Source organism: Nocardia sp. NPDC101769 (assembly GCF_044766925.1).
Taxonomy (GTDB): domain Bacteria; phylum Actinomycetota; class Actinomycetes; order Mycobacteriales; family Mycobacteriaceae; genus Nocardia.
Genome location: NZ_JBIWMX010000046.1, coordinates 1 through 44,143 on the forward strand (window position 1 = coordinate 1; position 44,143 = coordinate 44,143).

A 44,143-nucleotide genomic window follows, 5' to 3' on the forward strand; every position below is an offset into this window, starting at 1 on the left:
AACGAGCAAGCCGCCCTGAAATGCGTCTACCTGGCCATCATGGCCCTCGATCCCACTGGGGCAGGCCAGAAACGGTGGATCACCCGATGGAAAGCGGCGCTGAACGCCTTCGACATCACCTTCGAAGGCCGACTCACCGCCGGACGGAAATAACTCAATCAACCCGAGTTACACCGTTATCTGGACAGACCCGTCTCGGCGGGCGCGAGTGGAAGATCGGCTCGACCCGTGGTGGCCCTCAGCACTGCTGGTCCGAATATGATTGAGTGAGTTGATGTTTCGCGTCGATGCGGTTGGGGATATGTGAGTTGTGTCCCGGTCGCGGCTAGTCGGCGAGGGTCGGCGAACCGGCTTGCAGCGCGGGGAACCGCCTGAGGAGTTTGTCGATCTGACCGCGCACTACCGCAAGTTCAGCATCGAACGACCGGATCTCGGGTGCGGCAGCGGAGGGCATGGACTCACGGCGGCGCGCCAGGGTCAGTGCATGTTGGCGAAGGTCGCCGAGGAAATTGCGGGCCTGGGCGAGCTCGGGGTCATCGTGCATCGGTTCTCACATCTACAGGGGCTGCGCGCATCACAGTGGCGGCACCCGGGTGTGGGAAGTATGTCACGGATTGTCAACCGAACATTCGCCTGCAGTTCAGCAGAAGTCGACTGTGACCAAGCGCACGCTATCGCCGTGACCGGCTCGTTCAGGTCGGCCACTGTCGCGGGTGGTGTACCTGCACTGGTTACAACGAGGTGCTCATGCGGGCGGGGTGTCCCCGAATCGAATTGTGTCTGGGGCGTCCGGAATCCGTGCGAGCAGCGCTATCTGTCGCTGGTGCCCAGCGCTTTTCGAAGGTGGTGAATGGCCAGGCTGATCGCGCTGGTCGATGCCTGCGTCGGACGGAGTGGGTTGAGCATCATGAAGTCGTGGAAGATGCCGTTGAAGCGGACGCTGGTTGTCGGGACTCCTGCCGCTGCCAGTTTCACCGCATACGCTTCTCCTTCGTCCCGGAGTACGTCGTTCTGGTCGACGATCACCAGGGCGGGAGGCAGTCCTGAAAGATCCTCAGGCGTGGCTCGCAAAGGGGAAGCGGTGATCTCGGCACGAGCCGGGTGAATCGGGGATGTAGGCATCCCAGAACCATTTCATCGAGGCGGCCATCAGGTATGGCCCGTCGTCGAACTCGCGATAGCTGTCGGTGTCTTGGCCCGCGTCGGTGACCGGGTAGTACAGCGATTGATGGACGAAGTGCACGTCACCACGCTGCTTGGCCAAAATCGTGACAGCGGCGGTCATATTGCCGCCCACCGAGTCACCCGCGATCTTTCTGCGGGCGATACAGGGCCACGATATCTGCGCGTAGTCGGAGGCGGGTTCCGATTTCTGTGTCGGACAAGCCATCTGCTATCAAGTCGGCGATTCGGCGGTGACGGTCGGTCGGGCCAGGTCGGGGACGGTCGCGCACGCACAGCGCCGAAGGAGTGAATCGGATGAACGACAGCGGAATCGACGACGAGACAACGGATTCGACTCCCCGCCCCCGAATCGCGATCCCGGCGCGGGACACACTGGTCCGGTGCTGGCCCGGGTGCTCGTCGAGGCCGGGTATCCAGTGTCGATCGCGGCATCGGGTGACCCGGTTGACATCGCCCTGATCGTCGATCTACTTGCTCCAGGCGCCTCACCGCGCTGGGCCGAGGACGCCATCGCGGAGGCCGACATCGTGATCCTCGCGCTGCCTTTGTCCCGTTTCACCGATCTGGGACCCGAGGCGTTCGTCGGCAAGATCGTCGTGGACACCATGAACTACTGGCCGCCCACCGACGGCATCCAGCCGATATTCGACCATCCCGAACTCGGCTCGAGCGAGATCGTCGCTCGGCATCTGCCCGGTGCACGAGTTGTCAAAACCCTCAACCACATCGGCTACCACGACCTCGCGGACGCCCGGCGGCCACCAGGTGATCCCGATCGTCTCGCGCTCATGGTCGCCGCGGACGATCCCGCGGCCGCGAAGGCGGTAGCGGAGGTTGTCGAGGACATCGGCTACGACGCTGTTGTACTGCCGACACTGGCCGCCGGGCGGATTCTGCAACCCGGCGGCCCCTACTTCGGCGCGGAACTGCGCCGCGACCAGATCGAAAGAGAGCTCCTGCCATGACCGTTCGCTTTCCCTTGGAATTCGCCCTCGACACCTTCGGTGACCGCATGGGCGACGAGCAGCACCACCCGATCACCCATGCGCAGTCCATCCGCAATGTCGTCGAACAGGCCGAGCTCGCCGAACAGGTCGGCGTGGACGTGTTCGGGATCGGCGAACACCACACCGACGAGTTCCCCATGCCCGCAGGCGATGTCGTGCTCGGCACGATCGCCGCCCGTACCGAGCGGATTCGGCTCGGTTCCGCGGTGACGGTGCTCAGCTCGGACGATCCGGTGCGGGTGTTCCAGCGCTATTCGACGCTGCACGCCTTGTCCAATGGTCGCGCGGAGGTGATCCTGGGCCGGGGTTCGAGCACGGAATCGTTCCCGTTGTTCGGCTACGATCTCGCCGACTACGACACCCTGTTCGAGGAGAAGACGAATCTCTTTGCGGCTCTGCGCGATGGTGGGCCGATCACCTGGCAGGGCACCACCCGGTCGGCGCTGCTCGGGCAGGACATCGTGCCGCACACCGAAACTCCCCTGCGCAGCTGGATCGGTGTCGGTGGCAGCCCGCAGTCGGTGATCCGCGCCGCCCGCTACGGCTTCAACCTCATGCTCGCCATCATCGGCGGCCACCCCGCCCGTTTCGCGCCGTTCTCCCAGCTCTACCGCGAGGCACTGACCAAGTTCGACCGTGAGCAGCTCCCCATCGGCGTGCATGCCCCCGGGCATATCGCCGCCACCGACGAAGAGGCCTTCGAAGAGTTCTATCCCCGATACGAAGAGGTCATGCGCACGGTCGGCCGGTCTCGGGGTTTCCGAGTGCCCACCGCCGAGCAGCTTCGCCGCGACATCGGCCCCGATGGAGCGCTCTACGTCGGCTCACCCGAAACCGTCGCCCACAAGATCGCCACCAACCTCCGGACCCTCGACGCGACCCGCTTCAACCTGAAGTTCAATGTGGGCGCGACGAGCCGAGCGCAGGTCCTGCGCGCCATCGATCTCTACGGCACCAAGGTCATCCCCCGCGTCCGTGAACTCCTCACCGACTGAACGGGTTCCGGCCGATCATCAGCCGATGTGGAAGGCTCCGAGGGCTATTCGTGATCATCGGTGGGGAACCACGCAGCCGCATGATCGGGCAGCGTGACCCGCCAGCTCGAGTCGTCCGCGGTCGTTTCGGCTGTCGCGATAAAGGCTTCTCCGGCAACGGTTTCGAGTAATTGCTTGCCGACTACGGCGTCGAGTTGCTGCGGCCGGTCCGCAAGAAGGAGAAGGCCCGTTTCGGCGAGCTGCTATTGAAGAAGGTCCCCGTTGATACGCGACGTACCCATCGATCGACGCCGCGAGCGCCGGTGCCGGACGTGTCGTCACCGCTTCCTGGTCGGCTCCACCTCCGCCCCGCTATGCCGCCCGGCCGCTATCGCCAGGCCGGTCAGCTGGCGACATTGATGTGCCGGTGGATCGACCCCGGATCGCCGGCCAGGTCGAGCAGGCAGGTGGCCAGGTCATCGCGGCTGATCCGGATGCCGAATGTCACGTTGCGCTCCACGGCCGTTCGGTAGGAACCCTTCGACGGGCTGTCGGTGAGTTGTGGTGCTCGGACGATGGTCCAATCCAGTGCGGTGTCCCGCGTCGCCTGCTCGGCCCCGGCCATATCGTCGAGGCTGTGCCGCAGCAGCGCGCGCAGAATGAGCGGCTTCACTACGAAGCGGGTGAACCAATCATCGCCCGGCCCAGCGATTCTCGCGCTATTGCTGATCAGGATCAGCCGCCGCACGCTGACCGATGCCATGGCCTTGGTGATGGCGAGTGCAGCGTCGGTTGCGACGGATGTCGGGCCCTTGTCCCGCGATCCGATGGTGTCGAGCACCGCGTCGGTGCCGCGGATGGCCGTCGCGATGTCGTTGGGATTCATGACGTCGGCGGTGACCACCCGCAGTCGGGGATGTTCGGCGAGTGCGTGCTGCCCGCGAACAACCGCGGTCACCTCGTGTCCCGCAGCCAGTGCCTGGCGCACGAGGAGTCCACCGGTACGGCCGGTCGCTCCGAAGACCGTGAGTCGCATATCGCGCCCTCCTGGTTGGTGAGTATTTACTAACCTAGGATGGGTGAATACTTACTAACCTGTCAACCGGGAGGATGCGTGGGCACGCGCGACCAGATCCTCGATGCCGCCGCGGAGATCATGCGCAACCGTGGCGTCGTCGAGGCGACGACCAAGGAGATCGCAAAGGCCGCGGGCTACTCCGAAGCCGCGCTCTACAAGCACTTCAGCGATAAGGAGGACCTCATCCTCAACGTCCTCCAACACCGCATGCCCGGCCCCGCCGCCGCCCGGCCCGAGCCGGGTTCGGCCACGGTCGAAGCCAACCTCACCGCCTTCGCACGCGCCGCGCTCACCTTCTATCAGCAGTCACTGCCGCTCCTCGGCGGATTGCTGGCGCAGCCCAAACGAATGGCGGCACACCGCGATTCGATGCGACGGCACGGCGCGGGTCCCGGCCACGCCATCACCGGAATCGCCGCTTACCTGCGCGCCGAGCAGCAACTCGGACGCATCGACGCAGAAGCCGAGGTCGACGCCGCAGCCGCTCTCCTCGACGGCACCTGCTTCCACCAGGCCTTCCTGCGGTTCTACGAGGCGGGTCCCGACGCGATGGCCGCACCCGACGAACTCGCTCGCAGCCTGGCGCGAACGCTGGTCCGCGGGCTCGGATCGGCGAGCGGTGATGGTCGTCGGCAGGAGCGGTAGTCGCCGGGCGGGACGAGTCACCAGGCGGCGGCGAATCGGAAAACAGTTCCTTTGGGTGCGTGTTTTCGTGGATCACGAAGGCGCGACATGTCGGGCCCGATTAGTGAGTCAAGTCGTTCAAGGACGAACGGCTTGCCCTAGTGACGACCGCTTCGGGCGACAAGGTGGATTATCTGCGGTAGTGATGCAACCGCCGGATCTCGGGCAGATGCGCCGCTACCCCCTATTCGGAGAACGATGGTCGACCACCTGCGTTCGGAAGATCATCCGAGTTGCGGGCACCGCGGAAGGTATGGGCCTGAGGTCCCGGCCAGGAGGTCTTCGGGCCCTTTCGTTCGCACGGTCGTCCGGGGATTCTCGACCGTGGGGGAGCTGATATTGCATCTCGTCGAGCGGAGAGCGGAACGATGTGCGCCGACTACAAACGTCGCAATACCCGACACCTGGCCGGGGTGATCGGCCCGGTGGACTACACCGGTTCCACCGGGTACCGACCTCCGCCATGGTTGTATCGGAGGCTGCAACCCATTGCAGCAGCACTCACCTGCGTGGGCCTGAGTCCGGAATATGCCGTCGTTCTGGAGGTTCCGGGACGGCATTCCGGAATCATCCGGCGCACCAACCTGGTTCGTATCGAATACGGCGGACGGCACTACCTGGTATCGCTGGCCGGAGAATCCGAGTGGGTGCGCAACACCCGTGCAGCGGCGGGACATGTGGTGGTCGGGCGTCGTGAACGCTGTGCCGCCACTCTCACCGAAATCCCGGCCGCCGAACGGCCGGAAGTAATCCGTGCCTACCTGACCCGCGCCGGCCGCAAGGCCCGCTCGTGGAGCAGGGCCAGCGAGGCACGGCACTATTTCGGCGTCAGCACCGAACCCTCGGCCGAGGACCTTGCCCGACTTTCGAAACGCTACCCAGTGTTCCGAATCGACTACCAGGCCCCACGCAGCGGCACATGACCTCGGCCGCTGGGGCAAAGGCTTCGCTGTCGTGCGGTCACGGATGTACGGATTCGATTGGTTGCGTGGCTGAAGCTGAGATGCTTCCCTGATTCCGCGGTCTCGCTGACGGCGAGGGCGGGGAATTCTGTTTTTGCGCTATGAAAGCCGATGATGAGAGGCAACAGATCAGTGAGCTTGTTCTCCGTCTCGGCCGCAAGTATTCGCAACTCACCGGCGAGGCCATCAAGGTCGCCGTCGGCGAGGCGCATCGGCGTTTCGCCGGCCGCCCGGTCCGCACCTTCGTGCCGCTGCTGGTGGAGCGCATCGCGGAGCGGACGCTGGCCGCTGACCGTCCGGCCCGCCGATGGGCGAGGATGCCGAAAGAGCACGGGCTCGGGTATTTCTCGCGAAGCTGGAAAAGCACGCGAAGATGGTGGCCAGTCGGCGCGCAGCAGGGGGAGTCGGCAGCTATGACGCTTCGAACGCGGAGCTGAACCACATCGGTGGCCAGATCGTCAAAGTTCTGCGGAAATTCCCTCAGCTGCGACCGGTCGAATCGCGTCCGCCCGCCAGAACTGTGCTCAGCCCCTGGTCGGCAAATGAAGACCACCACCCGCGGAAAGTGATGGTCGCATTCACGCTGGCGCGCAGGCGCTGCGAGACGCCTGTCAGCGGAACCAACCGCTAGGATTGGTGATCCGTGCCTGCTGGCGCGCAGGCGTCTCCAACCGTGTGAAGGAGGACCCATGCCAGGCAGCGCGGCAATCGAGGAGAGTGTCGGGGTCGGCCGCGCAGCACGTGAGGTCGTGCCGCGTCGCACGCTGGCTGAATGGGATCCGTCCCACCGTTCGTATAGCGCGCTGGAGATCCTGTTGTCCCAGCATGCTGAGCGGGACCCCGATCTGCTGCCGATCCGTTACGGTCGGATGAGCGCCTCGCCGTGGACCTATTTGCGTGGCGCCGCGGCGGTGATGGCGGCCGATCTCGCGCTGTCGCCCAATACCGGATTGACCGTGCAGTTGTGTGGTGACGCACATGTGCTCAACTACGGGCTGTGGGCTTCACCCGAACGGAATCTGACGTTCGACCTCCGCGATTTTGACGAGACGCTGCCGGGTCCGTTCGAGTGGGACGTCAAACGATTGGCCGCGAGCCTGGTGGTGTGCGCGCAGGAGAACGCGCTGCCTGACGAAACGGCCGACGCCGCCGTCACCGCCGCGATCAACTCATACCGAACGCATATGCGCGACTACGCAAAGATGTCGGAACTCGACATCTGGTACGACCGCATCGACGCGTCCACGCCGCTGGCCTCACTGGTTCCTCGTGACCGAAAGGAAGTGCGCGCCCTGATCGCGAAACAGGCCAAAAATCGCACCAGCGTCGGCGCATTCCGGAAGATGACCGAGGTCTGCGACGGCCGTCGGCGGATCACCGAGAACCCACCCTTTCGAGCGCATCTGGACCGGCCCGAGAACCGCGACGAAGCGGAGATCGCCCGGCAGGTGTTCGAAACCTACACCGCTTCGGTTCCCGAACAGCTCACCCGGCTGCTCAACCGCTTCACACTGTCGGATGTGGTGCGACAGGTCGTCGGTGTCGGCAGTGTCGGCATGCGCGTGTACCTGCTACTGGCAGAAGGCCGCAGCGGTGAAGCGCCGTTGTTCCTCCAGGTCAAGCAGGCCGGAACCGCGGTGTACGAGCGGCACCTGGGACCGAGTGCGCAGGACAACCACGGGCACCGTGTAGTGCTCGGCCAGCACTTGATGCAGTCGGCGACCGACCTGTTCACCGGGTGGACCCGATTGGAAGGCCATGACTACTACGTCCGGCAGTTCCGCGACATGAAGATCATCCCGGATGGTCGCCAGATCGCGCCCTACCTGACCGAATTCGCCGGTTCTTGCGCGCACGTGTTGGCCAAGGCCCACGCGCGCACAGGCGATCCGGTGGCCATCACCGCCTATATCGGTAGGGGCCATGCCTTTGCCCGCGGAATCGGGGAATTCGCACGCGCATACGCGAAACAAACCCGCGTCGACCACGCCGACCTGGTCGCCGCCATCGCCAGCGGCCAAGTCGAGGCCGCGCCCGGCTGGTGACCCGACGTGGTCCGCCGCGCAGACCGTCAGCCGGACAATTCAACGCCCCGCGAACTCCTCACCGACTGAACGGCTTCCCGCTGGCTACCAGCCAATGCGGAAGGGCCCCTCCGGTCATTGGTGATCATCGGTCGGGAACCACGGGGGCGCATGGTCGGACAGTGGGACCCGCCAGCTCAACTCGTCCGCGGTCGTTTCCGCTGTCGCGAGGAAATCGGCGACCGCGCGGGTGTGCGTCTCATCTCGCCAGGCGATCGACCACGGATAGTAGGGCTGGATTTCCAGGGGCCGGTGAAAAGGTAGACCGACGTCGGCGTATCTCATTGCGTAACTGGCGAACTCGAGCAGATACCCGAGCTCGCGAGCGCGACGCCAGCCGGCCAGACAGTGCCCGAAGGTCCCCGGGTTGCCCAGCCAGTGCAATGCGACGCCGGCCTCGGCTTCGAAGGCCCGCAGGTAGTGGCCGTGTGCGTTGAAGAATCCGGAGCCGGGAGGATCACCGAAGACATCGAGTCTTCGGTCATGCAGCGAGGCTGCGCCCGGCTCGCTCTCATCGGCGGGGTGGCCGACCAGATACATCGGTTCGAGCCGCAACGGCCGATGCAGCCAACCGGTCGGATGCTGGGCAAGCATCGCCGGTGTGATGCGCAGGATGGCGATGTCGAGCCGGTTGTCGAGCAGGGCATCGAGTTGGCGGATGCTGTCGAGCGACCGCTCGACGAGCTGAACCCCGGGATGCCGCGCGCTGAAGGCGTCGGCGACCACCCGGCTCGTCTGCAACTCGAAGATGTGCGCAATCCGAACAACATCCGTGTCGACCGGCGGCCGGCAGATACGCTCGGCGAGTCCCAGCAGATCTTGCGCGTCCGCCAAAACCCTCTGACCCTGTCGGGTCAGCGTGACGTGCCGGGAATCGCGCTCGAACAGGGCAAAGCCGAGTTGGTCCTCGAGCCTGCGGATCTGTTTCGACAGCGCCGGCTGGCTGATGTACAGGCGGCCCGCAGCGCGGCCGAAGTGCAGTTCGTCGGCCACCGCGACGAAATAGCGGAGCGAGCGCAGATCCAGATCCATCAGCATCCACCCTGTCGCCTCGGACCGGCCGTCCCGTCAAGGATGCCAGATCGGTTATCGATCCGGGCCGAACAGCTCTTGGACCGTGACCGCCCCACGGTGGTTGACTACTCGAACATCTGACGCCCTGGAGTGAGCCCACGACGTCATCGTTGCCGGCGCTTGGGAGAAACCATGTCGACACCGTCCCGTCCCGTCGTCTTCATTCACGGACTATGGCTCCATGCGAGCAGTTGGCAACCGTGGATCGAGCTGTTTCACACCGCCGGCTACGACCCGATCGCCCCCGGATGGCCCAACGAACCGGAGACGGTCGATGCCGCCCGCAAAGACCCGGAGGCCGTGGCCGATACCTCGATCGAGCAGGCCACCGCCCACTTCCGCGCGGTGATCGAAGAATTGAGCGCACCGCCGATCATCATCGGGCACTCCTTCGGTGGCTTGATCACCGAGAAGCTCCTGGGCGAGAACCGCGGTGTCGCCGGAGTCGCCATCGACCCCGCCCAGATGAAGGGGGTACTGCCGCTGCCCCTCGGCCAGCTGCGCGCCGGCCTGCCCGCGCTGGGCAACCCCGCCAACCTGCATCGTGCAATCAGCCTGACCCCCAAGGAATTCCGGTTCGGCTTCGGCAATGCACTCACGGAAGCGGAATCCGACGAGCTCTACGAGCGCTGGACGATCCCGTCCCCGGCCCGGCCGCTGTTCCAAGCCGCCGCGGCGAACTTCGTCCTGCACTCCGAGGCGGCGGTGGACACCGCCAACACCGAACGCGGACCGCTGCTGCTCATCTCCGGCCTCGAGGACCACACTGTTCCCGACGTCGTCACACGTTCGAGCCTGAAGCAGTACCGCGATTCCACCGCCGTCACCGAATTGCGGCAGTTCCAGGGCAGAGGCCATTCCCTGACGGTCGACAGCGGGTGGCGCGATGTCGCGGACGCGGTACTCGAATGGTTGTCCGGCCACGGTCTGTAGCGGTCGTTCTGAATGGGAGCTGACATGGATCTGGCGATCGAAGGCGCGCTGGCGGTGGTCACCGGAGCGGGCCGGGGCATAGGCCTGGCCGTGACGACAGCATTGATCGACCACGGTGCACGAGTCGTCGCCGGTTCTCGGTCGACCACCGAGGGGCTGAGGGCGCTAGTCGGCACCGGACGCTTGCATGCCGTCGAGGTCGACCTGTCGACTCCCGAGGGCGCACGCGAACTTGCCACGGCCGCCGAGGATTTCGGGCCAGCCGACATCCTGGTCAACAATGTCGGCGCCGTGACGCCCCGACTCGACGGGTTCCTCTCGATCACCGACGAACAATGGCTCTCGACCCTGACGCTCGATCTCATGGCGGCGGTCCGTACCACCCGGGCGGTACTGCCGGCCATGCTGGCCGCGCACCGCGGCGCGATCGTTACCGTGAGCTCGGTGAACGCCACCCTTCCCGACCCCGGCGTCATGGACTACAGCGCCGCCAAGGCCGCACTGACCAACTTCTGCAAGGCACTGTCGAAAGAGGTTGGCCCGCAGGGCATCCGGGTCAACACCGTCAGTCCCGGACCGGTTGCCACCGACCTGTGGCTGGGCACCGGCGGTGTCGCTGCCACCGTGGCCGCGTCAACCGGCGGCAGTGCATCGTCGGTCGCCGATTCCGTGGCTGCACAGTCCGTCACCGGCCGTTTCACCCGGCCCGATGAAATCGCGGACCTCGTGCTGTTTCTGGCGAGCCCGCGCGCAGCCAATATCACCGGTACGGACGTCGTCATCGACGGAGGACTGATCACGACCACCTAACCCGCCGGGCCGGCTGCGAAGGGGTTCGGTCCGAGTTCGCATACGCCTCGGCGCGGTTCTCGGAGAGGTGCGGGGCCACCCTGCGGCCGCGAGGTGGGTCGTGGAGTTCAGCTCGACCGCGGGTCGCGTGGCGCGGCCCGGAACGGCCGTGTACGCCATGACCAAAACCGGTGTGGTGGCGTTCTCCGAGGCGCTTCGCCAGGAGCTGCAGCCGCAGCGGGTCCGGGTGAGCGTGGTCGAGCCAGGAAATGTGGACACCGAGCTGGCCTCGCACACCCGCGCGGAGTTGCGTTCCGGCGTCGAGGCACAGATCCAGCAGATCGAGCGCATGGTGCCCGAGGACATTGCGCGTGCCGTGGTCTTCATCGTCGCCAGCCCCCGCCGGGTCGCGGTCAATGAGATTCTCGTCCGGGCCGCCGACCAGACCTGGTGACCGCGCCGGGCCAGGCGAGGCCCTGTACCGGATCAAGCGGTCCTGGGCCGGCCGACGGTTTTCTGCGGCCGTCACCGCCGAGCCGGAACCAGCCGCGCGTGGAGCTGGAACAGCGCGCAAAGATAGTGGCCCGTCGGCGCGCAGCAGCGGGAGCGGGCCAGTCATGACGCTTTGAACGCAGAGCTGGACCGCATCGGTCAGGCACCTTTCAGAATCTCGACCATTCGTTCGCCGAGCACGGCGGCAGAGGCTGGGTTCTGGCCGGTGGTCAGGTTGCGGTCCTCGACCATGTAGGGCTCCCAGATCGGGCCGCGGCTGAAATCGACGCCGATCTTCTCCTTCAGGTCGGTTTCGAGTAGCCACGGTGCGATCGCGGCGACGCCCACGGCTTGCTCTTCTTCGTCGGTGAAACAGGTGAGACGAAAACCCGCGAACGGGGACTCGCCTGCGATCCTGGTGGACAAGATCGAGGCCGGAGCGTGACAGACGATGAAAAGCGGGTTGCCCGAGGCCAACTGCTGCGTCAGCAACCGCCCACAGTCGGCGTCGAACGCCAGGTCCGCCATCGGACCGTGCCCGCCCGGCATATACACCGCATCGAAATCCTCAAGACGCACATCTGACAACTGCAACGGCCTCCGCAATGCCTCCGCTTCGCGAATGATCGACTCGAGCCGCAGGGCCCCGTCGATGCCGCCCGCCATCTGAGGACGCAGACTCATCATGTCGGCCGTCGGGATCACACCATTCGGTGTAGCGACGACCACCTGGTGCCTGGCATCGGTGAGGGTCCGATACGGGTTGGCGAACTCCTCGGCCCAGTATCCGGTCGCGTATCGCGAGCCGTCCTTCACCACCCAGTAGCTGGCACCACTGACGATAAAGAGCACCTTTGCCATCGCGAAAGCTCCTCTCGGATCACTCATTCCGTTAGTTGGCAAATATTTCGCAACCGACGCGTAGCGGCGGTTTTGGATAGCGCGATCAGCCGCAATGTGGTCACGACGCCGCACTTCAGGTCCGTTATGAGAACAGTTGCGAGTGTTCGGCTATGTACTGCCCAACCGTCGATGGCGGCTGTCCCGTGATCTTTTCGACGTCGTCGGTGGCCCGGTCGTAGCGTCCAGCGCGGTGCAGCAGTGCCACTGTGGCCAGGTGCTGCTCGACGTGCGCGGGCAGACCTCGGGGCCTGAGCACCTCCTCGACCCAGGTTTCATAGGGGATGTCGGTGCCGCGAATCCGGCGGTGAAGTCCCAGGGTGTACTCGGCGGCCAGGCCATCGATGTCCAGACGCGCCGGACCGGTCAGTTCGTAGACGTCGCCGATGCGGTGGTCGGGATCTACGAGCACTGCGGTAACCGTGCGGGCCACGTCACTGGTGGCTATCGGTGATGTTCGACCCGTTCCGAAGGGGAGGGCCAACACGTTTCGCTCGCGCAGCGACGGTGCCGCGAGTCCGGTGAATATCGGATTGTCCAGGAACACTGTCGGCCTGATGTGCACGACCGGCACACCCGACCAGTTCAAGACCTGCTCGGCGAGATAGTGCAGCCGATGTTGACGAGACTCTCCCACACTGGTCAGTGTCATTTGAGAAACGGTCATCTGGGACATGTTCACGACCACCTCGAGGTGGCCGGATGCCAACGCCGCGGCGCAGACGACCGCCGTTGCCTGCAGGTAGTCCGGCGAGACACCCATCGAAAAGAACATGCGATCGGTACCGGCCATCGCATCGACCACATCGCGTGGGTCGGTCAAGTCTCCGACTACGACGTCAGCGCCGAGTGCGTGTAACGGCTCGGCTCGGGCGTCGTCGTGGTGCACCAGCGCGCGAACGCGATCCCCCCGTTCCCGCAACTGCTCGATCACCTGCCTGCTCACGCCACCGGTGCCACCACCCGCCCCGGTGATCAGGTACAAGGGTGCGCTCATGCTCGCTCCTCACGGTGTGTTTTCCCGGTGCTTGGCAAGGGGTGTGCGGGCGAACCTCTCGAGCATCAGGCCGGACATCAGCAGTACGGAGCTCCGTGGCCGGTGGTTCACCACAAGGCGCTGGGCCTTCCCGGCGGCGTTGAACGTAACCAGGACGATGACATGAATCGGCACGCCGCGGATCGATGAGGTGTAATCCTCGAGAAAGCTGTTCTCGCCGCAGGGGCCTGCGTAGTGGAAGTCTTGGAACTCATATTTCTCGCGGGCGGCAACCACGACTTCATGGACCGACTCCGCACCTTGTATGGCGCCGTCCCACGCCGCGCCTTCCCCTGTTACGTCGTCGGCCAGGTTGTCCAGCCACGCCGGATAGTACGGCTTCCCCATATAAGTCGATGCCATTCCACGCCTCCCGTGAAATCGGTAGCAAGTATTGTCGAGGGCCTCCCGCTGCGGCAGCGAGATCACCCGCGGCGTCCTACCCTGCCACGGCGCTGCACAGCAGTACTGGGTGCTGCGTCAGGCCGGTGCGGCCGTCGATAACGCTGATATCGGAAGGCAATTCGATGTAGACGGGGAGTTTTTCCCGCCAGGCGGTCAGGATGAGCCGGTCGATCTCGATGACCGCATTGTGCGGGGTCAGCCGGGCCTGCGCGGCGGTCACCTGTGCATACGCACCGAGGAAGCGGTCCCAGGTCCCATCGGCCATCGTGTGGTGCATGCCCAGGCCGCGATCGATCGACTCGAGCGGTATCGACCCGCAGATACAGACGACCGGCACATGCTCGCTGTAGGAGCCTGCGACACCATTGATTGCGCTCAACGCGCCGACAGCGTTGGTCACCGCCAGCGCACCCATGCCGTTCAGCCGCGCATAGCCGTCCGCCGCATATGACGCGGCCAGCTCACTGGTCTTGCCGACCCAGGTCAGCGCGCCGCCATCGTGGAGCTGCAGCAGCAGCTCCAGGTTGAAGTCGCCCGGGACGCCGAAAAGATGGCCGACGCCGGCCTCCTCGAGACGTCGGAGCAGGAACTCCCCGATCTTCATCCACCGGCTCGGACTGGGCATCGCGCATACCTCCGATCTCTGGTGTCAGGACACGGGCCGCGTCAGCGCCGGTCCCGTCCGGGCACACATCTCGGTCCACCGCACCGCTCGGCAAGTCTCGCTGGAATAACTGTAGCTAACCTGTCGCAAATCTATTGTCTGTGGCGGATAACTGTGGCGACCGGAACCCTCGTCTACTTCCGTGACCCGAAAATCCTTGGCGGAGCGGCGGCAGCGAAACACGAATTGACTTGTTCGCCATAGCTTTTCGCGTCATCGGGATCTGCGCACCTTCGGCCGAGTAGACCTGGATGGCATCGCCGACGAGCTCACCGGCCGTCCTCGGCAAACCCTCGGACTCGACACGCCATCAGATGCGGCGTCAGCCGCGAGACCGTCCACAACCGCCTCCACGCCAAGCCCGCGCTACCCGCCGGCCGGGCGCGCGCTGCCCGACGTCGCCGCCGAGGGCTTGCCAGCGTCCGCGTCGGCGACGGGACGCGACCCTTCCAAGACGATCCGGTACGCGTCCGGACGGAGCCGCGGCGGCTTCGTTCGCAACCGCCCGTGAGTTCGGCGACCAGCCACACCGAGCGCAGGGGATCATTTCATTCGGTTGCCGACGTCCTTGCCGGCGGACTCCTGATAGATGTCGGCGTAGGTCCGTGAGTCCTTTATCAGGTCGTCACAGAAAGCCGCGACGTCATTGCCGATGAGTCCCACGACTCCCTTGCCGGCCGCGACGCCTTCCTCGAAGAAATCGAGAATTCCCGAGAGCAAGTTTCCTTCGACCAGCTCGACTGGCCCGATTTTGAAATAGTATTTTTGAATCTCCTTGTAGACGATCTGGTAATCGGGTGGGAGCGTCTTGACCCGCGCCATGTGCGCCCGCCACTCCCTCTTGCCTTCGATGATGTCGCGGATGCTCACTTTATCCTCCTAGCCGGCCGAGTTTCTTGGCGACGTTGTTGTTCAGCTGCTCGCGCCACTTGTCGCGATAACTCTTGGATCCTTCTTCGCCGGCGATCGCCGCACAGAATCCTTTGACGTCGTCGCCCAGTGCCTCGCGGACACTCTGGCCATCCGACGCTGTTTCCTCCAGCAGCCCCAGGGCGCCGTCGAGAATCGGCATCAAGTTGCGACCCGTGAAGCCCGAGTACGGCGAGAGATGGATCTTGATCTCTTCCCACGCCGCTTGATACTCGGCCGGGAGGACCCTGGCTCGACCGTCGAAGGCCTTGTATTCCCTGGTGAGATCGCTGCCGGTAATTGTCTCCCAGAAGTTCATTTCCCACTTCCCTTGAGCTCATTGATGCGCGCTGAGACGTATTCCCATTTTTGCCAGAATGTCGCGAGTTCTTTGCGTCCCGCGTCGTTGAGTGTGTAGAACTTGCGCGGGGGACCGACTTCGGAAGGTCGTTTCGAAACATCGACCAGACCGTTTCTCTCCAGCCGCACCAGTATGGCGTAGACCGTCCCTTCGATGACGTCCGCGAAACCGAGTTCATTCAGCCGCCGCGTGATGGCGTATCCGTATGTCTCCTGGGTGTCGATGATCTCGAGGACACACCCTTCGAGCGTCCCCTTCAGCATCTCCGTCAAGTTGTCCGTAGCCGCCTCCTTGGTCATCGGACCGCACTATTCAGTGGTACTGACTACCACTAGACTGTAGCACATAGTAGTGACCCTTGCTCGGGCGCTACTCAATGCTCGAGTGGCACCGAAAGTCCTTCGGCGACAAAGGCTTCCTGGGCGGCAGCCCCTGATCACGACCAGCACCGAGGTCGCGCGCGGTCAGCGTGATGGCCGCCGGCTCTATGCCCGCGCAGCGCCGTGATCGAGGAAGTCAGCACCAAGATGACCGCGGTGTTGATCCTGGAAGATCGCCATCGCCGCCTCGCACTGTGCCAGGGCGGCAACGAAATTGGTCCGAGCGATGGCGTAGTTGGCTTGCGCGTGTCCGGTCCCGATCGCGCTGCCCCCGCTGATCCCGGCATTGACGACGCGATCGTGGCGCGCATGGACGCCCGGCTCGACGTGTACCGGATCCTCGGGCTGAAAGAGGGTGAGGCGCATGTCATCCGGAATGCGGGCGGGGTGATCACCGATGACGAGGTGCGGTCGCTGGCGATCAGTCAGCGGTTGCTCGGCACGACGGAGATCATCCTGATCCACCACACCGACTGCGGCACGCTGACTTTCACCGACGATCAGTTCGAGCGCGCCATCCAAGACGAGGTCGGGGTCGGGCCCGCCTGGTCCGCGGAAGCCTTCCCCGATCTCGACGAGGATGTGCGGCAGTCGATTCGGCGCATCGAGAACAGCCCCTTCCTCACGAAGACGACCTCGCTGCGCGGCTTCGTCTTCGACATCGCCACGGGCAAGCTCATCGAGGTCGTCTCCTGACCTCCCAGGGGAGTCCCGTCCGTCGTTTCCCTCGCTGAGGTTGTCAGGCGGCGGACGGGTTTTCGAGGACGATGGCGACTCCTTGACCGGATCCGATGCAGACCCCGATTGCGCCGTAGCGCGCATTGCGTTCCCGCAGTTCGGTGGCCAGGGTCAGGACGTAGCGCGCGCCGGTGGCGCCGAACGGGTGACCGATCGCCACCGCGCCGCCGTTCGGTGTCAGCTTCTCGTCGGGGATGGTGAAACCGCCCAGCTGGTTGGGCAGTTCACGCAGCACGCCCAGGGCTTGCGCGCTGAATGCCTCGTGTACCTCCCACACGTCGATTTGTTCGGGTGTCAGGCCCGCGCGTTGGATCGCCAGGGGCAGCGCCCACGCCGGAGCCAGACCCATGAACAACGGATCGATCCCGTACACCGCGGACGACACCACCCGCGCCAGCGGTTCGACGCCGAGTTCGGCTGCTCGTTCACCCGAAGCCAGCACCAGTGCGCTGGCTCCGTCGGTCAGGGGAGTCGAGTTCCCGGCCGTCATCTGCGTCGTCCCCGGCTGCGGGGGCAGCGCCGCCAACAGTTCGGCCGTCGTGTCGTCCCGGATGAATTCATCGTGCTCGAACAGGCGGGCGGGGGTCTTCCTGGTCGCGGCGATCTCGACCGGCATGATCTCCTTGGCCAGCCGTCCGGAGTCCCTGGCCGCCTTGGCATTTCGCTGCGTCCGGAGCGCGAACGCGTCGATCTCCTCGCGGGTCAGCCCATAGCGGTCGGCGACGTTTTGTGCCGTCTCGATCATTCCGATGTAGGCATTGCGTGCCAGCAGCGCCGGATTGGCCGGACCGCCCGCACCCGCCCACATGGTGTCGAGCAGGATGACCGGGCCACGGGGCCCGAACGGGGAGTCGCCCTTCATGTACGCCCATCCCGACCGCGACATCGACTCGACGCCGCAGGCGATCCCGACGCCCAGGTCCCCCGCTTTGATCGCGTGCGCGATATTGATGGTGGCGCTCAGGGACGACCCGCAGAACCGGTTGATCGTCGCCCCGGCCACCGTGTCGGGGAATCCCGCCGCCAGCGCCGCCCACCGCGCGACGTCACCCATCCCTTCGTGGGCCGGATTGACGCAGCCCGCGACAATGTCCTCGATCTGATCGAGACCCACGCCGACGCGCTCGCACGCGCCCTTCATAGTCATCCCCAGCAGGTCGTCGGCCCGAATGTGCGACAGCGAACCACCGTATCGGGCGAATGGGGTCCGGACACCACCGAGCACGAACGCTTCCGTCATCACGATCTCCTTCGAGAGTGTCCTCAAGGTTTCAACGAGCCAGCCGTCGTTGCCGCTTCCGATCTTGCCTCGATTCCGAGGAAATCCGCGACACCAGTGGCACACTCGACGACGTCCGAGACCACCGGTCTTCGAGACTGGGCTGGATCCGCGGTGTAAACAACCGTCCGCAGCGACCCGAGCGGCACTCGCTACCAACGCATCCTCACCGTGCCGTTCGGTGCGAAGGTTTCCCTGCCCGCTCCGGTGGACGGATGAACCAGGTGTTAACGGTCGAGTTGGGCTTGGAAGACGGCCCGGTTGAAATACGCGCGCGCCTCGCGAATGAGCCCGTCCTCGCCAAGGTCGTAGACGTTGATCCCCGACCAGTTCACCGGCGTGCCGGTGGCCGTGATGGCCGCGCCGCTCCAGGACACGGCGACCGAGTCGCCCACAGTGTGCGCCTCGCGCGGGGTCAGCCCCAGGAAGGGACTGAAGTTCGGCAGCACCGACGCGATGAACTCGCGGATCGCCGGACGGCCGACGATCGGGGGCTGCCCGACCGGATCGTGGAAGACGCCATCGGTGGCGAACGACTCGGCCCAGGCATCGGCGTCACCGGACTGGGAGGCGGTGAAGAACTGCATCACGGCGGCGGGCATCGCAGGCATGGTCATTCGGGTTTCTCCTTCACTGGTGGTTCTCGATGGACATTCGGGAAAGACGTTGACGCTCATCCGGTTACGGCCGTGTGATGGCGGCGGTCGTAGCGCCGGGCGAAGGGCAGGACGGCCAATCCCGCGACCGCGAGCACGGCTTGCAGGCCGCAGACACCGAGCCATCCGAGGCTGCCGTAGCAGGCCGCGGCCGCGGCCGCGCAGATCGCACCGCTGAGGAAGACCGCGACCATGTAGACGGTGTTGGCGCGGCTGCGGGCATCGGGGAGGTAGGCGAAAATGCGGGCCTGATTGGCGATCTGGCTCCACTGCGCCGCGACGTTGACCGCGATGATCGCAACGATCATGAACGCCAACAGGTTTCGCCCGAGCGCGTACGCGCCCGCCGATACCAAGGTCAGGACCAGGGCGGTGCCGATGATCGGCAGGGCGCCGCGCCGGTCGATGAACCGACCCGCCCACGGCGCGGCGAACGCGCCCGCCAACCCGAGCACACCGAACAGACCCGCGGCCGCGGTCCCGAAGTGATAGGGCGCGTGGGTGAGAACCAGCACCAGGGAGGTCCAGGTGGCGTTGTAGGCACCGAACAGACTCGCGTGCAGCAGGCACGACTGCCGCAGCGCCGGTTCGCTGCGCAACAGTCGCGGCAGTGACGCCAGCAACTGCCCGTATCCGAGCGTGCTGGTGCGGGCGGGTTCGCGCGGCACCAGGGCCACGGTCAGCACTCCCGACGCCGCGGTCAACGCGGCGGCGAGCAGGTAGACCGCGCGCCAGCCCAACGCCTCGCCGACCGCGCCGCCGATCACGCGGGAGCCGATGATGCCGGTCATCAATCCGATCTGGACCCCGGCCACGACCGACGCCCGGCGCGTCGGCGGTGCGAGCTCGGCGGCCAGCGGCACCAGCACCTGCGGCACCACGGTGAACCCGCCCGCCAGCGCCGCGGCCGCCGCCAACAGCGACAGGCTCGGCGCGACCGCGCCCAGCAGCAGCGCCAGCACCGTCGCGGTCAACATCCCGGTCAGCAACGGCCGCCGGCGACGCACGTCACCCAACGGCACCAGAAACAGGATTCCCGCCGCGTAGCCGAACTGCGCGCAGGTCACCACCAAACCGGCCGACGACGGTGCGACATCGAGCGAGCGGGCGAACAACGTCAGAAGCGGTTGCGCCAGATACACATTCGCCACGGTCACGCCGCTGCAGATCGCCATCACGGCGAACAGCAGCGGGCGCACCGGAAGCCCGGCAGCAGCGGGGAGCGGGGGATTCGGCGGCGTTCGGGTTGTGGTCATCACAATCTCCATGAGCGATCGAACTAGTTGGTTCGGATGCTAGGGGTGTGCGGCGATCGATGTCAAACGAACTGGTTCGTTACCATTGCTGACGTGGCATACGACTCAGCGGCAACCAAAGAACGCATCCTCACCGCCGCGGCGGCCGAGTTCGCCGCACACGGCGTCGCCGGTGCTCGCGTCGACCGCATCGCCGCGACCGCCAAGGCCAACAAGCGCGCCATCTACGATTACTTCGGCGACAAGAAAGCGCTGTTCGCGGCCGTGCTGGAACAGTTGATGACCGACCTGGCCCAAGCCGTCCCGCCCGGCGACGAGAAAGACCTCGGGACCTATGCCGGTGCCCTGTTCGACTACCACCGCGCCCACCCCGAAACCTTGCGGCTGTTGCTGTGGGAAGCACTCGAAATGGGCGAGGACCCAGTACCCGACGAACAGGCACGCACCCAGCACTACCTCGACAAGATCAGCGCCGCTGAACAGGCGGCGGCGACCGACAACAGCGACCCGAAAGCGCTGCTGTTCTTCACCCTGGGCCTGGTCGGATGGAGCCTGGCCATGCCACAACTGCGGCGGATGATCCTCGGCCCCGACTACACACTCGACAAAATGCGTGCGTCCATCTCCTCGGCCGTCCAGGCACTCGCCGACGCCCCAAGCGATTCCACCGAGTAGGACCCCACTCGCCTGACATCCGGCGAGGCGGGCGGCAATATCTGGGGAAATCTGCTGTCCGCCAGTGTGTTTGCTCTCGTGTCCACCATCGGGGAGATCTTCGTGTCCGCTAACAGTCGAGCGCCGGATCTCCGACGATTTCGACCTCGGATGTGGCGCGGGCGTCGACTTCCGCGTCGGCTCGCCAACAGTGCCCACACCAGCATCCCCGCCAGGAAGAGCCCGCTCCCGATCCGGATCTCGGTTCGGCTGTAGTCGGGAACGGTGTCGGAGTGTCCGGCGGCCTGATGCGTATGCCGGTGGTGCGGACGGCGAGTGCACCGGCACACACCGCCGCCGGCGCGCAAACGCTGTCGCCTTGGGTTTGGTTTGGGCTGCGCTCGGTCCACAAGAGCTGCTCGGCGGCCGTCTCGAACGAGGTCATCAAGCGACGGAGCACGAATTCGCCAGCATGATCGAACTACTGCGCTAACGACGTCCGGCGGGGCTCGCCCGCGCGGTGAGCGTCTGCATCTCGTCGGCTGTCTCGCGTATGAACCGGGATAGTTCGCGGTCACCGTCCTGGCGGGTCCACCGCCCGAAGGCGGTGTGCAGCACTGCTATTCCCGCCTGACCGGCCAGCTCCGCCGTGGTGTCGGCCGCGCCCCGGTTGCGCAGTGCGCCCGCGATGGCCGCGGCCAGGGTGGCGCTTTTGATCAATTCCCGTTCCCGGAGCTCGGGATTGGCATCGACGACCACCTGCCGTTGCAGCACCAGCGGCCGTCTCGGTTCGAAGACCTCGGCCGCGATCTCCTCGAGCGCGCACACCACCGCGGCCCAGGGCGTGGCGTCGGCGGGGGCTGCGCCGACCTTGCTGATCAGCAGGTCCCGCAGTAATTGCGAGCCGCCGAACAGCACCTCGCGCTTGTCGGCGAAGTGGCGGAAGAAGGTGCGTTCGGTCAGTCCGGCGCGGGCGGCGATCTCGGTGACCGTGGTGCTGTCGAATCCGTGCTCACGAAACAGCTCCAGGGCCGCCGCCTCCAGGCGGCCGCGTGCATTGGGTTCCCAGCGGCTCATGGCTCGATGCTACAGAGGGTGATGACAGGCGCTGACATAAAGGCGTACTGTGATGTCAGGAACTGACATCACAGTTGTTGTCTACCCGTCCACCTGGAGTGATTCCCATGCGCATATTTCTCACCGGTGCGTCCGGCCATCTCGGATCCGCCGTCGTCCCCGCGCTGCAGGCCGCCGGTCACCAGATCGCCGGTCTGGCCCGTTCCGACGCCGCGGCCGCCGTGCTGCAAGCCCGCGGTGTCGAGGTCGTCCGCGGCGACCTGACCGATCTCGACATCCTCGCCGCGGGCGCAGCGGCCGCCGACGGCGTCGTGCACCTGGCCTACGACCATGAGGCCATGGTCGCCGGCGATATCGCAGGCGCGGCAGCGACGGATCTGCGCGCCGCCGAGGCCATCGGGGACGCGTTGGCCGGCAGCGGCAAGCCGTTCACCGCTGCCTCCGGGACTCTGCTGCTGGCATCTCTGGGCCTGGACAGGCCCGGGTTGGAAACCGATGTGGCAGTAGAGAGTTCGCCGCGTGTGGCGACCGAGAACCTGATCATCGGGCTGGCGGGGCGGGGAGTCCGGTCGTCGATGGTGCGGCTGCCCCCGATCGTGCACAGTCACCTCGACCATCACGGCTTCGCTCATGTCCTCATCGGCGTCGCCCGCCGCACGGGCGTGGCCGGGTATCTCGGCGACGGTGCGAACCGCTGGCCCGCCTGCCATACCCTGGACGCGGCCGAATTGTTCCGCTTGGCCCTCGAATCCGCACCCGCGGGCACCCGCCTGCACGCTGTCGGCGACGAAGGCATCCCGTTCCGGGAGATCGCGGAGACGATCGGCCGACGCCTCGGACTCCCCACCGCCCCCATCGACCCCGACCAGGCCGCCGAGCACTTCGGCTTCCTGAGTTTCATTGCGGGCGTGGACAATCCGACCGCGAACGCGCTCACCCGGGAGATCATGAGCTGGAAACCCACCCATCCCGGTCTGATCGAGGATCTGGAGAACGGCCACTACCTCGACGCGGCCTGAGGCGTCGAATTCATCTGCCAGGGCGTGCGGTGCGGCTTCGAATTGATGGGGATGCAAGGAGAACAGACGGTCGCCGACCGCAATCCCGGTCGGTGTCGTCGAGAAGCGCCGCGCTCCTCGTCACGTGTCGGTGTACCTGGACTACGACACCGCCGACCTCAGGCTGTTGTTCACGCGGCAGTGCCGTCGGGAACGCTCCTGACGGCACTGCACAATGTCGCGGCCTTCCGAGCGGCCGCAACATGGCAGGTCAGCAAAGCGGGAATGGTAGGTGTTTGCTGACCCATCACCAATGGTAATTCCGGACGCACTCCGCGCGGTGGGCCAAGTTCAAGCAGAGCGGCGGGCTGTCGGTGCAGCACTGGCGGCCGACGTCCCAGAGCGTCTGACGAACCCGAACACCTCCTTGGTCGCGACCACGTACCTGAACGCGCTTCGAGCAACGGCGTGCCCGTGGCCCAGCCGGTGACGGTGTCGGCGCGCTCGGGCCGGATCCACAGGAAACGTCGAACAAGCCTGGTCCAGGCACAGAACGAAGAGGGGAGACAGCCATTTAGCTCGGGAACTCATCGACTGTTGATCGGCCGATACGGGTATGCCCGCGGGTATTTCTACCGCTGTGCGCGTGCCTCCACTCGTTGAGGATCGGCCGGTGTCAGTTGTAGGTCGTGCTGCTGAAGGATCGATGTTGCGCCATGCAGAAAACCGGGGTCGTGCACCCATCCAATGCTGTTCGAGCTGTGCCCAGCGCTCGGCCGGTGTTGGTGTCCGGGCTGGATGTGAGTCGTGTTCCGCTGAGCCGGACCTGCAGGTAGCAGCGTCAGCGCTGACCGTGCAGCGGTTGTACCGGGCCAGTCTCGGCACCAGAATTGCCGATCCGCTGTTGCGTGGCACGGTCGGGCTCGGGTTGGCGACGTGGGCGCGTGTTGCCGACCACGGTCGGTTCGAGCACCTGCTGCGGCTCGGCGGCTTGCTCGATCTTCCGGTCGTGGCGCTCGCTGCTCCGAAGGGCACCAAGCGCCGGATGGTGCGATTCGAGAAGTTCCGGGCGGAATGGTTGTGGCAGGACGATCGTGATCCGCAGCATCGGCGGGACTCGGCGTTGCTGTATTTCCATGGTGGCGGGTTCATCTGTGGCGGGTTGAACACTCACCGGCGGATGGTCGCCAAGATCGCGCAGGCCAGCGGGATGCCCGCGTTCAGTGTCGATTATCGGCAGTTGCCCAAGGCGCATCTGACCGAAACGCTCGACGATGCGGTCGAATCGTATCGGTATCTGCTGGAGCAGGGCTTCCGGGCCGAGCGCATCATCGTGTCCGGGGACTCGGCCGGCGGCGGGCTCGCTTTCCGGCTCGCGCTGGCGACTCGTGAGCGCGGGCTGCCGATGCCCGGCGGCATCTCCGCGATCGCACCGTGGGCCGATCTGGACTCGACCGTGCGCGACGCCCACCCGAATCGGCATCACGATTCGTATATTCCGGCCCAGGCTCTGGAGGTCATCGCACGCCGGGGCTTTGCCGCTAACGGCGAACTCGACCCTGCATGGTCTCCGGTCAACAGTGATTTCACCGGCCTGCCACCGGTCCTGATCCAGGTCGGCTCCACCGAATGCCTGCTACCCGACTCGCAGATGCTGGCCCGCCGTTGCGCCGAAGCTCGGGTACCGACGCTGCTGCAGATCTGGGACCGTGCCTCCCATGTCCACCATATGGGCGCGGATCTGCTTTCCGATGCCCGCGCGGCGATCGATCACCTCGGCCAGTTCCACCAGCGGCTGATGACCGGCGCGATGTCATCGACCCCACTTCCCGACGCTGGCTGAATATCGCGGATGACGTGGAGCGATACCCCTCGCCATCGACCTCACGAAGGCAACCGGCACGTCGCTCGGCATCGTCGGGGTCCGGTGGTTTTCGCCGAAAATCGGGGAAGAAATGCTGTAATCCCTTGGCTCGCAGCATATTAGAAGTACTTCCGGAATGCGAGGTTGGTGGTAACAATTGCGCCACCTGGTACATGAAGACTGGTCGGAAGCATGGTTCATCAGCCGGGTCGACGCCCCACTGCGCGGCGTGCTTGCGAGATCCGCCCCCTCGGGGCCGACGCCGCGCCGCATTCGAAGAGATCCTCACCGCCCACCTCGCCCGGATCGGGGCCGCAATTCCCTGACGCGGAGGCGCGTCGGAGCCGTCCGCTCAAATCTGCGAAATCCGCCGCTTGAAACGCCGTCGACCGACACGCCGTTCGGGCGATGCACATTCTGACGCTCAGAATCCGCACCGAAAATCACTGATACGCCTAATCGGTTGTGCAGCAAGGCTATTGGATGAAGGAACGCGGTGCTCGACTGGCCAGTTGAGCGAAATCCGGCGCTGAGCGGAGACAGTGAGAGAGAACCGACTGTTCTTCCTCGCCTGAAGCATGAACATGGTTGCGGTGCTGGTGGTTTCATGCGCGGCTGTGCGTGATGAGGGTGTGGGCGAGTACGGCCGTTTCCCTGCGGCACCCTGAAAAACGTGGCGGCACCGAGCGGCATGTGGGGTCGCAGGTATCTTCGCTTCGGTCTAGATATATTGATATATAGTCAGGTAGCTTGAAGCGTGGCCACGCGGGCCATGCCGGATCGGAAGGACCTCATGTCGACATCAGTATCTGCCGAAGCCACAACCCAATTCGTGGACGTTGGCGGTGAGGGCATCGCCTATCGATCGCTCGGCGCCGCGAGCGCGGCGCCGCTGGTGCTGACCCAGCGTTTCCGGGGAACGATGGATCACTGGGATCCCGAACTGCTCGATGACCTCGCGTCCGAGCGTCAGGTGATCGTGTTCGACAGCCCGGGGATCGGCGCGTCCGGTGGTACGGCGCGCGACTCGATTCCCGCGATGGCGGACGCGGCCGCCGGGTTCATGGCCGCGCTCGGGATCGCTCGATACGACGTGTTGGGCTGGTCGATGGGCGGCGGTGTGGCGCAATGGTTGGCGCTGAAATACCCCGAATCGGTGCGCAGACTCGTGCTGGCCGGGTGCGGTCCGGGCGCGGTGCCGGACGCACCCAAGGCTCCGGCGAAGGTGTGGCAGGTGGCGGGCAAGGACGTCAATGACGACGAGGATTTTCTCTACCTCTTCTACCCCGAAACCGGCGAAGCGCGCGCGGCGGGCCTCGCGTCGCTGCGCCGGCTGGATCGGCGTCTGCTCGCGTCGAGGTCAGTGGTCAGGGTCGACGCGGTGAAGGCGCAGCAGGCCGCGATCGCCGCGTATGCCTCCGGGGTCGACTCGGCGCTGCCGCACCTCTCCGAGATCACCGCGCCTACCTTGGCCGCCAACGGAATTCACGATGTCATGGTCTCCTCCTACGAGGCATACGTTCTCGCGCAACGGATCCCGAACGCCTACCTGGCGCTCTATCCGCACAGTGGGCACGCGTTCCACTTCCAGCACGCTCACCTGTTCGGCCGCCACGTCCGGGAATTCCTGCGGTGACAACGATGGTGAATCGGAATTCTGTCGGCTCCCTCTCGTATCTCGACGCCGGTCCCTCCGACGGGCCGTTGATCGTCTTCGTTCATGGTTGGCCCGCGAGCGCACGGACGTGGCAGGCGCAACTCGACTACTTCGCCGCCCGGGGGTTCAGAGTGGTGGCTCCGGATATGCGCGGGTATGGGGATTCGGCGATTCCGGTCGATCCGACCGCCTACGCGCAGCGTCATCTCGTCGGCGACATGGTGGCCCTGCTCGCTCATCTGGGGCGTGATCGGGCGATCTGGGTCGGTCACGACTGGGGGAGCGCGACGGTGTGGAGTCTGGCGGCGCACCATCCGGGCGTCTGCTCCGGCGTGGTCAGCCTGTCGGTGCCGTATCGCACTCTCGAGCGCGGGATCGACAACATGCTGCGCTACGTCAACCGCGACATCTATCCCGAAAACCGTTACCCGGATGCCCAATTCGACTACATGCGGTACTACGAGAAGCATTCCGACCACGTGACGGCGCTGTTCGACGCCGACCCCGGGCGCACGCTGAAGGTGTTCTATCGCAGCGGAAACCCTGACGATGCCGGTAAACCCGGTGTCACCTCGACGGTGACCCGTGGCGGCGGCTGGTTCGGCGGCGCCGGAGCCGTCCCGGACCTCCCGCTCGACGAACGGGTGCTCGATGCGGAGCTATTCGACGAAATGCACGCTTCGTTCGTCCGCAACGGCTTCTCCGGCGCTTCGGCCTACTACCTCAATCACGCCGACAATCTCGCCTACAGCGATGCCTCGCCCGCCGACGGCAACCTCGAGGTAGCGGCCTTGTTCATCGGAGCGCGCTACGACACGGTCGCCGACACCGCGCAATCGGCCCTGGCGCACCCGATGCGCGAGCACTGCCGCAACCTCACCGAGGTCATGCTCGACGCCGGGCACTGGGTCGGGCTCGAGCGCCCACGGGAGGTCAATGCTGCTATCGAACAATGGATTTCGACCTCGACGTGAGCGGGCCGCGGACGTGAGACGCGGTGCAGTGCGGGAACTTTCATCCGGCGTTCTGCTGTCGGTCGGTGATGCGGAGGGGTGCGCCGACGCTGTGTAGGTGCTTCAGGGCCTCGCGGTAGGAGGAGATCAGTCCCGTCTCGTGGTAGGGCACGCTGATTTCGGAACAGTAGTCACGGACGATCACCTGGGCGTGACGCAGGTTCGGACTCGGCATGCTCGGGAACAAGTGATGTTCGATCTGGTAGTTGAGTCCACCGAGGGCAACGTCGGTCAACACGCCGCCCCGCACGTTGCGGGAGGTCAGCACCTGTCGACGTAGGAAGTCGGGACGGTCATCTCCGGTCAGAGTCGGCATGCCCTTGTGGTTCGGGGCGAAGATGCAGCCCATGTACAGGCCGAACAGCGCTTGGTGGACAGCGAGGAACGCGATGGCTTTGTCAGGGGACAACACCGCGAACAATGCTGCCAGATAGGCGATGAAGTGGCCGAACAGCAGCGCGCCCTCCAACCCGCGGTGTTTGACCGATCGATTCTTCAGCGCACGGACACCGGCCACGTGCAGGTTCAGGCCCTCCAGCAGCAGCAGCGGGAAGAACAGGAAGGCTTGCGCTCTCGCGATGAGGCGAGGCAGGCCGCGACTGGCCCGCGCCTGCCGCTGGGACCAGACCAGAATGTCGGGCGCGACATCGGGATCGAGTTCTTCGTGGTTCGGGTTGGCGTGATGCCGGGTGTGCTTGTCCTGCCACCAGCCGTACCCCAGGCCGATACCGGCGTTGCCGACGATCCGGCCCACGACCTCCGTCGGCCGCCGTAGCCGGAAGACCTGGCGGTGCGCGACATCATGCATGACGAGGGCGACCTGAGCGGACGTCACGGCCATGAACGCCGCGACCATGAGCGTCCACCACGAGTCGCCGAGCAGGACGAACGCCACCCAACCCGCCGCGAACGCGATCCCGACGAGGCCGAGCCGGACCGTGTAGTAGAGGGGACGCCGGTTCATCAGTCCCGCGTCGGTAACCCGGCGCAACAGGGACGCGTAATCCCCATCGGTGCCGCGACGCGATGATCGTCGAACCGACTCGGGGACCGAGGCTGATGTTGTCATGAATCTTCCTGAGAGCTGAGTCGGAGATGCCAACTTCGAACTGCTCGGCATGCCGAGGGCGGGAGTGACGATTCGAAGCTATCGACCGGATTCTCGTTCGAGGTAATACCTTGGTATGACACGGAATCGGACTGCGGTGTGATGGCGGGCCGCGTACCCGACTGCCCCGTCGACGACGGTATGGCCGAAGACGAGTTCCGGGGATTGAGCACGGTCCAGTGACTTTTCTCGAAGGGGGCGCAGGTCTATCACGAAAGCCGTTTCCTCGCAATGGGTTTGGTGTGCACGCCCTGCTTGGAGTGACTTTCCCCGCCATATGCACCTCACGGGCCGAGCGAAGGTGAAGGCCGAGCCGTGCACGCGCCGGCCAGTCGCTGCCGGTTCGCCATCAGACCGGCCATGAGGCGGGCCTCCTTCGACTGTGAAAACGCTGGCCAAGTGTCGTAACCACCAGCAGTAGCGACGTTCACCCTCGACTCTTCCACCCAGATCACGGCCATCGCCCCCGCCCTCCCGGCCGGGACGGTGCAGGTCACCGTCACCGACTCGGGTGGAGTCAGCAACGGCGTGTCCAGGCGGTACCGCCGAATCGCACGGTGGTGGGCGTGAAGGTGAACCCGGTTCCGGTGATTACGACGCTGTTGCCCCCGTTAGTCGGGCCCGCTGTCGGAGACAGGGATGTGATGGTAGGCATGATGATCGCCGCCTTACTGCTGTGGTGATGATTCCTACCGCTGCACCGGGCGGTTGCCCGACACCTGTGGTGTGGCCCGCTATCTCCAGTAATGCCCCGGATCGGTTACCGGGCAACGCGTCTGGCGGTCCGTTTTCGTTCGCTTTCGTCCGGTTCCGGATTCCTGCCCAGGTGTCGCAGACGCAGCCCGGCCCACAACCCTTGCGCTCCTGCGGTTTTCCGATCAGCGACCTCGAACGCCACCGAATCGCTGAGCAGTTGCGGCGTCCTCTGGAACCCGAACCGTCAACAAACGCAAAACCATCCATGATCACTTGCGTATGTGTCCCAACGGTACAGATTCCGCTACCGCTGTTTCTTTACAAGATCACGCGTCGAGGGCCTTCTACCGTTCCCGGCGGCGGTCGGGTCCGAGCACGGGACGGTGTTCCAGGGCGTAGATCCGGCGCGCGCGAGTAGGGAGGGCGGTAAGGATCGTGTCATGTACCGCAATTGTCCAGGTTCGAGCACCACGATCTCGCGTTCGGGCAGCCAGCCTGTCCTTCCGGCGGTAGGGATCCGGAAAACGAACAAAACGGACCAGCAAAGGGGTTGCCGGGTCACCGGTTCGGGTCGTTAATGAAAGAAGCGGGCCGCCAGAGCAATCCAGGATCATCACCCGGACAGAGCAAACGAGCAGAAGGCTGTCATGCCTATTTCACCCGGTCTTCAAGTTGGGGCACCGTTCGCCCGCCGCAGCGGTGATGTTCGGGTGGTGGGCCGGGGTCCGCGATGTAGCGAACTCACACAAGCAGAAAGGACGGCCCAGATGCCATCCAAGAATGCCCGGGTGAAAGGCGGTCGAGTTCGATGACTTTGTATGGGGTGGATATCTCGAACTGGCAGGCTGGTATCAGCATCCCGGGGGTCGCGGCTGCGGGTTTCTCGTGGGTCGAGGCCAAGGTGTCCGAGGGTGATTACCTGCAAGATCCGGCGTGGCCCGGATTCCTGGCCTCCGCGCAGAGGATCGGGTTGCCGATCATCGGCTATCACTACGCCATGGCCGACTGCGGCCCGGTGGCGCAGGTGCGGGCGTGGCTGGCCAACAATGGTGGTGCGGTCGTGATGATCGATTTCGAGGGTGGTGGGGGTGATATCGGCGATTTCTGGGCATTGGTGCGGGCTTTCGATGATGCGGGGGTGAAGGTTGTGCTTTCGTATCTGCCGCAATGGTATTGGGAGCAGATCGGGTCTCCTGATCTGTCGCAGGTGCCCGGGCTTGTCGCGTCGATGTATCCGGGTGGCGGCGGTGATGCCCGCGACCTGTATGCCGCTGCTGGTGGCGATTGCGGCCAGGGGTGGACACCCTACGGGGATGCGCAACCGCTGATCTGGCAGTTCAGCGATCAAGCCTCTGTCGCCGGGATGAGCGTGGACGCCAACGCATTCCGCGGCGACATCGACGACCTCACCGCATTGATCGGAGACGACATGACACCACAGCAAGCCCAGCAATTGCAAGACATCTGGGACCAGTTACGCGGTCCGGACGGTCAGGGCTGGCCGCAGCTGGGCCGCGACAGCGAAGGCCAGAACCTCACGCCCGTCGATGCGCTTGCCGGGCTCATCGAGACTGTCAACGGTTTGGTTGCCGATGTGCGAGCACTGAAGGGAGCCACCAGCAATGAGCCTGGGTAGATATCAGCAGGCGATGGTGACCGTCCTGGGTGAGGTGATCACCTTCGGTACGGCAGCGACGACGCTGTTGCTGACGGTGCAGCAGCAGTGGCATCCGGCGGCGGCCGTGGTCGCGGTCATGCTGGGCGTGCTGGGGATCGCCAAGACTCTGTACGTGGCACTGACCGGTCACCCTGCGCCGAGCCTGTCCATCGGTACCGTTACTACCGGCGAGACGGCCGCCGCGCAGATCCGTGGCGATGCTCCGCGTCACGTGCTCGATCTCGTGCTACCGCACACCATGCCCGAGCCCAAGGCATGAGCCGCCGCCGGCGTACGTTGGTGAAGTCGATCACACGGTTGTCCTCGGCAGACCGCAGGCCACCACAGGCCGGCCGGGGACAACACGCGCCCTCCCGGGCTTAAACGGTGATACCGAATGCGCCGGTGGGGACGCTGGCGACCAAGGCGGGGCTGCCGCCGGTGGTCGGTGCCGACACCACCCGCAGGTTGCCGCTGTCGGTGATGAACAGGGTGTTGCCGGCAACGGTGACATCGACAGGGCCGCTCAGGCCGGTCGTCACCAGTGGGGTTATCGGGCCGCCGGTTGTCGGCACCGACACCACCCTGTTGGCACCGAATTCGGCGATGAACAGGGTGTTACCGACGCGGGCCAGACCCATGGGCTGATTCAGGCCGGTCACCACGGCGGTCGCCGTGCCGCCGGTGGCCGGCATCGAATACACCGTGCCGGGGTTGCCGCCATCGGTGGCAAAGACAACCGCGGGGACATAGGTGTAGGGCAGCGGGTTGCTCGTGTCGTCCAGATTCGCGCTGACGGTGACGTTCACCGTGCCCGTCCCCGGCGGGGCGATGGCCGTGATCTGGGTGTCGGAGTCGATGGTGAATGTGGTTGCCGTGCCGCCGAACGTCACGGTCAACGGACCGACACCGCTGAACCCGGAGCCGGTGATCACCACAGAATTGCCACCAGCCGCAGCGCCGGAATCGGGTGTGAGCGAGGTAAGGACAGGGGCCATGGGTCCGCCTCCAGACGGTAACAACGGTTGAAGGGTTGCACTGCAAGCGATGTCGATCTTGATGCGACGCGCTTTCTCCAGTAACCCTCCAGCGCAGGCACTTCGGCAACGGATCCACAGTTCGTTTTGGTTCGGTTTCGTCCGGTGTCGACCGATCCCGTGTGCGGACCGCTGTCTACATCACCATCGTCGAGCCACCGCACTCACGACCGGGCGATGCGCCACCGGTGTGGATACCTGTATACGACTTGACCATTGAGCCGCGTAGCGGCGTGCCACGGGCGTGCGGCCCCGCCCTCGATGTGGAGCAGCACCAGCACGGTATCGCTGAGGGCGGCGATCCGCCACGGGCACAAGCCGACTCGCCGCAGCGCCTCGACTCGTGGTTTCTCGGCAACCCGCCGTGCATTCAGGGCCGATCGCCTGGCGTGTGATGACTTCCACGTCAACGCCGTAGGTACTCGAGCGGGACTTTCACTCGACGCTGCCACCCCATTCCGTTTCACTGCAAAGGGTTTGGCGTCCCTTTCATTCCGATGCCCAGAGCCCAGCTCAGGTTCCGCCGAGCACCCGACATCTCAGCGACTGGGATGGTGCTCGAGATCCAGGTGGATCGCAAAAATGCTGGGGCGCAAGAGGTTACAGGCAGAGAAGACGCAGTGTCCATGTCTTCGACACCCGGCGAGAATCCGAAAACGAACGAAGACGGACCGGCAGTGGCATTCTCAGCGACCGGTCTGAGGGGCGTTACTGGAGTGAGCGGGCCACCACAAGTGTCGGGCAACCGCCCGGTGCTGCAGAAGAAACCGATCACCACAGCAACAAGGAGGCAGTCATGCCTACTATCACGTCCCTCTCGCCGAGCTCGGGGCCCGCTACGGGGAATAACCCTGTCACGATCACCGGCTCGGGGTTCAGTAATGTCGGCCCGTTGACCGTACGGTTCGGTACCACGGCAACCACGTTCACCATCGACTCCAACACCCAGATCACGGCCGTCGCCCCGCCGGGGACGGGCACGGTGAACGTCACCGTGGCCGCCCTGCTGGACGGCACCAGCAACCCGCTGCCCTACACCTATGCCCCGGTTCCGACCCTGACCAGCATCGCTCCCAACGCAGGTCCGGTGACCGGTGGGACGACGGTCGTGCTGACCGGGACGAATCTGACCGGTGCGACGGCGGTGAGTTTCGGTGGGACACCGGCGACCTCGTTCGTCGTGAACTCCGCCACCCAGATCACCGCCGTCGCTCCGGCCCATTCCGCTGGGACTGTGCTGGTCACTGTCACCACCCCAGTGGCAACCAGCAACTTTGTTCTCTACACCTTTGCTGCGGTGCCCACCCTCACGGCGGTGGTGCCGAACGTGGGACCGGTGACCGGCGGGACCACGGTCGTGCTCACCGGAACAGCCTTGACCGGTGCGACGGCGGTGAGTTTCGGTGGGACACCGGCGACCTCGTTCTTCGTGAACTCCGCCACGCAGATCACCGCCGTCGTCCCCGCAGGAGCGGCCGGGACGGTGCAGGTCACCGTCACCACGGCAGGTGGGACCAGTAACGGGGTCTCCTTCACCTATGTCGCGGTGCCCACCCTCACGACATTGGTGCCCAATGTCGGTCCGGTGACCGGTGGCACGACGGTCGTGCTGACCGGGACGAATCTGACCGGTGCGACGGCGGTGAGTTTCGGTGGGACACCGGCGACCTCGTTCGTCGTCAACTCCGCCACCCAGATCACCGCCGTCGCCCCCGCAGGAGCGGCCGGGACCGTGCTGGTCACCGTCACCACCGCCGCCGGAACCAGTAACGGGGTTTCCTTCACCTACGTCGCGGTGCCCACCCTCACGACAGTGGTGCCCAACACAGGTCCGGTGACTGGCGGCACGACGGTCGTGCTCACCGGAACAGGTCTGACGGGCGCGACGTCGGTGAGTTTCGGTGGGACACCGGCTACTTCGTTCACCGTCAACTCCGCCACCCAGATCACCGCCGTCGCACCCGCAGGAGCGGCCGGGACGGTGCAAATCACCGTCACCACGGCAGGCGGGACCAGTAACGGGGTCTCCTTCACCTACGTCGCGGTGCCCACCCTCACGGCAGTGGTGCCCAACGTCGGTCTGGTGGCCGGCGGGACCACCGTCGTGCTGACCGGCACGGCCCTCACTGGTGCCACGGCGGTGAGTTTCGGTGGGACACCGGCGACCTCGTTCGTCGTGAACTCCGCCACCCAGATCACCGCCGTCGCTCCGGCCGGGACTGCGGGGACGGTGCTGGTCACCGTCACCACCGCCGGCGGGACCAGTAACGGGGTCTCCTTCACTTACGTCGCAGTGCCCACCCTCACGGCAGTGGTGCCGAACGTGGGACCGGTGACCGGCGGGACAACGGTCGTGCTCACCGGAACAGGTCTGACCGGTGCGACCGCGGTGAGTTTCGGTGGGACACCGGCGACCTCGTTCGTCGTGAACTCCGCCACCCAGATCACCGCCGTCGCACCTGCAGGAGCGGCCGGGACGGTGCAAATCACCGTCACCACCGCCGGCGGGACCAGTAACGGGGTCTCCTTCACCTTCGTCGCGGTGCCCACCCTGATTACGGTGGTGCCCAATGTCGGTCCGGTGACGGGTGGCACGACGGTCGTGCTGACCGGGACGAATCTGACGGGCACGACGGCGGTGAGTTTCGGTGGGACACCGGCGGTCTCGTTCGTCGTGAACTCCGCCACCCAGATCACCGCCATCGCTCCGGCCGGGACGGCGGGGACGGTGGTGGTCACCGTCACCACCGCGGGCGGAACCAGTAACGGTGTCGCGTTCACCTACGTCGCAGTGCCGACCCTGACCGCCATCGCCCCCAGCGCAGGTCCGGTGACCGGCGGGACGACCGTCGTGCTCACCGGGACAGCCTTGACCGGTGCGACGGCGGTGAGTTTTGGTGGGACACCGGCGACCTCGTTCGTCGTCAACTCCGCCACCCAGATCACCGCGGTCACCCCGGTAGGAGCGGCGGGGCCCGTGCTGGTCACCGTCACCACCGCCGGCGGCACCAGCAACGGGGTCGCATTCATCTACGCCGCGGTGCCCATCCTGACCGCGGTGGTGCCGAACGTCGGGCCGGTGGCCGGCGGAACCATCGTCGTGCTCACCGGGACAGGGCTCAGCGGCGCGACCGGGGTGAGTTTCGGTGGGACACCGGCGGTCTCGTTCGTCGTCGACTCCGCCACCCAGATCACCGCCATCGCTCCGGCCGGGACGGCGGGAACGGTGCTGGTCACCGTCACCACCGCCGGCGGCACCAGCAACGGGGTCGCGTTCACCTACGTGGCGGCGCCCGCCCTGACCGCCATCGCCCCCAGCACCGGGCCGGTGGCCGGCGGGACGACCGTCGTGCTGACCGGAACGGGTCTGACGGGCGCGACTGCGGTGAGTTTCGGTGGTACAGCGGCGACCTCGTTCGTCGTGAACTCCGCCACCCAGATCACCGCGGTCACCCCGGCCGGGACGGCGGGGACGGTGCTGGTCACCGTCACCACCGCGGGCGGAACCGTCGACGGCGTCTCCTTCACCTATGCGGCGGTGCCCATCCTGACCGCGGTGGTGCCGAACGTCGGGCTGGTGGCCGGCGGGACGACCGTCGTGCTCACCGGGACGGGCTTGTCCGGCGCGACCGGGGTGAGTTTCGGTGGTACACCGGCGACCTCGTTCGTCGTCGACTCCGCCACCCAGATCACCGCGGTCGCTCCGGCCGGGACGGCGGGGACGGTGGTGGTCACCGTCACCACCGCGGGCGGAACCAGCAACGGTGTCGCGTTCACCTACGTCGCGGTGCCCACCCTCACGGCATTGGTGCCCAACACAGGTCCGGTGGCCGGCGGGACGACCGTCGTGCTGACCGGAACGGGTCTGACGGGCGCGACTGCGGTGAATTTCGGTGGTACAGCGGCGACCTCGTTCGTCGTGAACTCCGCCACCCAGATCACCGCGGTCACCCCGGCAGGGACCGCCGGCACGGTGCTGGTCACCGTCACCACCGCCGGCGGAACCGTCAACGGCGTCTCCTTCACCTATGCGGCGGTGCCCACCCTCACGACGGTGGTGCCGAACGTAGGGTCGGTGGCCGGCGGCACGACCATCGTGCTCACCGGGACAGGGCTCAGCGGAGCGACCGGAGTCAGTTTCGGTGGCACACCGGCAACCTCGTTCGTCGTGAACTCCGCCACCCAGATCACCGCCGTCACCCCGGTCGGGACCGCCGGGACCGTACTGGCCACCGTCACCACCGCGGGCGGAACCAGTAACGGTGTCTCCTACACCTACGTCTGACAATTGGAGTGACTGGGCCGTCGGTGGGCAAATGCCTGCCGACGGCCCAGCCGCGTCCCGGTCGACGGTGTGCACGCCAGCCGGTGAAGGTGACACACCGGTGTGTCCGGCAGTTCCACAACGGACGCGCCGGCGGGCGGAACAATCAGTACGACAAAGCCACCGACCATGAGAGGACTCCGCTATGGGATCTGATTCGTCGAAGTCCGGCTCCCCCATCGAATTCATCTTGGCGCCGTACGACGGCACGTTCAGCAGAACACTGGATGGCAATAAGCCGCTGGTCATGGAGGGCGACCACGTCAGCACTGGAACGGTCGTGTGCGTCATCGAACCAGACCCAATCGAAATGGGAGATGTGCTGATCGAAGTTGAAAGCGACACGGACGGAACGATCGTGGACTTCCTTGTCCAGAACATGGGCAAGGTCAGCAGCGGTCAGCCACTGATCAGGATTCGCAAATCCTGATCGGTCCCGCCGACCGCCGCAGCGATGACGCGCCAAATCACGCCAGTCCACCATCCGGCCTCCCTTACTCGGGTCCCCGGCGAGGACTCGCCCATGGTCACCCTGCGCTGGGCGTGATGGGCGCTTCACCGAATTCGGACGCGCCCTCATCCTAGGGTTCGAGTAGGCGATCGAGAACTGCGCGCTGTGCGGTGCGCCAACGGCTCGCTCCGGTAAGGCTCGGTAACGGCCACGAATCCCGCGTGTTGTGGACGCCGCTCGGTCCGCCCGCCGTTCCTCCTCTACGACGGTTTGTCGGGACTGTCCCGGTGGCGAAATACCGGCGGACGGAGCCGATTCCTTTGCGATGTGCCCTGGGTCTGTACATCCGTGCCCGTGCATTGCAGAGAGGACCAACACATGAGCGTGCGACTCGACAGTGTCGTTCGCGAGCTGATCGACGGCCCGCACTCGGCGGTACTTGCCACCACCAACGCCGACGGCAGACCACAATCATCGGTCATCTTCGTCAAATACGACGGCGACGCGATCGTCTTCAGCACGATCAAGGGTCGGCTGAAAACCCGCAATATGGCGCGCGATCCGCGGGTCAGCCTGTTGGTGCTCAGCACGGCCAACGGCCGGTACGCCGAGATTCGCGGCCGCGTCGAGATCAGCGACGACCCGAAAAAGACGCTGCTGACCGAGATGTACAACGAGTACATGGACAGCGCAACGCCGCCCGCGGAGCCAGAGGCCGAGCGTCTGATCGTGCGGATCACACCCGAGAAGCTCTATCACTGGCCCCCGTTGCCCAACGCCTGAGCGGCACGATCGTCTCCGGCGTCGGGTTGGCCTCGGCCCGTGCCGATCTCGGACACGTACTTGTAGATCGTGGACCGAGAGACCCTGAGCAGCCGGGCGATCGAGAACACCGAGTCGTCGGGGCGGGTGAGCATCGCGCGGGCCTGGCGGATCTGCTCGGCGGTCATGGCCGGCGGGCTGCCCAGGCGTTGCCTGCGGGCGCGGGCGGCGGCCAGGCCTTCGTGGGTGCCGTCGACGATCAGTTCGCGGATGAACTCGGCCAGCGCGGCGAAGACGTGGAAGATCAGGCGCCCGCCGGGGGTGGTGGTGTCGAGCGCTGCGTGCAGGGACCGGAATCCGATGCCGCGCTTGCGGAGTCCGGCGACGATCGTGATCAGGTCACTGCAGGGAGCGGCCGAGCCGATCGAGCGCGGGCACGACCAGGGTGTCGCCGGGCCGCAGGTAGTCCGGGCACTTCGAGAGTTCCTCGCGTTCGACGTTCTTGCCAGGCTTCTTGTCGGAGAACACCTTCTGGCAACCCGCCTCGCGCAGAGCGAGCAGCTGGCGGTCGAGCAGCTGGCCGGTGGTCGAGACCCGCGCGTAGCCGACGAGCGCGCCGCCTCCGCCGATCGGGTCGAGGGCATCACCGTCGAGAACGAGCGCCGGCGCCGCGGCGAAGGTGTCGGTCATGGCCGTGACCGTACGAGAAAGGTCCGACAGGACTTGTTGGACACCAAGGGTTTTCGACACGTTCTTCCGACACGTGCTCGATCGAGTCGACCGGGGTCTTCACCCCAGGGGGGTGACGTGTCGTAAATCGATGGGTTCCCAACACCACGGCACCCGATCGTGAATCGGCGGGATTGTGGTTCGGATGCCGTGTCGAAAAGGGTGTTGCGAAGGCGGGGAGTCGGGCTATGCGGGGAGCCGGCCTGCTGCTCGAGGTTGATGAAGGCCGAGCAACTGGTGGTGAACCGTTCCTGCCGCTACTGGGCGAAGCACGTGCTGCCGAGGTTGACCCCGGCGCCGCCGACCTGCACGGTGGTGGTCGCACGTGCCTGGTCACCGACGGTGAACAGGGCCGTGATGACGTGGGTTCCGGTCGTGGACGGTGTCCAGGCCAGCGAGGCGGTGTTGCCGGAGACCTGGAGGTTCTGGTTGCCGCGAATCGGGTAGTTGTTGTCGATGAAGGTGATCTGGTAGGCGTCCTCGTCCACGGTGGCCGAGACCTGGTACGTGCAGCCTGTGCCGTAGCCGCCGCCCAGACCGGGGGCGACGGTGACCGCGGTGATGGTGTGCGCGGCGGCCTGCGGTGCGGCGACGACCAATCCGGCTGTGACGGAGGCGAAGACAGCAATCGGGGCGAGGCGGTGCGCGGCATTCGACATAAGTGACTCCTTCAGTTGATGCGGACTTCGGTGCGATAGAACGGCTTTCATATAACCCGGACAGCCGCTGACGTCACGGTCATGGACACTGTCCGACGACGCTGACAACACGCTGGCAGCACCCGCCAGTGGGGCCTCAGCGAGCGACAGAATCGGCCTGTCACCGGCGGAGGCCATAGACGACGCCGCGGCTTTTTCGAACGTCTTTCCATGCCGATTCCAGTGCGTCGAGCCGCACCGGCTGCTTCGAGCAGCGCGCGGCCGACCACCGGAACCGCCGAGCTGGGAGAACCCACTTACGGGCCGGAGGTGGGTGTCCTGTCGATGCCCAGCGTGGCAATCAGATCTTCGTGCAGTTCGAACCAAACTCGGTGGGCGGAATCGTGTGTGGTGCCGGTGACCATCTCGGGATTGTCGGCGGCCAGGGAGAGAGCCGCGGCGAACCGTGTGTCGTAACCGGAGAACCGGGCGAGTCGTTCGGTGAGCTGAATCGTCAACGGAACCAATTCCTCTGCGAGGTTTTGCAGTTCGGCCAGGATCTGCGAGTCGCGCTGCGCGTCCCCGTGGTCGTTGTCGTGCATGCTGCCGTCGGGAAGGATGGTCAGCTGCCAGGCGGTGCATGCCTGCACCAACCGGGTGTTGAGCGGGAGAAACATGCGATAGACGTCTTCCACCAACGCTTTTGCCCCGCACTCGGCAAGCTCGTCGGCGAGTAGCCGCTCGTTCTCCCCACGCCCGCTCGCTGTGAGCGACCACCCCGCGTCCGCCCCGAAACGGAAGCGGCCGATCCAGCCACACTCCCGGAAGTTCCGCACGTGCGATTCGGCGAGGCCGAGAGGCATTCGGTATCTGTCGGCCGCCGCCTGCGTATCCACGAACCCGCCGAGGCGGATTGCGTGCAACGCGAGCAATGAACTGCATGAAACGTGCGTCATCGCGGACTTGCCTTTCGTGTCGAGCTGCCATGCCTGGTGAAGCGACATCAACGTTGGGTTGAGCGAACGGCATGAACGTGTCCATTGGTTCCATCGACCGAGATAATCCGATGATTCGCCAGGGCCTCCATCGCCCCCTCGGCAGCCACCACGGCTGGAATCCCGCACTCGCGGGCGACGATTGCCGCATGGGACAGAATTCCCCCGGTTTCGGTCACCACCGCGGCGGCAAGGCCGAATAGCACTGTCCACGACGGATCGGTCGTGTGGCAGACGATGACATCGCCAGGCCGAACCGCGTCGAAGTCGTCAACACTGTGCACCAGCCGGACCGGACCGGCGACAACACCTCGGCTGGCCGGGGCGCCGGTGGCAATCGGCGCTTCTGGCGTCATGGTTCCTCCCGTGCGCCGCGCGAAAACCATCACGATTCGGCTCCTCGCAGCCGCGTGGTAGCCACATGGCGCTTGGCGACGCGCGTCGAGAATTGTTTCTGCGCGGCCTGTCTGGAGACACCGAGGCGGGTACCGATTTCCGCCCAGGACATGCCTGCGTGCCGGGCCCGGTCGACGAAACAGTCGAGCAGCTGATCGGCCACCCGCAACCAGTGCGCAGCGAGAATCACCCCTGCCACCAATTGATTCATGCAGCTATCGGGGTGGGCGCGCTCGATCGCGGCTATCACATCGCCCAGTGGCACCTGTCGAACCATGGGTCAACTAGTAGTTGACGATTGACTTGAGGTCAACTACTAGTTGACGACATGGCGATAGTTCGTGGATGGCTTTCGCTGACAGCACATCGATCCAGGAGTCGCAATGGAAGCTTTCGAGAGCGCTGCGCACCAGCACCCCAAGGCATCGGGCAGGCGGGCGATGGTCGTCGGCGCCGGCATCGCCGGTTTGGCCGCCGCGTTGCGGCTGCATCAGCACGGCTGGGACGTCGTCGTGGTCGAACGCGCGCCGAGTCGTCGCAGTAGCGGCTACCTGGTGAACCTGCACGGACCCGGATATGCCGCCGCTGAGCGGCTCGGGCTGGTACCGGCGCTGACTCCGCGTGATATCGGGTTCTTCACCTCGGTCCTCGTCCACGCCGACGGCCGGGAGAAGCTCAGGATTCCAGCCGCTGTCACCGAGGCTGCCGTCGGGAACCGGGCACTGAGCTTGTTCCGCGGCGACTTGGAGTCGGCACTGTACGACGCCGTCGCCGACTTCGCCGATATCCGTTTCGGCACCACGGTGCAGGCCATCGCCCAGAGCCCCGGGGAAGTCGTGGTCACCCTCAGTGACGACACCCACCTGCACACCGAACTCCTCGTCGGCGCCGACGGCGTGCACTCCCGAGTCCGCGAGCTCGTATTCGGCGCCGAGCCCGAATATTTCGTAGACCTGGGCCACATGGTCGGCGCATTTGCGCTGGAAACAGTTCCCGAGCACATACCCGAAGGCCTCGGCACCACCTTCATCGGCCCCGGACGCACGGCCGCGGTGATGAACCTGGGACCGGAACGGTCCTCGGCGTTCTTCACCTACCGCTGCCCCGACCCCGACGCCGAACTGGCTCTCGGCGCCGCACCCGCCCTCACCCGAGCGTTCGGGGATCTCGGAGGCGGTGTCGCCGACGCCCTCCACCAACTCGAGGCCGACCCCGCCACCGCCTACTTCGACTCGGTCGGCCAAATCGTGATGGATCGCTGGAGTCACGACCGAGTCGTCCTGCTCGGCGACGCAGCATGGTGCGTAACGGTATTCGCCGGTTACGGTGCCGCCCTCGCCCTCGACGGCGCCGACCGGCTCGGCACCGCGCTAGCGGCACACGGCGACGACATTCCCACCGCTCTCGACACCTGGGAGACGTCGTTGCGCCCGGAAGTACACAAACGACAGACACTGGCCCGGAAAGGAATCAGCCGATTCGCCCCGCCGTCACGCACACATGTGTGGGCCGGCGAACTGATGCTCCGCGCCATCCAGCTCCCCGGCATCCGCGGCCTGGTCCGACGCTCCATCCAACGCGCCAACAACTAGTCAGGTGCCAAGTTCGGCGTTGGACCCGGCCCAGCGGTCTGGGTGAATTGTGTTCGTGCCCCTGGTTTTTGGGGCACCCCGCCCGCAAACGCTCCGATAACGCCCGCCTGACTGGACCCGATGACCAGTTTGTCCTTCCGTTCGGATGGAAGTCGGGGATGGCGTATCGATGCGAGGAGAAATATGAAGGCCAGATCAGTGCTGTTCGCCGCGTTCGCCACCGCCCTGGTGGCGGCCGCGAGCGGATGCTCCGGCGACTCGTCGACCCAGGCGGGAACCGCGAGCACGACAGTCGCCGCATCCCAGGGGACGACCGTACCGGCGCAGGGCAACCAGTCGGCTCCGCCGCCCGCCCAGGACCCGGGCAGCCAGGGCGGCAATCCGTCTGCGGGCGACGCCAATTCGCCGCAGCCCGCACCTGCCACCGGTGCCGCGATCGACACGCCGCAGCCCACGATCGTGCCGGTGACCACGAATCCGGCACCCAACGGCAGCGGCCACGGACTGTGCTTCGACCTCAATTCCGGGCTCGCCAACTCGGCGATCAAGAGTCTCGCCCCGACCGCGAACGGCGGATGGGGCAATCCGTCGGCGAGCAACGACCCGATCTCGGCGGGCTGCGATGGCGTGCTGTCGTGGATGACGGTGGAATCGGGCAACATTCACCCGTACATCCATGTCCTGTTCTTCACCAACGGGACCTACCTGGGTACCGCGACGTCCAACCCCTACGGCTACACCGAGGTCATCGGCAAGACCGCGAATACCGTCTCGGTGCAGTACAAGTGGGCGAAATCCAGTGACGCCCTGTGCTGCCCGAGCGGCGGCCCCAGCGTGGTGACCTTCACCCTCTCGGGTGGCAAGGTGGTGGCGAAGGGGCAGTTCCCGCCGAGCAATTGAGTATCGGGGAGTTGGCCTGGTCCTCGAACGCCAGCGTGAGGGCATCGCCGCGCCCAAGGCCCGCGGCGCCTACATCGGCCGCAAACCTACCCTGACCGCCGCCCAGGCTGGGCGGCTGCGCGACGACACCATCACCGGCTGAGCCGAGCGCACAGATGCCCCGAGATCGTCTTCGGAGACGCACTGCCAGGCGGGGCACCTTCTCGGCGAATTATCTGCGGTAGCCGAAAACCATCCGGCGTACCGTGACTTTTCGTTCAGGTGGACCTAACCGGCCGGGTGCTGGTCTTATGCCCTAGTTGGATCGTAAGCAACTGGCCGCCAGCATGTTTCGAATCTGGATTCACCATGATCGCATCGGAAACGGCGTAGCCTTCACGTCCGGTCTTGTCTCAGAATCGAGTAGTGAATCCGGTTGTACAGCAAGTGCTTACACTTGTCGCGGTGGTTTTGGGTGCGGCGGCGACCTTTACCGTGACGACGTTGACGGAGCGTGCCAAGTGGCGGCGGAGTCAGGATGCGCGGTGGGATGACAAGCGGCTGGCGGCCTACAGCGAGTACGCGAATACGTTGAAGCAATATGTGCAGGTGTCCTACCGGCTAGCTGCGGCCCGAGGTTATCCCGCAGTGGCGCAACCCATGGACATCGAAGCTGGGCTTCGTGCACTGGCGGAGGCGGAGGCAGAGAAGACCGTCAAATGGGAGGCTGTCCTGCTTCTCGGCTCGCCGCAGGCTGTTGCTGCGGCTCGGGCATGGAACCGCGCGGCGTGGGAGCTCGGGTGGGTTGCCAGAGGGCATGTCATGGAGCACTCGGAGTATGTCCGCTTGTACTCGGAGATGGGGCGTAAGCGGAATGAGTTCTATGAATGTGCGCGTGCGGATCTCGGTGTGCTCAGCGGCGAACTTCCCCCCGGAGACCGCCCCTGGTTCGCGCCGGGAAGCAGCATCCCAGGGGCCTGACACCAACGTTGGCGCTACATAGCGCGCTTAATGTCTGTCTGCTGCCAGCTGATTTCGAAGTGGAGGAATCGGGGCGCTCATCTCGCGGGGTGGCTGTGCGGCTATCAGGACAACGACGCTGCGTCGCATGGGATCTCCCAAAGCTGTGTTCCCGGTCCCGGGTCCCGGGTGAGCTGGACGCCACGAACAATCACAGCCGAAAATCTTCCTGTCGCAAATTCCGACGACCAGCCCAAACATGCACTGCAACAGGGTATTCAGGGTGCGCTACGGGTGTAGATCCTGCGGCCGGACTTGAACCAAGAACCTGCCGATAGGAACTCGAGGTGCGCCGCGGGGATCGGGGAAGGCTGCGAAAAAGTGTGCGCCTCACCGTCGCGCGAAAGGCGGGCCGTCGCTGTCGGCGGATATCGCTATGGGGGTGATCAACAGTCGACGGGTTCGTGATCCGTGCGGCTTCCCGGCCTCCGCTGATTGTGGCCTGGACCTGGGCCATTGTTTACGTTCTCGGCACCGAATCCTCCACTGGAGTGGCATCGCCCTGGCTGATCGGATTGCGACTTGGTCGAGGGTTCCTTCAGTGTGGGTGAAAGTAGGGGAGGTGTGGATTGCCCCGGGCCGCAGTGCATGACCGGCGGGAGTTCCGGGCCCTGGTGGGAGTTGGGGAGCCAGCTGGCTTCGAGACCGACATGATGGGGTCAAGTCCCGGGGAGTGGTGTAGCTGGGGTGGTCACCGCGTGATCCGAAATATCGGTCAGGCGGTGAGTTCTGCTGGTGCGGTCTCCTCCT

The 44,143-nt window shown here is 65.4% G+C and carries 46 protein-coding genes and 5 pseudogenes; 25 read left to right on the forward strand and 26 right to left on the reverse strand.

Annotated elements, in window-relative coordinates; genetic code table 11:
* Positions 1-153 (forward strand): annotated as a pseudogene (locus tag ACIRRA_RS41040) (IS256 family transposase); the annotation flags it as partial.
* Positions 154-325: 172 nt separating this feature from the next.
* On the opposite strand, the gene ACIRRA_RS41045 reads toward ACIRRA_RS41040, so the two are convergent.
* On the reverse strand, positions 326-544 hold the full coding sequence (locus ACIRRA_RS41045) for a hypothetical protein (protein ID WP_402780005.1): 219 nt from the start codon (positions 542-544) through the stop codon (positions 326-328).
* A 266-nt stretch (positions 545-810) separates the two neighbouring features.
* Positions 811-1,390 (reverse strand): annotated as a pseudogene (locus tag ACIRRA_RS41050) (alpha/beta hydrolase).
* Positions 1,391-1,565: 175 nt separating this feature from the next.
* On the opposite strand from ACIRRA_RS41050, the gene ACIRRA_RS41055 reads away from it, so the two are divergent.
* Positions 1,566-2,150, forward strand: a complete 585-nt coding sequence (locus ACIRRA_RS41055) for an NADPH-dependent F420 reductase (protein ID WP_402780006.1) — start codon at positions 1,566-1,568, stop codon at positions 2,148-2,150.
* The gene (locus ACIRRA_RS41060) at positions 2,147-3,187 is read left to right on the forward strand and encodes an LLM class flavin-dependent oxidoreductase (protein WP_402780008.1); all 1,041 of its coding nucleotides are present in this window, start codon (positions 2,147-2,149) and stop codon (positions 3,185-3,187) included. Before ACIRRA_RS41055 ends, ACIRRA_RS41060 begins: the two co-directional genes overlap by 4 nt.
* A gap of 382 nt (positions 3,188-3,569) precedes the next feature.
* Here ACIRRA_RS41060 and ACIRRA_RS41065 read toward each other — a convergent pair whose 3' ends face one another.
* Entirely contained in the window at positions 3,570-4,202 is a 633-nt protein-coding gene (locus tag ACIRRA_RS41065) for an NAD(P)-dependent oxidoreductase (RefSeq protein WP_402780010.1), read from the reverse strand.
* A 78-nt stretch (positions 4,203-4,280) separates the two neighbouring features.
* Between ACIRRA_RS41065 and ACIRRA_RS41070 the strand changes: the two genes are divergently transcribed.
* From ACIRRA_RS41070 to ACIRRA_RS41085, 4 genes are all read left to right on the forward strand, one after another.
* Complete coding sequence (locus ACIRRA_RS41070; protein WP_402780012.1) at positions 4,281-4,889, forward strand: TetR/AcrR family transcriptional regulator; 609 nt, start codon at positions 4,281-4,283, stop codon at positions 4,887-4,889.
* Positions 4,890-5,296: 407 nt separating this feature from the next.
* A complete protein-coding gene (locus ACIRRA_RS41075) occupies positions 5,297-5,851 on the forward strand; it encodes a nitroreductase/quinone reductase family protein (protein ID WP_402780014.1) in 555 nt (184 codons plus the stop codon).
* Positions 5,852-5,991: 140 nt separating this feature from the next.
* On the forward strand, positions 5,992-6,327 hold the full coding sequence (locus ACIRRA_RS41080) for a three-helix bundle dimerization domain-containing protein (protein WP_402780016.1): 336 nt from the start codon (positions 5,992-5,994) through the stop codon (positions 6,325-6,327).
* A 252-nt stretch (positions 6,328-6,579) separates the two neighbouring features.
* Positions 6,580-7,935: a DUF2252 domain-containing protein gene (locus ACIRRA_RS41085; RefSeq protein ID WP_402780018.1), complete on the forward strand. Its 1,356-nt coding sequence runs from the start codon at positions 6,580-6,582 to the stop codon at positions 7,933-7,935.
* 114 nt (positions 7,936-8,049) lie between these two features.
* Here the strand turns inward: ACIRRA_RS41085 and ACIRRA_RS41090 are convergent, their stop codons facing one another.
* Positions 8,050-9,006, reverse strand: a complete 957-nt coding sequence (locus ACIRRA_RS41090; protein ID WP_402780020.1) for a LysR family transcriptional regulator — start codon at positions 9,004-9,006, stop codon at positions 8,050-8,052.
* 174 nt (positions 9,007-9,180) lie between these two features.
* On the opposite strand from ACIRRA_RS41090, the gene ACIRRA_RS41095 reads away from it, so the two are divergent.
* The 3 genes from ACIRRA_RS41095 to ACIRRA_RS41105 all read left to right on the forward strand — a co-directional run bounded on the left by ACIRRA_RS41095 (position 9,181) and on the right by ACIRRA_RS41105 (position 11,224).
* Positions 9,181-9,981: an alpha/beta hydrolase gene (locus ACIRRA_RS41095; RefSeq protein ID WP_402780022.1), complete on the forward strand. Its 801-nt coding sequence runs from the start codon at positions 9,181-9,183 to the stop codon at positions 9,979-9,981.
* Positions 9,982-10,005: 24 nt separating this feature from the next.
* On the forward strand, positions 10,006-10,791 hold the full coding sequence (locus tag ACIRRA_RS41100; protein WP_402780024.1) for an oxidoreductase: 786 nt from the start codon (positions 10,006-10,008) through the stop codon (positions 10,789-10,791).
* 100 nt (positions 10,792-10,891) lie between these two features.
* Positions 10,892-11,224, forward strand: coding sequence for an SDR family oxidoreductase (locus ACIRRA_RS41105; protein WP_402780026.1), 333 nt, complete (start codon positions 10,892-10,894; stop codon positions 11,222-11,224).
* Between the two features lie 197 nt (positions 11,225-11,421).
* Here ACIRRA_RS41105 and ACIRRA_RS41110 read toward each other — a convergent pair whose 3' ends face one another.
* The 7 genes from ACIRRA_RS41110 to ACIRRA_RS41140 all read right to left on the reverse strand — a co-directional run bounded on the left by ACIRRA_RS41110 (position 11,422) and on the right by ACIRRA_RS41140 (position 15,836).
* The gene (locus ACIRRA_RS41110; RefSeq protein ID WP_402780028.1) at positions 11,422-12,123 is read right to left on the reverse strand and encodes a type 1 glutamine amidotransferase domain-containing protein; all 702 of its coding nucleotides are present in this window, start codon (positions 12,121-12,123) and stop codon (positions 11,422-11,424) included.
* Between the two features lie 124 nt (positions 12,124-12,247).
* On the reverse strand, positions 12,248-13,159 hold the full coding sequence (locus tag ACIRRA_RS41115) for an NAD(P)H-binding protein (protein WP_402780030.1): 912 nt from the start codon (positions 13,157-13,159) through the stop codon (positions 12,248-12,250).
* 9 nt (positions 13,160-13,168) lie between these two features.
* Positions 13,169-13,561, reverse strand: coding sequence for a hypothetical protein (locus tag ACIRRA_RS41120; protein ID WP_402780032.1), 393 nt, complete (start codon positions 13,559-13,561; stop codon positions 13,169-13,171).
* Positions 13,562-13,637: 76 nt separating this feature from the next.
* The gene (locus ACIRRA_RS41125) at positions 13,638-14,228 is read right to left on the reverse strand and encodes a thiamine pyrophosphate-binding protein (protein ID WP_402780034.1); all 591 of its coding nucleotides are present in this window, start codon (positions 14,226-14,228) and stop codon (positions 13,638-13,640) included.
* 582 nt (positions 14,229-14,810) lie between these two features.
* Positions 14,811-15,137, reverse strand: coding sequence for a DUF1048 domain-containing protein (locus ACIRRA_RS41130; RefSeq protein WP_402780036.1), 327 nt, complete (start codon positions 15,135-15,137; stop codon positions 14,811-14,813).
* Position 15,138: 1 nt separating this feature from the next.
* Positions 15,139-15,495 carry a DUF1048 domain-containing protein gene (locus ACIRRA_RS41135; RefSeq protein ID WP_402780038.1) on the reverse strand — a complete coding sequence of 119 codons (357 nt, stop codon included), beginning with the start codon at positions 15,493-15,495 and terminating at the stop codon, positions 15,139-15,141.
* Positions 15,492-15,836, reverse strand: a complete 345-nt coding sequence (locus ACIRRA_RS41140; RefSeq protein WP_402780040.1) for a PadR family transcriptional regulator — start codon at positions 15,834-15,836, stop codon at positions 15,492-15,494. The genes ACIRRA_RS41135 and ACIRRA_RS41140 overlap by 4 nt, the downstream gene beginning before the upstream one ends.
* Positions 15,837-16,163: 327 nt before the next feature.
* Between ACIRRA_RS41140 and ACIRRA_RS41145 the strand changes: the two genes are divergently transcribed.
* Complete coding sequence (locus tag ACIRRA_RS41145) at positions 16,164-16,613, forward strand: beta-class carbonic anhydrase (RefSeq protein WP_402780042.1); 450 nt, start codon at positions 16,164-16,166, stop codon at positions 16,611-16,613.
* A 43-nt stretch (positions 16,614-16,656) separates the two neighbouring features.
* Here ACIRRA_RS41145 and ACIRRA_RS41150 read toward each other — a convergent pair whose 3' ends face one another.
* From ACIRRA_RS41150 to ACIRRA_RS41160, 3 genes are all read right to left on the reverse strand, one after another.
* On the reverse strand, positions 16,657-17,895 hold the full coding sequence (locus tag ACIRRA_RS41150; protein ID WP_402780044.1) for a thiolase family protein: 1,239 nt from the start codon (positions 17,893-17,895) through the stop codon (positions 16,657-16,659).
* Positions 17,896-18,161: 266 nt separating this feature from the next.
* A complete protein-coding gene (locus ACIRRA_RS41155; protein WP_402780046.1) occupies positions 18,162-18,551 on the reverse strand; it encodes a nuclear transport factor 2 family protein in 390 nt (129 codons plus the stop codon).
* A gap of 56 nt (positions 18,552-18,607) precedes the next feature.
* A complete protein-coding gene (locus tag ACIRRA_RS41160; RefSeq protein ID WP_402780048.1) occupies positions 18,608-19,846 on the reverse strand; it encodes an MFS transporter in 1,239 nt (412 codons plus the stop codon).
* Between the two features lie 93 nt (positions 19,847-19,939).
* Between ACIRRA_RS41160 and ACIRRA_RS41165 the strand changes: the two genes are divergently transcribed.
* Positions 19,940-20,521, forward strand: coding sequence for a TetR family transcriptional regulator (locus ACIRRA_RS41165; RefSeq protein WP_402780050.1), 582 nt, complete (start codon positions 19,940-19,942; stop codon positions 20,519-20,521).
* Between the two features lie 468 nt (positions 20,522-20,989).
* On the opposite strand, the gene ACIRRA_RS41170 is transcribed toward ACIRRA_RS41165, so the two are convergent.
* On the reverse strand, positions 20,990-21,577 hold the full coding sequence (locus tag ACIRRA_RS41170) for a TetR family transcriptional regulator (protein WP_402780052.1): 588 nt from the start codon (positions 21,575-21,577) through the stop codon (positions 20,990-20,992).
* Between the two features lie 107 nt (positions 21,578-21,684).
* On the opposite strand from ACIRRA_RS41170, the gene ACIRRA_RS41175 reads away from it, so the two are divergent.
* From ACIRRA_RS41175 to ACIRRA_RS41190, 4 genes are all read left to right on the forward strand, one after another.
* Positions 21,685-22,596 carry an SDR family oxidoreductase gene (locus ACIRRA_RS41175; protein WP_402780054.1) on the forward strand — a complete coding sequence of 304 codons (912 nt, stop codon included), beginning with the start codon at positions 21,685-21,687 and terminating at the stop codon, positions 22,594-22,596.
* A gap of 832 nt (positions 22,597-23,428) precedes the next feature.
* On the forward strand, positions 23,429-24,418 hold the full coding sequence (locus ACIRRA_RS41180; RefSeq protein WP_402780056.1) for an alpha/beta hydrolase: 990 nt from the start codon (positions 23,429-23,431) through the stop codon (positions 24,416-24,418).
* Positions 24,419-25,271: 853 nt separating this feature from the next.
* Positions 25,272-26,075 (forward strand): alpha/beta fold hydrolase, encoded by an 804-nt coding sequence (locus ACIRRA_RS41185; RefSeq protein WP_402780058.1) that lies wholly within the window; start codon positions 25,272-25,274, stop codon positions 26,073-26,075.
* A gap of 5 nt (positions 26,076-26,080) precedes the next feature.
* Positions 26,081-27,070: an alpha/beta fold hydrolase gene (locus ACIRRA_RS41190; protein ID WP_402780060.1), complete on the forward strand. Its 990-nt coding sequence runs from the start codon at positions 26,081-26,083 to the stop codon at positions 27,068-27,070.
* Between the two features lie 40 nt (positions 27,071-27,110).
* Here ACIRRA_RS41190 and ACIRRA_RS41195 read toward each other — a convergent pair whose 3' ends face one another.
* Positions 27,111-28,178 (reverse strand): fatty acid desaturase family protein, encoded by a 1,068-nt coding sequence (locus ACIRRA_RS41195; protein WP_402780062.1) that lies wholly within the window; start codon positions 28,176-28,178, stop codon positions 27,111-27,113.
* A 471-nt stretch (positions 28,179-28,649) separates the two neighbouring features.
* Here ACIRRA_RS41195 and ACIRRA_RS41200 point away from each other — a divergent pair.
* Positions 28,650-28,787: pseudogene (locus tag ACIRRA_RS41200) on the forward strand (hypothetical protein); the annotation flags it as partial.
* Here ACIRRA_RS41200 and ACIRRA_RS41205 read toward each other — a convergent pair.
* Positions 28,735-28,872, reverse strand: coding sequence for an IPT/TIG domain-containing protein (locus ACIRRA_RS41205; RefSeq protein ID WP_402780064.1), 138 nt, complete (start codon positions 28,870-28,872; stop codon positions 28,735-28,737). The pseudogene ACIRRA_RS41200 and the gene ACIRRA_RS41205 sit on opposite strands and share 53 nt — an antisense overlap.
* Positions 28,873-29,736: 864 nt before the next feature.
* Between ACIRRA_RS41205 and ACIRRA_RS41210 the strand changes: the two genes are divergently transcribed.
* Both ACIRRA_RS41210 and ACIRRA_RS41215 read left to right on the forward strand, forming a co-directional pair.
* Positions 29,737-30,549 (forward strand): GH25 family lysozyme, encoded by an 813-nt coding sequence (locus tag ACIRRA_RS41210; protein ID WP_402780066.1) that lies wholly within the window; start codon positions 29,737-29,739, stop codon positions 30,547-30,549.
* Positions 30,536-30,850 carry a hypothetical protein gene (locus ACIRRA_RS41215; protein WP_402780068.1) on the forward strand — a complete coding sequence of 105 codons (315 nt, stop codon included), beginning with the start codon at positions 30,536-30,538 and terminating at the stop codon, positions 30,848-30,850. The genes ACIRRA_RS41210 and ACIRRA_RS41215 overlap by 14 nt, the downstream gene beginning before the upstream one ends.
* 100 nt (positions 30,851-30,950) lie before the next feature.
* On the opposite strand, the gene ACIRRA_RS41220 is transcribed toward ACIRRA_RS41215, so the two are convergent.
* The gene (locus ACIRRA_RS41220) at positions 30,951-31,568 is read right to left on the reverse strand and encodes an IPT/TIG domain-containing protein (RefSeq protein ID WP_402780070.1); all 618 of its coding nucleotides are present in this window, start codon (positions 31,566-31,568) and stop codon (positions 30,951-30,953) included.
* Positions 31,569-31,864: 296 nt separating this feature from the next.
* Positions 31,865-31,957, reverse strand: a pseudogene (locus tag ACIRRA_RS41225) (IS5/IS1182 family transposase); the annotation flags it as partial.
* Between the two features lie 446 nt (positions 31,958-32,403).
* Here ACIRRA_RS41225 and ACIRRA_RS41230 point away from each other — a divergent pair.
* From ACIRRA_RS41230 to ACIRRA_RS41240, 3 genes are all read left to right on the forward strand, one after another.
* The gene (locus tag ACIRRA_RS41230) at positions 32,404-35,892 is read left to right on the forward strand and encodes a beta strand repeat-containing protein (RefSeq protein ID WP_402780072.1); all 3,489 of its coding nucleotides are present in this window, start codon (positions 32,404-32,406) and stop codon (positions 35,890-35,892) included.
* A 184-nt stretch (positions 35,893-36,076) separates the two neighbouring features.
* A complete protein-coding gene (locus ACIRRA_RS41235) occupies positions 36,077-36,361 on the forward strand; it encodes an acetyl-CoA carboxylase biotin carboxyl carrier protein (RefSeq protein WP_402780074.1) in 285 nt (94 codons plus the stop codon).
* 399 nt (positions 36,362-36,760) lie between these two features.
* Positions 36,761-37,165 carry a PPOX class F420-dependent oxidoreductase gene (locus tag ACIRRA_RS41240; protein WP_402780076.1) on the forward strand — a complete coding sequence of 135 codons (405 nt, stop codon included), beginning with the start codon at positions 36,761-36,763 and terminating at the stop codon, positions 37,163-37,165.
* Here ACIRRA_RS41240 and ACIRRA_RS41245 read toward each other — a convergent pair.
* The 7 genes and pseudogenes from ACIRRA_RS41245 to ACIRRA_RS41275 form a co-directional block, all read right to left on the reverse strand.
* Positions 37,138-37,332, reverse strand: coding sequence for a helix-turn-helix domain-containing protein (locus tag ACIRRA_RS41245; RefSeq protein ID WP_402780093.1), 195 nt, complete (start codon positions 37,330-37,332; stop codon positions 37,138-37,140). The two genes, ACIRRA_RS41240 and ACIRRA_RS41245, sit on opposite strands and share 28 nt — an antisense overlap.
* Before the next feature lie 87 nt (positions 37,333-37,419).
* A pseudogene (locus tag ACIRRA_RS41250) lies at positions 37,420-37,653 on the reverse strand (recombinase family protein); the annotation flags it as partial.
* Positions 37,544-37,834 carry a recombinase family protein gene (locus ACIRRA_RS41255; protein ID WP_402780078.1) on the reverse strand — a complete coding sequence of 97 codons (291 nt, stop codon included), beginning with the start codon at positions 37,832-37,834 and terminating at the stop codon, positions 37,544-37,546. The pseudogene ACIRRA_RS41250 and the gene ACIRRA_RS41255, both read right to left, overlap by 110 nt.
* 296 nt (positions 37,835-38,130) lie before the next feature.
* The gene (locus ACIRRA_RS41260; RefSeq protein WP_402780080.1) at positions 38,131-38,532 is read right to left on the reverse strand and encodes a hypothetical protein; all 402 of its coding nucleotides are present in this window, start codon (positions 38,530-38,532) and stop codon (positions 38,131-38,133) included.
* Between the two features lie 296 nt (positions 38,533-38,828).
* Positions 38,829-39,374: a hypothetical protein gene (locus tag ACIRRA_RS41265; protein ID WP_402780082.1), complete on the reverse strand. Its 546-nt coding sequence runs from the start codon at positions 39,372-39,374 to the stop codon at positions 38,829-38,831.
* A gap of 140 nt (positions 39,375-39,514) precedes the next feature.
* Positions 39,515-39,892, reverse strand: a complete 378-nt coding sequence (locus ACIRRA_RS41270) for a PEP-utilizing enzyme (RefSeq protein WP_402780095.1) — start codon at positions 39,890-39,892, stop codon at positions 39,515-39,517.
* Positions 39,892-40,167 (reverse strand): hypothetical protein, encoded by a 276-nt coding sequence (locus tag ACIRRA_RS41275; protein ID WP_402780084.1) that lies wholly within the window; start codon positions 40,165-40,167, stop codon positions 39,892-39,894. Before ACIRRA_RS41275 ends, ACIRRA_RS41270 begins: the two co-directional genes overlap by 1 nt.
* A 118-nt stretch (positions 40,168-40,285) precedes the next feature.
* On the opposite strand from ACIRRA_RS41275, the gene ACIRRA_RS41280 reads away from it, so the two are divergent.
* The 3 genes from ACIRRA_RS41280 (at position 40,286) to ACIRRA_RS41290 (ending at position 43,354) form a co-directional block, all read left to right on the forward strand.
* Positions 40,286-41,494 (forward strand): FAD-dependent oxidoreductase, encoded by a 1,209-nt coding sequence (locus ACIRRA_RS41280; RefSeq protein WP_402780086.1) that lies wholly within the window; start codon positions 40,286-40,288, stop codon positions 41,492-41,494.
* 183 nt (positions 41,495-41,677) lie between these two features.
* On the forward strand, positions 41,678-42,394 hold the full coding sequence (locus tag ACIRRA_RS41285) for an LppP/LprE family lipoprotein (RefSeq protein ID WP_402780089.1): 717 nt from the start codon (positions 41,678-41,680) through the stop codon (positions 42,392-42,394).
* Positions 42,395-42,799: 405 nt separating this feature from the next.
* A complete protein-coding gene (locus ACIRRA_RS41290; RefSeq protein ID WP_402780091.1) occupies positions 42,800-43,354 on the forward strand; it encodes a hypothetical protein in 555 nt (184 codons plus the stop codon).
* Positions 43,355-44,143 lie beyond the last annotated feature (789 nt).

Coding starts and splice junctions, on each gene's coding strand:
- ACIRRA_RS41100 (WP_402780024.1), top strand. CDS start 10,006: ATGGATCTGGCGATCGAAGGCGCGCTGGCGGTGGTCACCGGAGCGGGC.
- ACIRRA_RS41095 (WP_402780022.1), top strand. CDS start 9,181: ATGTCGACACCGTCCCGTCCCGTCGTCTTCATTCACGGACTATGGCTC.
- ACIRRA_RS41265 (WP_402780082.1), bottom strand. CDS start 39,374: ATGCCTCTCGGCCTCGCCGAATCGCACGTGCGGAACTTCCGGGAGTGT.
- ACIRRA_RS41135 (WP_402780038.1), bottom strand. CDS start 15,495: ATGAACTTCTGGGAGACAATTACCGGCAGCGATCTCACCAGGGAATAC.
- ACIRRA_RS41235 (WP_402780074.1), top strand. CDS start 36,077: ATGGGATCTGATTCGTCGAAGTCCGGCTCCCCCATCGAATTCATCTTG.
- ACIRRA_RS41285 (WP_402780089.1), top strand. CDS start 41,678: ATGAAGGCCAGATCAGTGCTGTTCGCCGCGTTCGCCACCGCCCTGGTG.
- ACIRRA_RS41065 (WP_402780010.1), bottom strand. CDS start 4,202: ATGCGACTCACGGTCTTCGGAGCGACCGGCCGTACCGGTGGACTCCTC.
- ACIRRA_RS41240 (WP_402780076.1), top strand. CDS start 36,761: ATGAGCGTGCGACTCGACAGTGTCGTTCGCGAGCTGATCGACGGCCCG.
- ACIRRA_RS41120 (WP_402780032.1), bottom strand. CDS start 13,561: ATGGCATCGACTTATATGGGGAAGCCGTACTATCCGGCGTGGCTGGAC.
- ACIRRA_RS41190 (WP_402780060.1), top strand. CDS start 26,081: ATGGTGAATCGGAATTCTGTCGGCTCCCTCTCGTATCTCGACGCCGGT.
- ACIRRA_RS41155 (WP_402780046.1), bottom strand. CDS start 18,551: ATGACCATGCCTGCGATGCCCGCCGCCGTGATGCAGTTCTTCACCGCC.
- ACIRRA_RS41090 (WP_402780020.1), bottom strand. CDS start 9,006: ATGGATCTGGATCTGCGCTCGCTCCGCTATTTCGTCGCGGTGGCCGAC.
- ACIRRA_RS41245 (WP_402780093.1), bottom strand. CDS start 37,332: ATGACCGCCGAGCAGATCCGCCAGGCCCGCGCGATGCTCACCCGCCCC.
- ACIRRA_RS41255 (WP_402780078.1), bottom strand. CDS start 37,834: ATGACCGACACCTTCGCCGCGGCGCCGGCGCTCGTTCTCGACGGTGAT.
- ACIRRA_RS41085 (WP_402780018.1), top strand. CDS start 6,580: ATGCCAGGCAGCGCGGCAATCGAGGAGAGTGTCGGGGTCGGCCGCGCA.
- ACIRRA_RS41110 (WP_402780028.1), bottom strand. CDS start 12,123: ATGGCAAAGGTGCTCTTTATCGTCAGTGGTGCCAGCTACTGGGTGGTG.
- ACIRRA_RS41175 (WP_402780054.1), top strand. CDS start 21,685: ATGCGCATATTTCTCACCGGTGCGTCCGGCCATCTCGGATCCGCCGTC.
- ACIRRA_RS41270 (WP_402780095.1), bottom strand. CDS start 39,892: ATGGTTTTCGCGCGGCGCACGGGAGGAACCATGACGCCAGAAGCGCCG.
- ACIRRA_RS41115 (WP_402780030.1), bottom strand. CDS start 13,159: ATGAGCGCACCCTTGTACCTGATCACCGGGGCGGGTGGTGGCACCGGT.
- ACIRRA_RS41260 (WP_402780080.1), bottom strand. CDS start 38,532: ATGTCGAATGCCGCGCACCGCCTCGCCCCGATTGCTGTCTTCGCCTCC.
- ACIRRA_RS41170 (WP_402780052.1), bottom strand. CDS start 21,577: ATGAGCCGCTGGGAACCCAATGCACGCGGCCGCCTGGAGGCGGCGGCC.
- ACIRRA_RS41160 (WP_402780048.1), bottom strand. CDS start 19,846: ATGACCACAACCCGAACGCCGCCGAATCCCCCGCTCCCCGCTGCTGCC.
- ACIRRA_RS41205 (WP_402780064.1), bottom strand. CDS start 28,872: ATGCCTACCATCACATCCCTGTCTCCGACAGCGGGCCCGACTAACGGG.
- ACIRRA_RS41080 (WP_402780016.1), top strand. CDS start 5,992: ATGAAAGCCGATGATGAGAGGCAACAGATCAGTGAGCTTGTTCTCCGT.
- ACIRRA_RS41075 (WP_402780014.1), top strand. CDS start 5,297: ATGTGCGCCGACTACAAACGTCGCAATACCCGACACCTGGCCGGGGTG.
- ACIRRA_RS41125 (WP_402780034.1), bottom strand. CDS start 14,228: ATGCCCAGTCCGAGCCGGTGGATGAAGATCGGGGAGTTCCTGCTCCGA.
- ACIRRA_RS41045 (WP_402780005.1), bottom strand. CDS start 544: ATGCACGATGACCCCGAGCTCGCCCAGGCCCGCAATTTCCTCGGCGAC.
- ACIRRA_RS41150 (WP_402780044.1), bottom strand. CDS start 17,895: ATGACGGAAGCGTTCGTGCTCGGTGGTGTCCGGACCCCATTCGCCCGA.
- ACIRRA_RS41230 (WP_402780072.1), top strand. CDS start 32,404: ATGCCTACTATCACGTCCCTCTCGCCGAGCTCGGGGCCCGCTACGGGG.
- ACIRRA_RS41195 (WP_402780062.1), bottom strand. CDS start 28,178: ATGACAACATCAGCCTCGGTCCCCGAGTCGGTTCGACGATCATCGCGT.
- ACIRRA_RS41280 (WP_402780086.1), top strand. CDS start 40,286: ATGGAAGCTTTCGAGAGCGCTGCGCACCAGCACCCCAAGGCATCGGGC.
- ACIRRA_RS41215 (WP_402780068.1), top strand. CDS start 30,536: ATGAGCCTGGGTAGATATCAGCAGGCGATGGTGACCGTCCTGGGTGAG.
- ACIRRA_RS41060 (WP_402780008.1), top strand. CDS start 2,147: ATGACCGTTCGCTTTCCCTTGGAATTCGCCCTCGACACCTTCGGTGAC.
- ACIRRA_RS41140 (WP_402780040.1), bottom strand. CDS start 15,836: ATGACCAAGGAGGCGGCTACGGACAACTTGACGGAGATGCTGAAGGGG.
- ACIRRA_RS41220 (WP_402780070.1), bottom strand. CDS start 31,568: ATGGCCCCTGTCCTTACCTCGCTCACACCCGATTCCGGCGCTGCGGCT.